This window comes from Oceanobacter kriegii DSM 6294 (genome assembly GCF_000422845.1).
Lineage (GTDB): Bacteria > Pseudomonadota > Gammaproteobacteria > Pseudomonadales > Oceanobacteraceae > Oceanobacter > Oceanobacter kriegii.
The window spans coordinates 1-57671 of sequence record NZ_AUGV01000017.1 but is presented as its reverse complement, the minus strand read 5'-3'; the positions used below and the strand labels follow the sequence as shown (position 1 = coordinate 57671).

The following is a 57671-nucleotide window of genomic DNA, read 5'->3' as shown; positions in this document are numbered from 1 at the left end:
CTGGACTCTACCAACTGAGCTACGGTCACCACATTGTGCACTGCAGGATGCCTGAATGGCACGCCCGGCAGGGCTTGAACCTGCAACCCTCGGCTTAGAAGGCCGATGCTCTATCCAGTTGAGCTACGGGCGCACGGGCCACTTGTCTTTAAAGAAAAGTGGTCGGGGTAGAGAGATTCGAACTCCCGACATCCTGGTCCCAAACCAGGCGCGCTACCAGACTGCGCTATACCCCGCTGTTTTGCAGACTTGATTTGCTGTCGTTGCTGACTGCCCCTCAAGTGCCGCGCATATTATATAGACCTCCCAAGGCCGTCAACCATAAGTTTCAAAAAACTTTAAAAAAATCATCACTTTGGCGCATTTTTGGTTTTTCAGAACAATTAACAATCAGCCTGTGCAAACACTGTGCAATTATCTATTAAACCAGTCACTCAGCAGTAGGGTTTTGCGCAACCAACACCCAAAAGACCAACATCCTGCTTTAGTCAGCCTTCATTTATTCATCCGCCCGTCATTTATCTACCATCGGCCCACCCATCCATGAGCCTCACCCTTTCCTTCTGCTTTCTATACCTTATTTATAGGCTCGCTTTGTTTTCCAGCGCCAACATGAGAAAATCCGCGCATCTTTTTATTCCTCCCCACGAGTTATTCGAATGACAGCACAACTGATTGACGGCAAGGCCAAGGCCGAATCCATTCGCACCACTATTCGCCAACGCGTTTCCGAGCGTGTTGAAGCCGGACAGCGTGCACCTGGCCTGGCCGTTGTTCTGGTAGGTGAAGACCCGGCGTCACAGGTATACGTTTCTCATAAGCGCCGCGACTGCGAGCAAGTAGGCATCATCAGCAAAGCCTACGACCTGCCAGCCACAACCAGCCAGCAAGAATTGATTGAGCTTATTGATACACTGAACCAGGACGACACCGTCGACGGCATTCTGGTGCAGCTGCCACTACCAGAAGGTCTGAAAGCCGACGAGATTCTGGAACGCATCGCCCCAGACAAAGACGTTGACGGCTTCCACCCATTCAACATGGGCCGTCTGGCTCAGCGCATCCCGCTGCTGCGCCCTTGCACCCCTTACGGCGTTATGGATTTGCTGAATACCTACAACATTGACGCCAAAGGCAAGCGTGCCGTTGTTGTTGGTGCATCCAACATTGTTGGCCGCCCTATGACATTGGAACTGATGCTGGCTGGCGCCACGGTAACCACTTGCCACCGTTTCACTGCCGATCTGGAATACCACGTACGTCAGGCTGAAATTCTGGTTGTTGCGGTAGGCAAGCCTGGCATCGTAAACAGCGAGTGGATTGAAGAAGGCACTGTCGTTGTTGATGTGGGTATCAACCGCACCGATGACGGCAAGCTGGTGGGTGATATCGATTTTGATGTTGCGGCTGAGAAAGCTTCTTTCATTACTCCAGTCCCGGGCGGTGTTGGCCCAATGACCCGCGCCAAGCTGCTGGAAAACACCCTGTTTGCCTGCGAGAAACTGCACAGCTAAGCCAGCCTTGCACTATCTATAGGTAACAAATAAAAAACCGGCGACTGCCGGTTTTTTTTATGGCTAAAATCCACCAAAACGCGGCCCTGATCACAAAACTGCATTCCCTGACCCAGGAAATCCTTACAAAGCGATAAATATCAGCAATGCAGCGGCACAGCTGGGATATTCTGCGTCTTTTAGCAGTAAGGACGCACCCAATGCCTACCACTCCTGTCAGCAGCTCCAAAGCAACCAGCGTTTTAAAGGACAAGGTCGCCAACGCAGATCACTCCGACCTGAAAACTTCCGGTTTTTGGATCAGCCAAATGCTGATGATCGCAGCCACTATTATCGGCGTTTATCTGGCCGCCCAAGCCGGTCTTGAACAAGCCATCGCCTTTGATGACATCACCAGCAAGCAATCCAACTATTACTTACGCCGCTCGCTGTATCAGGAAGTGTCGTCCAATGTCACCATGCTGCGCAGCTACAACAAGGAGTATTTCAGCCGCGCGATTCCAAAGTCCCAGCTCAAACAACACACGCCGACTTTGCGGCAGTTCGTTTGGCGAGCCATGGAAAACTCCCCCGCCACACTGGAAACGCCAAGCTACTTTCTAACCGAGGTTCAGGATTTCTATGCGGAGACCGATGCCCTGATTGAGCTGGGAGTAGCCCGGGTGTATGGGGCAAGCCATGCGGGCAAGCTAATGACCGAGCAACTCGACCATATTGAAAACGACGTACTGCCAAAGCTCGCCAACGACGTGAACACCCTGGCGGTAGAACTACGTGAGGCAGGCATCAGTATTGACGAGGAAGACCTCGGGGTTTGATTTTTAGTGCTTGCGAGCCAAACACCACAAATCACTCACAAACCCACAGACTCAAAACCCCTCTCCGATACTGGCTTTTGACACACCAAAAATACAAAAAACCGGCACGAAGCCGGTTTTTTGTTTTATGGAAGAGAAGAGGCAAAGCCTGCTTACTGCTTGATCCAGGTGGTTCCTTCCGGACCGTCTTTCAGGGTAATGCCCTTGGCAGCCAGTTCATCACGAACAGCGTCCGCCGTCGCGAAATCCTTGGCCTTCTTGGCATCAGCACGCTTCTGGATCATTTCTTCAATCCATTCAGCTTCGTCACCTGCACCTGCCTGGAAAAAAGCTTTCGGATCAGATTGCAGACAACCCAGCACGCCACCCAAATAACGCAGCTGACCAGCCAAAGCCGCTTGCTCATCACCACTCGCCTTATTGGTTTCGCGAGCCAGCTCGAACAGCGCCGCGATGGCTTCAGGAGTGTTGAAGTCGTCGTCCATCGCTTCATGGAAACGAGTTGAAAACTCGTTATCCAGATCAGCCACTTCGCCCACTTCCACGCCGTCGAGTGCATTGTAGAAGCGCTCCAGGCGAACCTGAGCTTCTTTCAGGCTGTCTTCGCTGTAGTTAATCGCGCTGCGATACTGGGAAGACAACAACAAGAAACGCACAACCTCGGCCGGATATTTGTCCAGAATTTCACGAATAGTGAAGAAGTTACCCAATGACTTGGACATCTTCTCGCCATCAACGCGAACGGCACCGGCGTGCATCCAGGTGTTTACAAACTTACAGCCGTTAGCCGCTTCTGACTGGGCAATTTCGTTTTCATGGTGCGGGAACTTCAGGTCCGGGCCGCCGCCATGAATATCGAAAGTATCACCCAGGCAGCACTTGGACATAGCGGAGCATTCAATGTGCCAGCCCGGGCGGCCAATACCCCAAGGGGAGTCCCAATGCGGCTCTTCCGGCTTGGCTGCTTTCCAAAGCACAAAATCCAGCGGATCTTGCTTGTGCTGTTCAACATCAACACGAGCACCCGCTTCCAGCTCATCCAGAATCTTGCCAGACAGCTGACCATAGCCTTCAAACTTGCGAACCGAGTAATACACATCACCGTTATCCGCCGCGTAGGCAAAGCCTTTTTCAATCAGGCTTTCAACCAGCGCAATGATGTCGCCAATGTGAGCTGTAGCACGCGGCTCGGCATCAGGGGCTTCAATGCCCAGCAATTCGGAGTCCTTGTGCATTTCAGTAATGAAACGCTCAGTCAGCACATCAAACGCTTCGCCATTTTCGTTGGCGCGCTTGATGATCTTGTCATCGATATCCGTGATGTTACGAATGTAATTCACATCGTAGCCACGGTGACGCAGATAGCGGGCAATGACGTCAAAGGCCACCATGACTCGCGCATGGCCCAGGTGACAGAAGTCGTAAACCGTCATGCCGCAAACGTACATACCTACTTTGCCAGCAACCAGGGGTTTGAACTCTTCTTTCTGTCGGGACAGCGTATTAAAAATCTTTAAAGTCATGGACTTACTTATGCCTTTTGAAGTGCTTTATCTTCACGCAAACCAATGGTCAGGTTGAACACCGGCTGCTCGGAAGTGTGATCGAAACGGTCAGCCACGTAGTAGCCTTCACGCTCGAACTGGAAATTACTTTCCGGAGTAACGTTCGCCAGAGCAGGCTCTACCCAGCCCTTGGCAATCACCAGAGATTCCGGATTGATGTGCTCTTTGTAGTCAGCATCACCCTTGTCTGGCGTCGGGTTGTTAAACAGGCGCTGATACAAGCGCAGCTCTGCTTCAACTGCGTGAGAAGCCGACACCCAGTGCACCACACCTTTTGGCTTGATGCCGTCTTCCGGATCAACGCCCAGAGTATTCTCAATCAGTTTGGCGCGAACCAGCGTGACTTCGCCAGCGTCGTTCTTGTCGTAATCCAGAGCTTCCAACACGTAGCCCTGACGCAAGCGAATACGGTTACCCGGCGTCAGCTTTTTCTTGAATTTCTTGCTGTACTCTTCCTTGAAGTCACCAGCATCGATCAGGATTTCACGCGTGAACGGCATCTCGCGCGTACCCAAATCCAGCTCCGGATGATAAGGCGCGGTCAGCTGCTCCAGGTGATCTTCTGGCAGATTCTCGATAACCACTTTCAGCGGGTTGATCACACACATGGCGCGCGGCGCGTTCTTGTTCAGGTCATCGCGCACAGCGTGCTCCAGCATGGCCACATCAACCATACCGTCGCTGCGGGTCACACCGATCATTTCGCAGAAGTTGCGCACGGAACGCGGGGTAAAACCACGACGACGCATACCGGAAATGGTAGGCATACGCGGATCGTTCCAGCCGGTAACCACTTCGTCATCCACCAGGGCTTTCAGCTTACGCTTGGAGGTAACTGTATAATCCAAATTCAAACGGCCAAACTCGTACTGTTTTGGCTGTGCAGGCACTGGCAGGCTTTCAATAAACCACTCGTACAGCGGACGGTGGTCTTCAAACTCCAGCGTACACACAGAGTGAGTCACGCCCTCGATGGCATCTGACTGACCGTGGGTGAAGTCGTAAGTCGGATAGATGCACCACTTGTCACCCGTCTGGTGATGATGAACCTTACGAATACGATAAATGATCGGGTCACGCAGGTTCATGTTGCTGGACGCCATGTCGATTTTGGCTCGCAGAACACAAGCGCCTTCGTCAAATTCGCCCAGACGCATTTTTTCAAACAGCTCCAGGTTCTCATCAACGGAACGATCACGGAACGGGCTGTTTTTGCCAGGCTCGGTCAGAGTGCCACGATAGGTACGGGCATCTTCCGGGCTCAGATCACACACATAAGCCTTGCCGGCCTTGATCAGTTCAACAGCCCACTGATGCAACTGGTCGAAATAATCCGATGCAAAGCGAATATCGCCCTGCCACTGGAAACCCAGCCACTGCACGTCTTCCTTGATGGCGTTGATGTATTCCTGGCTTTCTTTTTCCGGATTGGTGTCATCGAAACGCAGGTTGCAGCCACCGCCGAACTGCTCGGCCACGCCGAAGTTCAGACAAATGGATTTGGCATGGCCAACATGCAGGTAGCCATTCGGCTCTGGCGGGAATCGGGTCACTACCCGCTCAACTTTGCCAGAAGCCAGATCTTCTTCGATGATTTTGGCAACAAAATTGTTACCACGTGCTGGAACGTCGGTCATAAACACCCTAACAACATGTATCCGGACAGGCTCACATACGAACGGATGACTGGATGCAGCCAATGGCGCTGTAAGCCCGTAAAAAAGGCGCTATTATACCCGCCCGCAGGTAATAGCGTTACCTGATTATTGAACGAATTCCACAACTCGCATTGGTTTTGGCCAATGCCCTGCACCGGATATAACCAGTATGATTCTGTTAAAAACCAACTTCGGCGACATCAAGATTGAACTGAACCACGAGAAAGCGCCTAACACAGCCGCCAACTTCGAAAGCTACGTCAAAGATGGTTTTTATGACGGCCTGATTTTTCACCGCGTTATCGACGGCTTCATGATCCAGGGTGGCGGTTTCACTCCAGACATGGGCGAAAAGCCGGAAGGCAAAGCACCAATCGAAAACGAAGCCGACAACGGTCTGGCCAACAAAGCGGGTACCATCGCCATGGCTCGCACCATGGACCCACACTCTGCCAGCTCCCAGTTCTTCATCAACGTGTCTGACAACGACTTCCTGAACCACACTGCCAAGAACATGCAAGGATGGGGTTACTGCGTATTCGGTGAAGTGGTTGAAGGCATGGATGTGGTTAACCGCATCAAAGCCGTTAAGACCACGTCCAAAATGGGCCACCAGGACGTTCCTGCCGAAGACGTGATCATCGAGAAAGCGGAAATCGTTTAATCATGGCTGTTTACTTCATTTCTGATCTGCACCTGAATCTTCAGCAACCGGCCATGACAGCCGGTTTTCTGAACTATCTGAAATCCCTGAACGATGCAGAGCGACTGTACATTCTGGGCGATTTCTTTGAGGCCTGGATCGGCGATGATGTATCCACTCCATTGAACGACGCCGTCGAACAGGGCCTGAAAGCCCTGTCCGACAGTGGCTGCGAGCTGTTCATCATGCATGGCAATCGCGACTTTCTGATTGGTAATGCCTTCTGCCAGCGCACAGGCGCCACACTGATTGACGAAAACACAGTCATTCAGTTGGGCGACCAGCAAGTGCTATTGCTGCACGGCGACCACCTCTGCCTTGACGATGTCGAGTACCAGAAAGTACGCCTGATGCTGCGTAATCCGGCCTGGCAAGCGGACTTTTTGTCAAAAACGATTCCCGAGCGAATTGAATTTGCCAAACAGGCCCGTGACCAAAGCAAGGCCAGCGGCCAGATGAAAGCCGATGACATCATGGATGTTACCCAAAGCGCAGTGGACGATGCATTGAGTCAATCCGACACCCGGATCATGATTCATGGCCACACCCACCGCCCCAAGGTTCACGAATGGGAATTGGACGGCCAGCAACGTCAGCGCTGGGTATTGGGCGACTGGTCTGAAAGCCAGGGCTGGCAAATTCGTTGGACCGAGTCTGATGGTTTGCAACTGAGCCAGTTTGATCTGAGCCACTAACGCTCACTTCGGATACGCCGAAACAGCGCCAGAACAGCAGCAAAGAAAAAGCCCCGGTCGCAAAACGATCGGGGCTTTTTTGATTCAGCGGCAAACGTTAGCTTGACGAGCCAAACAATTGCGGCTCACGCTCCAGCGTCACACCGAACATCGTCTGCACATCAGCGATGATCTGATCACTGACATCCAACACTTCATCCAAAGTGGCACCCTGTTGGGCAACCAACACCAAGGCCTGCTGGTCGTGCATGCCGACATGACCTGATACACGCCCTTTCCAACCGGCTTTTTCAATCAACCAGCCAGCTGCCATCTTGATCTTGCCCGGCTCATCAACGGGGTAACCCGGCACAGACTCAAACCGATTTAAGATAACGGTATAAACTTCTTGATCAACCACAGGATTCTTGAAAAACGACCCTACATTGGCAATCACCGCCGGATCGGGCAATTTCGACTGCCGAATAGACACCACGGCATCAATTAAGGCACTTGGCGTCGGCAGCTTCTCAGTGAATTGAGCTTTCAACGGCGCATATTCAATGTTCGGCTGAAACTGCTTTTTTAACCGAAACGCCACCCGGCAGATCACCGCATCACCCAGCAGAGCTTGCTTGAAGACCGAATCCCGATAGCCAAACTGGCATTCAGCCGCCGTCATGCGCCGCTGAGTGCCCGTGGAAAGCTGATAAACATCGACAAATTCAATAAGCTCAGCCACCTCAACGCCATACGCGCCAATGTTCTGAACCGGGGCTGCGCCCACCGAGCCGGGAATCAAGGCCAGATTTTCGAGCCCATGACCATATTCAAGACTGGCCAACACCCAGTCATGCCAGACAACCCCCGCATCCACCACAACAAGCACCGAATCAGCGTCTTGCTCCAGCACTGTAATGGCGGTCATTCCCGATTGGACAACCAGCCCCTCAATATAAGGCACCGGCAGCACATTGCTCCCGCCACCCAATACGAAGAATGACAACGATTGACGCTCAGCCCAACGGTGCAAATCAGCTAACTGCTGTATTGATTGGAAGCGGCTGAAATAGGCCGCACGAGAAGGAAGTTTCAGCGTGCATTGAGCCGTCAGATAAACGTCTCTCTGAAAACCAAGACTCTGAATTCCTGATTCATCGAACGATGAAGACGTAAAAGTAGATTGCACAGGGTTACATCCGCGCCTGAATATCTGCCAGCAAACCGGTTGCCGCAGACTCAATCAAATCCAGCACATGCTCAAAGCCCTGATCGCCACCGTAATATGGATCTGGCACTTCAACTTCATCAAACTCATCAGCAGCAAAGCTCAGAAACAGCCGCACAACCTGATCCTGTTTGATATCCGACTCCGACAATCCGGACGCTAGCCCATGAATATCAGCCATATTGCTGCGATCCATCGGCAGTATGTAGTCGTAAAAACCAAAGTCTTCGAGAGTCAGCTGGCGCGCCCGCAAGGAGTCCAGCTGATAGCCCCTGCTCGCTGCTGCCGCCGTGGCACGACGATCCGGCCTTTCACCAACGTGCCAACCACCGGTGCCGCAAGAATCGACTTCAATCTGGTCGGCCAGACCGGCGTCCGCAACGCGTTTGAGAAACACGCCATGAGCGGTGGGCGACCGACAGATATTACCCAGACAAACAAACAGCACCCGAACAGGACGATCCATTACTCGCCCACACCCGCTTTGGCGCTATCAGAACGCTCGATCTTTTCTTCAGCAGACAGACGACGCGCTTCCCCTTCCAGCATCACAGGCACACCATCGCGTACAGGAAATGCGATGCCATCAAAGGTACAAATCAGTTCCTGGGCTTCTTTTTCATACTTCAGTTTGCCCTTGCATACAGGACACACCAACATGGCCAGCAATTGCTTATCCATTTCTTTTTTCTCCCCAGGTAGTCAGTAGCTTGTCGAGTTTACGGCGGGTAGCCTTGTTGAACACCGGATCAACCGGCACAAACCAGGCATTATCCTCCACCAGATCCCGACATTTCACCCAATCCTTTTCAGTCATCACAATTGGGTGTTCATCTTCAAATTTCAGGTCATCAGCCACAAAGGGGTGATGATCCCCGAACGCATGTTCGATTGGCTCCATCCCCATATCACGCAGGGTTTGGAAAAACCGGCCTGGATTGCCAATACCGGCAACCGCATGCACTTTCTGTCCTTGCAACGCCGAAGGCTCCATCTCACTCAGGGTTTTGGCATTTTTCAGCCCCTGAGGCTCCAGCACAAAATCTTCGCCGTTACGAATCACGCAATCCACGTTTTGCAGACGGGCAGCAGGCTCACGCAGCGGGCCAACCGGCAGCAACCAGCCATTGCCCAGCCCACGCTTGGCATCCACCACTACTATCTCAGCAACACGAGGCATGGAGTAATGCTGCAATCCATCATCACTGAGAATGATATCGACCTTACCGGTCAATGCTTCAACCGCCCGACGACGAACCGGATCAACCACAACAGGGCAGCCAAGCCGGTTGTGCAGCAACCAGGGTTCATCGCCACACTGGGAGATAGGCGTATCCTGCCCCACCCATAGTGGATATTTGTCTGACTTGCCGCCGTAACCCCGGCTGACAATGCCCACCGTCAGTCGTTGGGCATGGGCGCGCTCGACCAACCAGGTAATCAACGGGGTTTTACCCGTACCGCCAACGCTGACATTACCGACCACAATCACAGGTGCGTTCACCGCTTTAGGTGGGAACAAGGCATAAACCACCTGGCGAACCAGCACCACCACCCAGAACAGCCAATGCAACGGCAACAGCCAGATGTTATGCCAGGCAGACTTGTACCAACCCTGCTCTATCGATGATTTAACACGGTCCAGCAAACTCATCCGGCATCACCCGATGCTTCGGCACTGAACTGCATTTGGTGCAATTGATAGTAAACACCCTGGCGAGCCAGCAATTCATCGTGCGTGCCGTCCTCTACCACACGACCACTGTCCATCACCAGAATACGATCAACGCTTTCAATAGTGGACAGACGGTGTGCAATCACGAAGGTGGTTCGACCTTTCATCACCTCTTCCATCGCGGCCTGAATGTAGCGCTCCGAACCGGTATCTAACGCCGACGTTGCCTCATCCAGCACCAGCACCGGGGCGTTTTTGAGGATCGCCCGAGCGATGGCAATGCGCTGACGCTGACCACCAGACAACAACACACCATTGTCACCCAACTGGGTGTCGTAGCCGTGGGCCAGCTGATCAATAAATTCATCGGCATGAGCCGCTTTGGCCGCTGCGCGAATTTCTTCATCAGAGCAATGGCGCAGTGCGCCGTAGGCAATGTTTTCTTTCACCGTGCCATCAAACAGCGTGACCTGCTGACTGACCAGCGCAATTTGAGAGCGCAGGTTTTCCAGCGTCAGCTCATTGATGTTTTCACCGTCGAAACGAATTTCACCCGACGTCACATCGTAAAAGCGCGGCAGCATGCTCACCAGACTGGTCTTGCCACTGCCTGATTTGCCCACCAGAGCCACCGAAGTGCCCGGCTGAATATCGACACTGACGCGATCCACCGACGGCACATCGGAGTTGCCATACACCAGCGACACATCACGGAATTCCACATGCCCGGCAACGCGACCAAGCTCCTTGGTGCCGTTGTCGTTTTCTTCCTTGGCGTCCATCACATTAAAAATGGACTCAGCCGCCGCCATACCACGCTGAATAACCGCATTGACGTCACTCAAGGAGCGTAGCGGCTTGGCAATCAGGGAGGCTGCAGTAATGAACTGGAAGAAATCCGCACTGCCCATCGAACCAGACACCACCCGCTGGAACATGATGAATACCATCACACCCAGGCCAATCGACACAATTTGCTGCGTCAGAGGCACGCTCACCGCACTGGTAAAATCGAACTTCAGCGCCTGCTTCTTGTTGTATGCACTGGCCTTCTCGAAGCGGCTTTGTTCGTAGTCGATCGCACCAAAAGCGCGAACGTCGCGGTAACCCTTGATGGAATCGTTGGTAACCTGAGTCACATTGCCAACCGAGTTTTGTACCCGACGGCTGTAACGACGAAAGAACCGGCTAGCCATGGCCACCACGGCAACGATAAACGGCACCAACACCAAAAATACCAGCGTTAGCGTGGCATCCAGGTAAATCAGATAGCCCATCAGGAAAATAACTGTCAGACCTTCCTGCACCACAGTAGTCAGAGCGCGAGTGGACGCCCCCGTGACCTGGTCGACATCAAACGTGACGCGGGAAATCAAGCGGCCACTGGATTCAGAGTCGTAGTAACTGCTCGGCAGCCTGCTCATTTTATTGAACAGATCAACGCGCAGTGAGTGCACGACGTTACGTCCAACAATCGCAATGAAGTACTTACCAAGAAAGGTACCAATGCCTCGATAGAAGAAAGTACCCATCAGGAAAAAGATAACGGTATAAACCTTGGCATCGGTCGGATTACTCAGCGTATCGTCAACCATGCCCATCAAATGGGCCAATACCGGCTGGGCCGAAGCAAACAACGCCAGGCCGATGATGGACACAAAAAACGCCGCCTTGTGTGGCCAAACATACTTCAGTAGTCGGCCATACAGTTCGCGGGTATTTGCGTCCGGGGAAGGTTTGCGGTCTTTTTTAGCGCTCATCCGGGTCCTGCTGTGTGGTGATGCTCAAGTTAACCAGCCCAAGCTGGCCTGCCGCATCCATGGCTTTTACCACGGCACCGTGCGGTGCTTTGGTATCAGCGGTAATCACGACGGGGGCTGATTCACGACCATTCAGGGTCTTGTGAATCGCACGACGCAAGGTATCCAGCTGCTGGTTCACCAGCGACTGGGCATTTACCTGATACGTTCCCTCGGCCGAAACCACAATTTCGATAGCTTCTGCTGGCGCATTGGAAGGCTCAGCACTGGCCTCCGGCAGATCGATGTTCAGATGGCTTTCTTCCTTGAAGGTGGTAGAAACCATGAAAAAGATCAGCAGCAAAAAAACAATGTCGATCAATGGCGTGAGGTTAACCGTGACCTCCTCTCGCCGCTGGCGTTTGAAGTTCACTTTTTAACCTCAGCGCTACCATCAACCACTTCACGATCACCGTGCAGAACGTCCACCAGCTTGAGGGCTTCCTGTTCCATAAACACGACAATTTCATCAACCCGACGTTGCAGAGTGCGGTGACACGCCAGCGCTGGAATCGCAATAATCAAACCCGCAGCGGTGGTCACCAGTGCCTCGGAAATACCACCAGCAAACAAGCCAGCATTCCCCGTACCCTGAATCATGATTTCGTTGAATACCTTGATCATGCCGATCACAGTACCCAACAAGCCCAGCAGCGGCGCGATGGCAGCAATGGTGCCCAATGCGTTCAGGTAGCGTTCCATTTCGTGGATTTCCTGAGACGCCACTTCCTCGATGCTTTCTTTCATGATGTCGCGGCCGTGACGGGAATTCACCAGACCCGCCGCCAAAACACGTCCAAGCGAACTGCTGTCCTGCAGCTCTTTAATGCGTTCCGCATTCAACTGTTTGCCCTTCATCCAGCCCCACACCTGAGCCAACAGATCGGCCGGTGCAATTTTGGACGGACGCAGGGTCCAGAAACGCTCAACGCTGATTGCCAGTGCCAGTACCGAACAGATAATGATCGGCACCATCATCCAACCACCACTCTGGATGATCTCGAACATGGAAACGCTCTCCGTAAGTCAATTTGCGCGCTACTCTAGCACAAGCCAATTCGAACAAGTAAGACTGAGCGCAAGCTCAATAGAACTGCGCCCGGCAGTTTATCGGCTCTGCCGCCAGGGCGGCTGCCAAACTGATGAAAAGGTGTGCAATTTGCCGTCGGCTGCTAGAGAAATCAGCCCCGTTTTCCAGCTGACACAGACAACACTCTCTGACAAGCGTTCGATAACCTTTGGATGAGGATGTTTGTAGGGATTGCCAAAGCCCGCGGAGACAATGACCTGCACCGGATTCACCATCGCAATGAACTTCTTGTGCGAACTGGACCCACTGCCGTGATGGCCTGCCACCAGCACGTCGGACGCCAGTTCATCGCCGTACACATCCATCAGATGGAGCTCCACCGACGCTGAAATATCCCCCGGCAACAGCACACGAACCTCACCAAACCTTAGCTGCATGACACACGAACTGTCATTGCCATTCTGTCGCTTGTGCTCAGCAACCGGAAAGAACCGATAGTCCAACCCACCCAACGAATGCCACAGCGTCGGCTCCTGCGTATGACAAGACATCATGCGAGATTCCACCAGTGAATGCTGCCGGGGTGGCAGTAGTGGCAAATACTCAGTGGCGGGCTCACCACCCACAAGCTGCTGCCGTCCGCGCTGAACATCATTCTGGTAACGTTGCAGCCAGGCCGACAGACCGCCGGCGTGATCTTTGTCGGCGTGACTGAGCACCAAGGTATTTACCTCCGCGTGCGGATGACTGCCCAGACGTGGAATCAATACACGCTCAGCGATCGAAAACCCATCGCGATTGCCGTAACCCAGATCGTAAACCAACGAGCCTTCACGGCCACTGGCAATCACCGCCAACCCCTGGCCGACATCCATAAAATACACCCCAACGAGGTTCTGCCTTGGCGCCAACACCAACACGGCCAGCGCCACCACTTGCATCAGAGCCAGCCAAACCGGCGACACCAGCCTTGAAGCCAACACAACCAATAACAGCCAGCCGAGCACACCTGACCAAGGCAGTTGATACAGCACCGGCCACTGCAAGCTGGCGAACCATTGCAGCAGCTGCCACCAAAGCCCATCCAGAAATCCCCAGCTAACATCGAGCCAACCTATGATTTTCTCCGCACCTGGCGCGCTTCCAATAACGCCGCCCAAAAGCGCTCCGCACAGCACTTTAGACAGTACAGCAAGCAAGGCCGTCAGCAGCGCCGCGGGCAACATCACCAGAGTCATCAAGGGGATACAAATCAGATTGGCAACCACCGACACACTGGGCTGACCGGTATTAACGAGCAGTAACAGCGGCACCAGGCCCACAAACACCAGCCATTGGGGCACCAATGCAGTACCCAATACCGTTAAACGCCGTCCTCGTAACAACATCAGCAAAAGAGCAACCGCACCAAACGACAACCAGAACCCTGCAGCCATGAACATCATGGGATTGACCCACAGGACCACCGCCACGGCCACAGAGATCGCCAGAGGCACCGGCACTCGCAGTCCGCGTTGCCATACAAACAACCCGACCAACACCATCAACCAGGATCGTATCAAGGCGATTCCTGCACCAGCCAGCAACACAAACGCCGCCGACAGCATGACCACCAGCACAATTTGAAGCCAGTGCCGCCAACCGACCGTCAAAGGAACAAACAGCCCAACTATTCGAAGCAGAATTGAAACCAGCCCGGCAACGGCCAGCACAACCATGCCCATATGCAGACCGCTGACCACCAGCAAGTGCACGGTTCCGGTTTGCTTGGCCAGGTGCCAGTGTTGGCTATCGAAGGCCTCTTGCTGACCAAGCACCAAACCTTTTACCCAGCGCTGGGCATTATCTGGTAGCGGATCAATCAAAACCGTCTTAGCCTGAGAACGAACAGCTTCCACCAGCCCAACCCATTGCTGATACAGCGACGGCTTAATGATTTGCTCTGACAAGCGAATCCCGCCCTCCCTGGCAACGACATAACCCCGCGCATCCAGACCTTTCTGAATCGCCCAGGCCTCATAGTCGAAGAACAAGCCATTCAGCATCGCAAACGGCGCGCGAAGCCTGACGGTAGCCGTGATGTGATCACCAGCCTGCATCCTAAAGGCCGAGCGATACAACGACAGGTCCAGCTTACGAACAGAGACTTCCGGACAATCAATCCAGTGATCGACCACCACGCGAGCTTTCTGCCGGGCAAGAATGAAGGGCGTATAGCCGTTACCGGAAGCGAGGTGAATATCGGTATTTTGGTAGGGAGAAGTACTTTTGAGCTGAGGCTCTACCGATTCAATCCAGAACACACCCTGGCATTGAATGCGATCCAGCGAAGGCGGCAGACGATGCTGCAATTGTTGCTGTAGCCACAGGTGTCCCCGAGCCACAGAAACAACCAGAATCAGCAACACGGCAAGAATCAGCCAAGGACGGTTCAGGAAACGAGTTAAGCAGTGATGTAAAAAGCCCGGCGCATGAACAGTCCGTCCAGGTCGCAAAGCCACAAAAAGTGCGAACAAAACCGCAGTAAACACACCCAACAGCGGCAGCCATAGCCATTGGGCCAATAGCTCGGAGAGGAGGACGCCAACAATGACACCCAACGCAGCAGTCAGAAACAGGTATTCCATTGCCACTCCATGGCAGAGTCGGCATAATCGCGCCGCATTGCATTAACGGCCGGTTTCATGCCCAAGAAATTTTTCAAACGCGTCTTTCCAAGCCCGGAAGACATTCAGGGCAATAAGTCCCTGAGCTTTTTGGCGCCCTTGTTTGCCAATCCCAACCTGTGGCATCTGAATCGCCGTTCGGTATCCCGTGCCTTTATGGTTGGCTTGTTCGCCGCCTTTTTGCCGATGCCGTTCCAAATGGCCATTGCCGCCCTGTTCGCCTTTTGGGCCAACGCCAACGTGCCCATTTCCGTTGGACTCGTTTGGGTAAGCAACCCGGTTACGATACCACCGCTGTTTTACGGCACCTATCTGTTTGGCACCTGGATTCTGAACTCGCCGCACCGCGAGTTTCACATTGAATTGACCGTCGACTGGGTGCTCTCGGAGCTGTCGCAGGTATGGGAACCCTTGTTGGTTGGTTCACTTGCCGCAGGCATTATTGCCGGGGTACTGGGTTATTTCATTGTTGATTGGTTCTGGCGCAAGCACGTATGGGATAGCTGGAAGAAGCGTAAGCATCGGTTTGGCCGGACCAACTCGCAAAACCAGTCCAAATAAGCCCGTTCACCGAGCACGACAGTCCAAAACGCGACAGTCCAAACAACAAAAAGCCCGCTGATGAATGTCACCAGCGGGCTTTTTTATTCAGTTCGCTTTTTTCAGCTCACGCCTTTCAGCTGACTTCCTTCAAGTCACTTCCCTCAACTCACTTCACTGGCATCCAGAATCAGCGTCTGGTCTTTCAAGCGCATGCAGCGATCCATTCGTGAGGCCAACGCTTCATCGTGGGTTACCAGCACAAAGGCAGTGTCACTGGTGCGAATCAGCTCCAACATAAGGCTTTCTACCTGTGCTGCGGTTTGCTGATCCAGGTTTCCCGTAGGTTCATCCATCAACACCAGCTTGGGACGATTCACCAAGGCGCGGGCAATCGCCACACGCTGACGTTCACCACCAGACAGTTCCGCGGGCTTATGCTGTCCCCGCTCGGCCATGCCCAGTGCCGACAAGCACTCCAGTGCACGCGCTTCGGACTGCTTGCGAGACAGACCACCCAACAGCAGCGGCATCATCACGTTTTCCAAGGCCGTGAATTCCGGCAACAGATGATGAAACTGGTACACAAACCCGAGCTGCTGGTTACGCAGCAAGGTGCGCTGGGTTTCGTTCAACCCTTGAATAGACTGTCCGCCAATGACTACTTCTCCGGCGTCGACAGTATCCAGCCCACCCAACACGTTCAGCAAGGTGGTTTTACCAGAACCGGACGAGCCCACGATCGCGAGGGTCTCACCGGCATTCAGATCGAAACTAACGTCCTTCCATACCGTGACCGACTGCGGGCCACTGGTGTAGGTTTTCAGCAAGCCATTCGCTTGCAATACCGGATTACTCATAACGCAGCGCCTCCGCAGGTTGAACCCGGGACGCCCGGTAAGATGGATAAAGAGTCGCCAGGAAGCTCAACAGCAACCCCGAGCCGGTAATAACGGCGACATCGCTCAGTAGAAGCTCCGAAGGCAAGTAAGAAATAAAGTACACATCGGCGCTCAGTATCTTGAAGCCAAAGGCATTCTCAGCCCAGGCCACCAAATCAGAAATGGTCAAAGCGCCCAGAACACCCAATGCGGTTCCCAGTACAACGCCCACCAGCCCGATCGACAAACCCTGCACCATAAAAATGGCCATAATGGTTCGAGGGCGCGCGCCCATGGTACGCAGAATGGCAATATCTGCCTGCTTGTCGGTCACCACCATGACCAGAGTGGAAATAATGTTGAAGGCAGCCACGGCGACAATCATCAACAGCAGCAAGCCAATCATGCGCTTTTCCATATGAATGGCCGCAAACAGATTGCCGTGCGTACGAGTCCAGTCACTGCCCCAGGCGTAACCATTCAGGTTGTTGACGATGCGCCAAACGGTTTCCGGCGCCTTGAACAAGTCGTCCAGCTTCACCCGCAAGGATTCAGCCTCACCACCAATACGACCCAGCTTGCCGGCATCAACAATATTGATTACCGCCAGGTTCGCATCCAGCTCGGCACCAACCGAGAACGTACCCGCGACAGTCAGACGACGCACTCGTGGGATCACACCGGCCGGGCTCATCGTCGCCTCAGGCAGCATCAGCGTAATCTTGTCGCCCTTGGCAACTCCCAGATTACGAGCCAGCAAATCCCCCAGCAGCACCTTGTAACTGCCCGGCTGCAAATCTTCCAAAGCACCGGATTTGATATGGTCTGGCAAGATCGATACATCGCGCTCCGCCGCAGGCTCAATGCCAGTTAGCATCACGCCTTTGACGCGACCGTTCACGCCCAGCATGCCTTGCAACCGGGTCAGCGGCGCAACGGCTTCGACGCCATCGAACTGATTCACCTCATCGGCCAGCGCCTGCCAATCGGCGATACCACCCGGCTGATAGATCACACCGTGAGGTACCATGCCCAAAATGCGCTGGCGCAATTCGCGGTCAAAGCCGTTCATTACCGACAACACAATGATCAGCACCGCCACGCCCAGCGTCATCCCCACCATGGAAGACGCCGAAATAAACGAAATAAAATGATTGCGGCGCTTGGCCGCCAAATACCTGAGACCAATCCCAAGCGGCAACTTGCCCGGTGACAATGCCATAAAGTGTACTGCTCCTGTCCCTACGAAAATCCAATCACATAAACCCATTCGCCAAGCCAGCAATCAGCTGCCGAAACCTGCTATCAAAGCAGGTTCCGAGTATTGGTTGCCGACCAAGCCTGAAACGCTGCGCAAGTGTGCCCCAAGCCAGTCAAAAAGCCAAAGCCGGTGCCGCTGCAACCAATTATCGGCCCACGCCCACCGATCAGGGATTTTTACCTGTCCGCATCTGTACCTGACGACAAAACTTGCCATAATCGCGCTTTCAGATTTGCCCACCTCACGAGGGTTCCGGCAAAGCCACAAAAACCGTAAGAAAGAGATCGGTCTATTGAACAAACGCATGCCCGCGGAATGGGAAGCCCAAACCGCCGTCCAACTCACCTGGCCTACCCGTACCAGCGACTGGGCACCATTCCTGCCACGTATTGAGCCGGTATTTCATGCTCTGGTTGCGGCCATCAGCCAGCACCAGAATGTCATTATCAGCTGTGGTAACCCGCAGGACTGCAATCGTTTGTCACACCTGTACCAGAACCACAAGCAGGTCGAAATTTTCCCGGTTGAAAACAACGATACCTGGGCCCGCGACCATGGCCCAATCAGCGTCTATCTGGACGGCAAGCTGAGCTTTGTTGATTTTCAGTTCAATGGCTGGGGCGGCAAATACGAACACGATCTCGACAACCAGATCAGCAACCGGCTGAATGCCCTACAGGCATACAGTTTCGGCAAAGGTCCATTGCCAATGGAACCGCGCAACATGGTGCTGGAAGGTGGCAGTCTGGAGACCGACGGCAAAGGCACACTGCTGACGACCGAGCATTGCTTGCTGAACCCGAACCGCAATCCATCGCTGTCACGTGCAGACATTGAAAGCCGCTTGCAAGAGTCTTTGGGCATCGAACGGGTGTTATGGCTGAAGCATGGCCACCTGGAAGGTGATGACACCGACGCCCACATCGACACACTGGCGCGTTTCTGCAACCCGACCACCATTGCCTACTGTCAAGCGCGCCAGTCAGACGACCACTACGAATCCTTGCATGCCATGGAGCAAGAGCTGCAACAGCTGCGTCAGGCCGACGGCAGCCCGTATGTTCTGGTGCCACTACCACTGCCTTCGCCGGTATACAGCGACGACGGCGATCGCCTGCCAGCCACCTACGCCAACTTCCTGATCATCAACAACGCCGTGTTGCTGCCGGTATATGGTGTAGCGGAAGATACCGTCGCGGTAGAACGCATCATGCAAGCCTTCCCGAACCATTGGGTGCACCCGATCAACTGTCGCCCGGTCGTTGAGCAATATGGCTCTCTGCATTGCCTGACTATGCAGATCCATACGCCTGAATCCACTGTAAAAGCCTGATTGCGAGAAGCCCACATGAGCAAACACCTCACCGTCGCCGCCGTGCAACAGGCGTTTCATGGCAGCAAAGAAGCCACCCTGGAAAAAACCGAAGCACTGGTGCGCGAAGCCGCAGCAGCCGGTGCTGAACTGGTGTGCTTGCAAGAGCTTCATGCTGGCCCGTACTTCTGCCAGCACGAAGCCGCCGATATTTTTGACCTCGCCGAAGCACTCGACGGCCCCACCGCCCAACGGTTAGGCGCACTGGCCGCCGAACTGAACATCGTATTGGTGGGCTCTATCTTTGAGCGTCGTGCCAAAGGCGTGTACCACAACACCGCCATTGTGTTTGACCGCTCTGCCGAGCTGTGTGGTTTCTACCGCAAGATGCACATCCCGGAAGACCCGGGCTTCTACGAGAAGTACTACTTTATTCCAGGCGACGCCGACGAACCGGGTTTCGAGCCTATTGAAACCTCCGTCGGCAAACTGGGCGTACTGGTGTGCTGGGATCAATGGTATCCGGAAGCCGCCCGCCTGATGGCACTGGCCGATGCCGACATCCTTATTTACCCAACCGCCATTGGTTGGGAACCGGCTGAAGAAAAAGACGAAAACGAACGTCAAACCGATGCCTGGGTTACCGTGCAGCGTGGCCACTCTGTGGCTAACAACCTGCCAGTGGTATCCATCAACCGCGTTGGCCACGAAGTCGACCCAAGCGGTGCCAGCGACGGCATCCTGTTCTGGGGTAACAGCTTCATCACCGGCGGACAGGGCGAGTACCTGGCATTGGCCGACCGCGAAACCGAACAGGTGTTACTGGCTACCATCGACATGGACCGCACCGAACAACTGCGCCGTATCTGGCCATACTTCCGCGACCGCCGTATCGACGCCTATGGCGATATCACCAAGCGATACCGCCGCTGAGTACTTGTTGATTTGAGGCTGGTGAGAGCTGGCTCGCGATTAGACAAAAATTAAAAAGCCGAATTCGAGAGAATTCGGCTTTTGGCTTTTATGGGAGCAAGCGCACCATCCTATGCCGGCGAAAGCCTGTTGGGCCACGCCCAACGATTCGCAGGCAAGCCAGCTCCTACGGGGTCAGCTTACGCTGTAACGTAGGATGTATTAGCGGAACGCGTAATACATCAAAGCGCCCTACTATCCCCATGCCTGTAGGAGCGATTTCAATCGCGAATCTATTACGGATCGGGATTGAAATCCCTCCTACAAAATCAAATCAGATCCTTCGCAGCGGCGGTAGTGCGTCGAGTAGCAGTTTGCCGTAGCGGCTGGATAGCAGGCGTTTATCGAGGATACTGACTTTGCCGGTATCAGATTCCTTACGAATCAAACGGCCGGTGGCCTGTACCAAGCGAATGGATGCAGCGGGCAGTGTCAGGTCCATAAACGGATTGCGGCCACGGGTTTCGAGCCATTCACTGGTCGCCGCCTGAATCGGGTCGTCGGGCACGGCAAACGGGATTTTCACAATCACGACGTGGGTAAGGTATTCCCCCGGCAAGTCGATGCCTTCGGCGAAACTCGCCAGGCCAAAAATCACGTTGCCCTTGCTACCGTCGATACGTTCCTTGTGCTTCCGGACGATTTCGCTTTTCGGCATAAAATTCTGACACAGCAGATATTCGTACCAGTCGCGGATAAAAGTGTCGCGGGTGGCTTCCAGCTGGGCACGGGAGCTGAACAGCACCAGCGTCCCCTGGGTTTTGTCGATGTTGTTGCGCATCCAGTCTTCAACGTCGGACTGGAACTGGTCACTTTTAGGGTCAGAGGCCAGCTGCACCACTTCCAGTGTGCCGCGGTTCGGGTAATCGAACGGGCTGGCTACCCGGTGAAAACCGGCCCAATCCGGCAAGCCGGTTTCCCACGCAAGATTCGAGAAGCTGTTCAACGCTGTCAGCGTCGCCGAAGTCACAACCGCCCCATGGCAACGCCACCAGAGGTTTTTGCGTAACTGGTCGGCCACGGCAATGGGTGAAGCACTGAGTTTGATGTCCCAATCTTCACCAAACGGCGTTTTGGCAATCCAGCGGGCAACCGGCAGTTCGCCTTCTTTTTCTTCTGCGGCCAGCCAGGTAACGGCTTCCCAAAGGGTTTCGGCTCGCGCCAGCATCATGCCCATAGGTGCTTGCCAACTTTCAGCAATATCGCGGCTGAATTCCCCTTCGCCTTTGGCATCCAGCGACTGTTGCAGCATGTCCACCAGCTTGTCGAGCCCTTGCAGCAGAGGTTGCAGTGGCGCCTTGATGTTGTTCAGCAGGTCGCGCAGATTCTCCGGCGTGCGGCCGAATTCAAACCGCATGCGGTCGCCTTCACCCAGAAGATCAAACACCAGTGGCCACATCAGCGAGAAATGACTTTGCAGTTCGCGGCAATGACCCGGTGCTTCCTGCAAGGAATGCATCAGCGCTGGCGGCAAGCCGGTAGCGGCCACAAATTGCTCGATACCGGTTTCCAGCTGTTTCAGCCACTGGCGCTGGGCGCGCACGCCGAACTCCAGCCGAAAGTGGTTCAACGCCTTGTCGGCCAGGTGATGGCCTTCGTCGAACACATAGATGGTTTTCTCGGGCGCGGGCAATACTGCGCCACCGCCGAGGCTCAAATCCGACAGCACCAGGTCGTGGTTGGCCACAATAATATCTGCATCTTCCATGGCTTGGCGGGCCTTGAAGAACGCACAGTTATCGAATTCCGGGCAGCGGCGGTTGGAACATTCCCGATGAGTCGCCGTCAGGTGACTCCACTGGCTCTGCTCAATCTCTTCCGGCCAGCGGTCGCGGTCTCCATCCCACTTTCCGCTGGCGTATTTCATCAGCATGTTTTCGTACAACTCGCGATCCTGCTCTTCTGGCGTCTGCTCGAACAGATCGACGGTCGAGAGAATGCCGGACAGCTGCTGCAAGGATTTATCAAGCTTGGTCAGACACAAATAACGACCACGGCCTTTGGCCAGCGCAAAATTGAACGGCAGCGAGATATTTTTTTTCAGGTTCGGCAGGTCTTTGTCCAGAATCTGCTCTTGCAGCGCCACGGTGGCAGTGCTGATCAGCAGCTTCTTTTCCTGCTCGATGGCCAATGGCAACGACGCCAGCAAGTACGCCAGCGTTTTACCAGTACCGGTACCCGCTTCCACCACCACGATGCCCGCATCGTTGGTGCGTTCGCCCTTTTCGTCGGCCGAAACCGAGCCCAGCGCCTTGGCGATTTCAGCGATCATCATTCGCTGGCCATAACGCGGTTTGAGGTCGAGCGCTTTGATCAATTCTCGGTAGAGCGCCTGAATTCTTTCTTTTGATTCTTTGCTTAGCACGGAGTTACTCAATGGCTTGCCAGCCGCGTCGACGACTGACATTGAGGTGGTAACCGTCAACGGCAAGTACAATGCCGTCGCGGGTGATTTCTTCTAGTGTGACGTCCCGATTGACGGGCTCGCCTTCAAACCATTCCCGACCGTTCATGGTGACGCTACGCGATGCGGGATCGCTGGCGTACAAATGTCCGGTAATGGTGAGTGTCGGTATTTTCTGCAACGAGCTGTAAGGTGGCAAACGACGAGTTTCTATTTTTGCAGTCGTTTTTACTGTTTCAGGGGCTGCCAAAGAATCTGTCTCAGCCGCAGTGCGGGAACCTGCATCAGAAACAACCGTCTTTTCACCAACAGTCTCTTCACCAACACCTTCAGCGCGCGGAGGCTGCGACGGACGGCTACTGACTGGCTCGGCCAATGCAATGGCTCCGATAACACCTTTTACCGTTTTTGCAGCTGGAGCTGTATCCGGTTCGGCATCAAGTTCGACAGGTACAGGCTCAGCAGGGACTGCTGCCGGAGCTGTTGGTATCGAAGGCGGCACATTAGTGGAAGCGGCTTGAGGTATCGGCGCAGGTGCGGTGACTGATGATTCAACAGGCTCACCAAGCGTAGCGTTAACGTCCATTGCAGCAGAATTTTGCACGCCTGATTGCGAGTTCATCCACCAGGTAAAGCCCACCAGCAGCACCAATACCACAACAGCCAGTAACACCAGCCCGTATGGCAATCGAGCAACCACAATATCCGCCGCAGGAGCGTTGGTTTGCTGGTCATCACCTGGCTGAGAATTATCGTTCAAAGCCGCCAACGCCGGGTGCTGCGTGGCATCCTGCTGGCGTTGGGACTGGGCTTTCTTCAATGCATCAAGAACGTAAGACATCAGCCGTTGTCCTCGTCTGCAATGATGTTGGCGTCAAAGTCCGGATTCGGATTATTGCCCGCGGCTTCATCTGCCTGTTGGTCCAGATACAGCTGACGCTGCAAGTACACCAATGTTTGCGGCCCAATAATGCGGTCGGCATCCAGTCCGTTGGCCACCTGAAATTTGGCCACTTCAATCGCCAGCAGCGGATCGTACAGTTGTGGGTCTAATCCAGTGGCTGCCTGCCCGTCCGGGCTGACAACCTGCCAATCACCATGCCAATCGATACCCAACGCACGACGCACCCACTGCACCACTGGCGAACGCTGACCTGGCTGAATCGCACGTTCGTATTCCTGCAACGGTTGCCAAATGACCAGAGCCGGGTACTCACCGGGCAGCTGTGGCACACCATCGTCGAACAGTTTCCACTGACCGGACACATTCACCGCCGTTTGCTGTTGCAGCGGCTGCAGTTGCGATAACGGCCACTGAACCCACAAGCATTGCCAGCCGAATTGGGACAATTCCGCGCAATCCAGCTGACCAAGTCCCATTTGCTCGCTCAATCGACGAGTAATCGCATCCTGACGGTTTGAAACCGCTGCGGTCTGAATGCTGTTTGTTTTTTGTGCGTCCTGGTCATTTGCTGCCAGGTGGTCGTCGTGCCGCAACCCTGAAGGCCGAGCCTCTGAAAGCCCAGACCCGGAATGGCCTTCTCCTGAGCCTGTTGCACCTTCTGGAGATGCTGTGGCCGACAAAGCTACGGAGTCAGCGCGATCAGTTTCTGGCGCAATCCAACCTGCCAACGTTTGACGCCACTGGGAAACCGTCGACTGGCCAGGAAGCAGCACCAGTGCAATGGCGATAACCAAGACAGCCGTTAATGCCCAAACCGCACGGGTCAGGCGTTTGACGTGCAGCTGGCCAGTATCCCCGGCAGAAGCCATCACTGGTGAAGAGGTGCTTAGCTGAGAGTTAACTTGATTAGATACAGGAGCGTTTGAATCCGGCGCGGCCAACACTTCGGCCATGGCCTGTATGGCGGTTTGTTCATCTACCTGCATGCGGCTTTGGGCAAATGCCCCCAACAGGCAGCGGTCTGCAACGCTATTGATCAACCGAGGAATACCTTTACAGCCCTGCCAAATACGATGGGCCGCGGCTTGTTCAAATACAAAGCCCGGGCCACCGGCGTTTTCCAATCGAAACCGCAAATATCCTTCGATATCTGTCTGAGCCAGTGTGTCCAGGTGGTAACGCGCGGTGATGCGTTGATTCAACTGCCGATGTTCGTGACGCAGCAGCAACTCACGCAACTCTGGCTGGCCGACCAAAATCAGGGTCATCAGCTTTTCTTCCGATGTTTCCAGATTGGTCAGCAGTCGAATTTGCTCCAATGTCGGCGCAGGCATCGCCTGAGCTTCATCCACCAGACAAATAACCCGCTGCCCCTTGCCATAACAGTCGAGCAAGAACGCATTGAGCTTTTTATAGAGCGCCTGCTGCTGGTCATCATCCTGATACGGAATTTCCAGTTCATCGCACAACGCCTGCAGCAGCTCCAGCGGATTGAGCTGCGGGTTAAACAGATAGGCCGTACGAATGTTGTCGGGTGCGGTCTCAAGAAACGCCCGGCACAGGGTGGTTTTACCCGTACCCACCTCCCCGGTCAGGCACACAAGCCCACCGTGGCCGGTCAGTGCGTAGTGCAAGTGCGCCAATGCTTCCTGATGGCCTCTCGATGGAAACAGCAGGGATGGGTCCGGGGCAATCGAGAACGGAAACCGCTCAAGGCCGAAATGACTCAGGTACATGAAACTCTCTAACGATCACCAACAAGCAAGGGGCTGCGCCCTCTTTCCATTGGCCGCAACGTGTGGCCGCCCATCATACCGGATTTGATGAAACATTCGTGGTCAACTGCACACGCATCTGTCAGCAGCCGGACATATTGAAAACGAAACCCACCACGCCAACTCATTTGCTGCTGGCCCATATAGATACAATCGACGACCTTTGTTCCACCCAAAGAACACCGAGATAAAAATCAACCCGATTAATCAAATAAATCACGAAATTGTTTGAACTTTAGTAAATTAACCCCATCTCATTCACCAACACTTACATTCATGGAGTTAGCTTATGTCCTGGACACTTGTTCTGGTGCTGGTCGCCTCCATCGTGTTACTGGCAGCACTGGGGATCATCAACCCGGTATTTTCAGTGGCATTGAAAGGCCTGTTTTCCGTCGCTGTTCTGGCAGCGTTTGCCTTCATGCTTTACAAGCGAAAACGCGCCATTGCCCGCCAGCATGCCATGCAGCGAGCACACGTTTCACAAAACGCACATCAACCAACGAGAGAATAATGAAGACGCCATCCCTGAAAAAATCCGTTCAATCCTTCCTGCTGGTATCCGCGGCTTACCTTGCCGTTCCGGCTCAAGCAGCGGTAACCAACAACACAGCCCCTGCACAGCAAGCTGGAGAAACCACCCTTCAGGTCGCCACCAGCAAGCGCAGCAGTTCGTTGTCTGAATCCCGCCAAACCGGTCAGTCTGAAAACTGATCAGAAGCCCAGCGGTATATTGATCGATACGTTAACCGACGCATCGCGGGCCGACGCGGCTCTTAAGTCATCTGACTTGACCGCCAGCGAGAACCAGTCACTCGCCACGCCCAATCCCAGCTGGCGCGAACTGTAGCCAGCCGTCGTCAATCGCCAGTGTTCGTTTAGCTGGAAGTCCTTTTCAACTCCAACACGCAGATAGTCTCCGTGACTCAGCAGCGTCAGTCGGGCCTGATATTCGGATTCGCTTAACGACGCCGTGATGGTTGGACGCAAACGGCCATAGAACACCTTGTCGCCGGATTTTCCCGACGCCGTCACATCCGAGTCACACACGGTTTCGGCCGGGTCATTGAAATTCACACAAGCGCTGGTGTAGCCGGACGACTCCGTTCGAAACAGGTTCCAGAGGTCGGCAACCGCCAGATCCAATACCGTCGTCGGACGCAATTGCCAACGGGCATTCACATCGAGGCTAACGCCATAGCCCGGTGAATCGTCCGGCTGATACTCGAGAATTTTGTCTTCGTTGAACTGGTAGTCCAGCACCGCAGAAGCAGATTCGGTGTCGCCGCTACTGGCAAGACCATTCAACTCACCAAACTGCCATTTGCTCACCTGATACAGGCTGACGGTCGGCGTAAGCATCAAGCGGTTTTCCATCAGCGAAAAACGCCAGCTCGCCATCGGCCCCTCAGCCTGCAAGGTTCTGGCTTTGAGCTTCAATGTTTCAGACCCGGACAACGCTGTGCCGTTTTCCAGGGCGTCATAGTAACGCACCATGCCGTCGGAAAAGGTCAGGTCATAGTGCCAACGTTTTTGCCAACCGATCATCCAGCGTGAACCAAACTGATCAACGGCGGCAATACCGGCTTGCAGTCGCACATCCGCCCAGGCGTATCGGCCGCTTTCCACACTGCCATCCCAACCCTTCACCATATCCCGAATGGACACTGGCTCACTGCTGGCTTCCATTGCCATATTGGCAAACACCACATGGTGGGAAACATCGGTTTCGGAGGGCCCAATACTGCCTGCGTAAGCCGTTTCCGATACCACTACCGATGTCATGAGAGCAGCCAGCGCCGGCACCACGACGAGCGTCGTCTTCGCCAATACTCGTTTTGGAGATGGCGTTCGTTGCCGTACCTTTGCTATTGCTGCAGCTCTTTCTGTCGCTGCTGTCGTTGCTGCTGTTCTTATTAAAGAAGACAGTGTCTTGCCTCCAACCGCTCTTGATTGCACGTGTGTAAAACCTGTAAACATTTGCCGCTGTTATACCAGCCTGACGGCAGAACCCAAGCCAGACAACCTAACTTTGCATCGCTCACTTTTTTGCACCTCACACCTTCTTGGCACCCTTTACCTTCTTTTTGTTCTTCATCTTCCTTCTTCTCATCAGAAGCCCAATGAAATTTGGCCAAACGAGGGATGGGCCAATAACGACAACTGAACACAAGTAGCATCTGCCTATCTACAACAGGCGTTATACTGATGTTTAGCCTTATTCGGTCCCCTTTTATGGAACCCCATCCGCTATGACCGCCATTTACATATCTCTGATCGCAACCGTTGCCTTGCTGTGCCAGTGGCTGGCCTGGCGAGTGCGCTTCCCTGCCATTCTGTTTTTGTTGATCGCAGGTCTGATAGCTGGGCCGATCAGTGGCGTATTACACCCGGACGCCCTGTTTGGTGATTTGCTATTCCCGCTGGTGTCGCTGTGTGTTGCAGTGATTCTGTTTGAAGGTAGCCTGACGCTGGACCTGCAAGAAATCCGCAATCGCCAGGGCATGGTGAAAGGCCTGGTTACCGTCGGCGCATTGGTAACCTGGGCGGTGATTGCAGTGACTTGCCAATGGCTGTTCGATCTTGGTTGGGCCATGTCGATACTGTTTGGCGCCCTCACCGTGGTGACCGGACCGACCGTGATTGCCCCCATGCTTAGAACCATTCGTCCTCGGGCAGACCTCGGCAATATTTTGCGCTGGGAAGGCATTCTGATTGATCCCATTGGCGCACTGCTGGTGGTTGTGGTGTACGAATTTATTGTTGCCCACGGTCAGGCCGAAGGCATTGCCCACGGCGCCATCGCGTTTTTGAAGATTATTGGTATTGGCACGCTCGCCGGTGTCGCAGCGGGCTGGGCACTCACGCAGTTACTTTCACGCAACTGGTTGCCGCAGTATCTGCAAAACCTGGCCATGCTGGCGTGTGTGATGCTGGTGTTCAGTGTGTCGAATCTATTGGCCCACGAATCGGGCCTGCTGGCCGTCACCCTGATGGGTGCCTGGCTGGCTAACCAGAAGAACATTGAGATCAGTGAGATTCTGGAATTCAAGGAGCAGCTTAGTCTGGTACTGATTTCCGGCCTGTTCATTCTGTTGGCTGCCCGCCTTCAGCCAGAAGATATTCTCGGACTGGGATGGGCACCATTGATCTTGCTGGTGGTCGTTCAGTTTGTTGCACGGCCGCTGTCGGTATGGATTTCTGCCATTGGCAGCTCTTTAACGTGGAAAGACAAAGCGTTTTTGGGCTGGATAGCGCCTCGAGGCATTGTAGCCGCCGCGGTATCGGCACTGTTTGCCATCAAGCTGGAGCAGCAGGGTTACGAATCTGCCTCGCTTCTGGTGCCACTGTGCTTTTGCATCATTTTCGGCACGGTTATTTTCCAGAGTGCGACCGCCAAACTCTGGGCAAAGCTGTTGGGCGTGAATGAACCCGCCAACAACGGTTTCCTGCTGGTCGGTGCCAACCCGATCAGCCTGGCGTTGGCAGAAGCATTGAACAAACAAGGGCTGAAAGTGTTGGTGACCGACACCGAACATGCCGAAATCCAGAAAGTGCGTATGGCAGGCATTGCTACCTTTTATGGTAACGCTGCATCGGAATACGCCGCTGAGCGCATCGACCTGACTGGTATCGGTCGCATGCTGGCGGTTTCCGCCGACTCACACATGAACAGTCTTGCGGCCGTGTATTACGCGCAGGAATTTGGCGCCGATAAGGTCTACGCCCTGCAAACCAGCGAAGACAACAGCAAAGCAGGGCGCCACCGTCATGTGGGCAAACATCACTCCGGGCCGTTGTTCGACCTGACAACCAGCTGGACAGATATTATGTATCGTCTGCAGCAAGGCGACGTCATCAAGGCCACTCGACTGAGCGATGAATATGGCTATGACGACTATTTAAAGCAGCACGGAGACTACGCCATGCCTTTGATGTCGATTTCGGCCGATGGCAAACCGCGAGTTCGTATTGCTGACGAGCCCTTTAGCCCCGACGACCACAGCGTGGTTATCAGTTTGTATAAAGCAGAAGGATTGGAAACCCCGGCGAATGAAGTATTAAAAGCGGACGACAGCCCCAAGCTTCCTGATTAAGGGCCTGGGTTTAGGTTTAAACTTAGGCTTTGATCTGATCGAGAAGCCCGTGGCCGATAAGGCGCGGGCTTCTTTGTTCTATTTAACTGCTCTCTTTTTAAACTGCTCTTTGGTTCAACTGCTCGCTTGTTTAACTGCTCGATTATTTGACTGATCTCTGACTTAACCGTTAGCGGGTTTAACGGCCCAAGGGTGTATCCACCAACCGCTCTCGAACGTCCACAATAGAAAAAACACCCACCACAGAACACTTCACACCGTTCAAGACTGCCTGCCCGCCATTTACTGTCGATTGTGTCTTTTCTGGCAGCTACTGGTGTGCTGCTCGGACGACTCAACGCACAACGGCATGTTTCAAACACGAAAATGGAGTCGGCCGCAAGACCATGTTTACCCCGGCAATTCTCAAGAAATCCCGACAAGCACCAGCCTGAATGGCCCGGAGTCCGTAGCACTTAAACATGGATTAATGGCCGCCAAATGGACACTAGCCTCGCATGACAGCTCACAACGGATAGAAATTGAGCAGTTGATTAAAAACGGGGATAAAAGGAGGGTTTTGGGGCAAACAAGCAAATATCGATCGTATTTTGATCATCTATACATATCTTTACAATAAGTACTGCCTGTAAACGACCCGCAAATGAGAGTTTTATTGCGCTACTGAAATATTTGGTTACACTCGCGTGACTGCAAAATAACAACTCCAAGAGCAGAAAAAGTTGCATTTAAACATGACTACTCTGATCATTAATTGACCTAAGTTGTAGTTTGATGGAGAAAGGCGTTTGGCACCAAGCATCCAACAGAAAACCAGGCATTTGGCCATAAGGGCGCTTTCCGCTCTTGTGTCTATTATTGCTGGTATGTTGGGCGCGACATCTGAAATCCTCGCCGACACCGCACATTTGGCGGATTTCCCCCACGCTGAAAACAACGAATTCCTGATCGGCCTGAGCATTACTGCCATGTGTATCCTGCTGGTGGGCTTTGTGCTCTGGTACTGCTTTATTTATCTCAAGGCCCAAGCCAAGGCCGTTGGCCGCAAGCGCCGTTTTTATCGCGCTCCCGCCATTGCCAACGATGTGTTCCTGGCCTCGCTCTGGTCCAGAGGGCCCCCACCCGTTTCGGTCTGACAGGTTTCTGTCTGGCCACATTTCAGGCTTCAGCCCACCAGTTTGCAGCGTTAGCAGGCCGGCGAGCACACGAGGCCAGCGGTTTTCCGCAACCAAGTCATTGGTCTAACATTAAGACTAAATGCAAATAACTATCAATCCTTATAAGGGTAAAACCATGACAGCCAAGAAGGTATCCCGATACGCATTGGGTCTTCTTGCCACCGCCGCTTTGTCCGGCTGTTCGGGGGGCATCCTCGATCCAAAAGGACAAGTTGGTGTTGACGAGAAGAATCTGATCCTGATCGCTACCGGACTGATGTTGCTGGTAGTAATACCAGTCATCTTCCTGACGCTCTACTTTGCCTGGAAGTACCGTGCTTCCAACAAAGCAACCGAAGCTGAGTATGCTCCTGAGTGGTCCCACTCCACCAAGATCGAAGCCGTTGTATGGATCATTCCATGCATCATCATTTTGATCCTGGGCACCATTACCTGGATCTCAACTCACGAGCTGGACCCATACAAGCCACTGGATCACGAGAAAGACCACCTGGAAGTTCAGGTTGTTTCTCTGAACTGGAAATGGCTGTTCATTTACCCTGAGTACAACATTGCTTCTGTAAATGAACTGGTTTTCCCTGCTCACACCCCACTGGCGTTCACGTTGACTTCCGACTCAACCATGAACTCCTTCTTCATTCCTCAATTGGGTAGCCAGATCTACACCATGGCGGCGATGAAAACCAAGCTGCACCTGATTGCTGATGAGCCAGGCACCTTCATGGGCTTCTCATCCAACTACAGCGGCGCGGGTTTCACCGGTATGAAGTTTGACGCCATCGCTCTGGAAGACGATGCCGCGTTCGAGCAGTGGATTGAACAGGTTAAACAGTCTCCAAACGTACTGAGCGGTGCGGAATACGAGGCGCTGACCGAAGCATCCGAATACCACCCTGTCACTCTGTACAGCGCAGTTAAGCCTGGCTTGTTTGATGACGTCGTTATGAAGTTCATGAAACACCACGGTGCAACTCCGTTCTACCACAGCGCTGAAGATGGCCACATGTCTCACATGAGCCACGGTGCAGAGCACACAGACGGTCACGGCGACAAGCACGCGACTGATTCCCACAACAACCACGATGTGTCAGGAGAGTAAGCATGCTGGGTAAGCTTTCCCTCGACGCCATCCCGCACGATCCTATTGTTATCGCGACTCTGATTGTCGTAGCAATTGGTGGTCTGGCACTGGCTGTCGCCCTAACCAAATACCAGAAGTGGATGTACCTCTGGAAAGAGTGGATCACTTCTGTTGACCACAAACGCCTTGGCGTTATGTACATCATTCTGGCCCTGATCATGATGATGCGTGGCTTTGCCGACGCGATCATGATGCGTACCCAATTGGCTGCCGCCACAAACGGTGCCGCGGGTTACCTGCCTCCTGAACACTACGACCAGATCTTCACCGCTCACGGTGTGATCATGATCATCTTCATGGCAATGCCATTCATGATCGGTCTGATGAACATCGTGCTGCCACTGCAAATTGGTGCACGTGACGTTGCCTTCCCATTCCTGAACAACCTGAGCTTCTGGCTGGCCGCTTCCGGTGCGATTCTGATGAACGTATCCCTGGGCCTGGGCGAATTCGCCAAGACCGGTTGGGTAGCTTATCCGCCGCTATCGGGGCTTCAGTACAGTCCGGGAGTCGGGGTCGACTACTATATTTGGGCACTGCAGATTTCCGGTATTGGTACCACCCTGACCGGTGTTAACTTCCTGGCTACCGTTATCAAGATGCGTGCTCCAGGCATGAGCCTGTGGGATATGCCGATCTTCACCTGGACCTGTACCTGGGCCAACGTACTGATCGTTGCTTCTTTCCCTATCCTGACTGCTGCTCTGGGTCTGCTGACTCTGGACCGCTACGCCGACTTCCATTTCTTCACCAATGATCTGGGCGGCAACTCCATGATGTACATCAACCTGTTCTGGGCCTGGGGTCACCCCGAGGTGTATATTCTGGTGCTACCGGCGTTCGGTATTTTCTCTGAAATTATTTCTACCTTCTCTCGCAAGCCATTGTTCGGCCACAAGTCGATGATTGTTGCCTCCGGCGCCATCTCGATCCTGGGCTTTATCGTTTGGCTGCACCACTTCTTCACCATGGGCTCCAGTGCCAACGTAAACGCCTTCTTCGGTGTGATGACCATGATCATCGCGGTACCGACCGGGGTTAAGTTGTTCAACTGGTTGTTCACCATGTACCGTGGTCGTGTTGAGTTCAGTGTTCCGGTTATGTGGACCCTGGGCTTTATGGTGACCTTCTCTATCGGTGGTATGACCGGCGTTCTGCTGGCAATCCCGGGTGCCGACTACATCCTGCACAACTCCCTGTTCCTGATTGCTCACTTCCACAACACCATTATTGGTGGTGCGGTATTCGGCTACCTGGCTGGCTTCAGCTTCTGGTTCCCGAAAGCCATGGGCTTCAAGCTGGACGTTAAATGGGGCAAGCGCGCTTTCTGGGGCTGGCAGATTGGTTTCTTCTTCGCCTTTATGCCGCTTTACGTACTGGGCTTCCTGGGCATGACCCGTCGTCTGAACCACACTGACAACCCGGATTGGAATATCTGGCTGTACATTGCTGCGTTCGGTGCCTTCATCATTGCTTTCGGTATCCTGTCTCAGCTGATCCAACTGTTCGTCAGCTTCAAGAACCGCGAGCAACTGAAAGACACCACTGGCGACCCATGGGGCGGCCGTACTCTGGAATGGTCCACCATGTCTCCTCCACAGTTCTACAACTTCGCTGTAGAGCCAGATGGTAAAGGCGTTGACTGCTTCCACGCTGCCAAGCAAAACGGCACCGCGTACCAGCGTCCTGAGAAATACGCTCCGATCCACATGCCTAAGAACACGCCAGATGGTTTCCTCATCGGTATGTTGCTGACTGCTTGCGGTTTCGGTCTGATCTGGCACATCTGGTGGCTGGTTATTGTGACCTTCATCGCCACCATCGCAGTGGGCATCAAGCGTTGCTACGACAACGATGTTGACTACTACGTACAGCCAGAAGAAATCGAGAAAATCGAGGGCGAGCACCACGCTGCCTTGCAGAAGCAAGCGGAAATGAGGGCTTGAGATGACTGCTATGACTAACTCTCACGATGCTCACGACGAGCATCACCACCACGATACCAGTAAAACCACGCTGTTCGGTTTCTGGATCTACCTGATGACCGACTGTCTGTTGTTCGCATCGGTATTCGCCACTTACGCCGTGTTGTTCATGAACACGGCCGGCGGCCCAAGCGGCGCAGACATTTTTGAACTGGAACTGGTGGCCTGGGAAACCGCGGCTCTGCTGGTTTCCAGTATTACCTACGGCTTCGCCATGCTGGCAGCCTACAAGGGTAACAAGGGCTCCACGCTGAAATGGCTGGGTGTGACCTTCCTGATGGGTGTTGCGTTTATCTCCATGGAGATTTACGAATTCCATCACCTGATCACCCATGACTTCGGTCCTGATCGCAGCGCCTTCCTGTCCGCGTTCTTCGCACTGGTTGGTATGCACGGCCTGCACGTAACTGCCGGTCTGATCTGGATGATCATCCTGATGCTGGAAGTGAAAAACCGTGGTCTGGAAAAGCGTACCCAGACTCGTCTGGCTTGCCTGAGCATGTTCTGGCACTTCCTGGACGTGGTTTGGATCTGTGTATTCACCGTTGTATATCTGATGGGGAGCGTTTGATTATGAGTAATCATCACGACCACCACGAAGAAGGTCATGGTTCCTACTCTGACTACGTCATTGGCTTCGTACTGTCCGTAATCCTGACCGTGATTCCTTTCGGTCTGGTAATGACTGGCGCACTGGAGAAGAGCACCACTCTGATCACAGTGGTTGTATTTGCCATCGTTCAGATTGCGGTACACCTGAAGTACTTCCTGCACCTGAGCTTTAAAACAGAAGAAGGCGCCATCAATCTGATGACCTTCCTGTTCTCTGCTCTGATCATTGTCCTGGTTGTTGGCCTGTCCATCTGGATTATCTACGCCTCCAACTACATGATGATGATGTAAGGGAGTTGCCCATGAGTTCCGAAGCAACCTCTGTGTCACAACGTCTCAAGCGCCCTTTCAAGCGCTACCTGAGCGTGACCAAGCCGGGCATCATCATGGGCAACCTGATCGCCACTGCCGGGGGATTCTTCCTGGCGTCCCAGGGCAGCGTGGATTTCACGCTGTTCCTGGCCACGGTGATTGGCTTGTCTCTGGTGGTCGCCTCTGGCTGTGCCATCAACAACGGTATCGACCGTGACATCGACAGCCGCATGGAACGCACCCGTAATCGTGTAACGGTAACGGGCGAAATGTCACCACTGGCCGCAGTTAGTCACGGCATCGTGTTGGGAATCGCAGGCTTCGCTTTGCTGGCCTGGCAGACCAACCTGATGGCGGTACTGTTCGCTGCTTTCGGATTTGTGGTTTACGTAGGGTTTTACAGCCTCTGGCTGAAGCGCAGCTCGGTCTATGGCACCCTGGTGGGCAGTTTGTCTGGCGCCGTTCCCCCAGTAGTGGGTTACGTCGCAGTGACAGGCAGCTTTGACACCGGTGCAGCCATCTTGCTGACCATGTTCTGCCTGTGGCAAATGCCACACTCCTACGCCATCGCAATTTTCCGCTACGACGACTACGCAGCGGCCGGCATTCCGGTTCTGCCAGTTGCCAAGGGCGTATCGAAAGCCAAGCTGCACATTGTGCTGTACATCATCGCCTTTGCGCTGGTGACCGTACTGCTGACAGCAACCGGCTACGCAGGCTATGGCTTCCTGGCCGTTTCCTGTGCCACCAGCTTGTGGTGGTTGGGCATGGCCCTGAAAGGCTGGGGTCTGGAAGTGGACGATACTGGCTGGGCAAAGCAGGTGTTTATGGTTTCTATTGTGACCATTACTGCACTGAGCATTGCCATGAGCCTGGACTTCCACGGTCCGGCACAGCAATGGATTTCACTGGGCTAACCGGTGAAAACGAAAAAGGCGGACACGATGTCCGCCTTTTTTATGCCTGAAACACAGCGGCCTTTCGCTGTAGTATTAAATGAACCTGCCACTACTCAATCGGCAAGCCCGGGTTACTGCCCCACTCCGCCCACGAGCCATCGTACAACGCCAGATTTGAATAACTCGCAACCGCCCCCGAAACGACCGCTGCCAGCAAGGCAATACAAGCCGTGATACCCGAGCCACAGGAAAACACCAGTTTCTGGTCAGGATTGGAGATTAGATCAGCAAACAACGGTTGCAGCTCAGCTTTGGTTTTAAACTTATGACCATTGAGTAACTGACCAAACGGCAGGTTCACCGCACCGGGAATATGGCCTGGCCGTACACCCGGGCGCGGTTCTGGTACTTCACCCAGAAAACGAGCCTTGCCGCGGGCATCCAGAATAGCGACATCCGGGTTGTTTAACTGAGCCAGCAATTGATCACAACTGCACACCTGACGGTCGTTGTAGACGACCGACACACCGGAATGCGCTTTTGGCTCAACAGCATCCAGTGAATCCGACACCTCATGCTTTTCTTCCAGCCACTGCGGCAAACCACCATCCAGCACGAACACCTGTTCGATGCCCATGGTACGGAATATCCACCAGGCTCGTGGTGCTGAATAGATGCCCTGGTTATCGTAAATCACCACCACTGAATCCGACTGAATGCCAAACGGCTTTATCGCCTCCGCAAAAATCTCGGCCGTCGGAAAGGCCAGCGGCTGGCTCGCGGAAGCATCCAGAAAAACAGCCTCCAGATCGAATTTTTGACTACCCGGAATAAAACAAGGGCTGTCGTAAACAATTGGCTCCTTGCCAAGCACGCTCTCCATACTGCCATCCAGCAAGATCAGCTTGTCGTTTTGAAGATTGGCCGCCAGCCAGGCGGTAGAAACAAGTGGCGATTCCATAACAGCTCCTCGGAGTGCGGATAGAAAGTTATACCTGCAAAAATTGGCGCGAGACAACATTACCGGCTAAGTGGCTACAAGCAGAACGTGTGAGAGCAGACCATGTAGCACGACAGCCTCAGCATGGGAATTTTCGAAAATTGCCTTTATAGAAGCACTGGAATCTGACTTGTCAGGTGTATTGGAAGCAGCAATTACAACCGGTGGATATAGGGCATGGGTCTGGTACTGTTTATCAACGGAAGTCTTCGCAGAAAGACTGCATAACGCGCCTCAAGAGACCGGCATATGCCTAATAGATGTTGGGACTGAATACGACCCAGAGTGGGGCTACTTCTTCAATCAAGTAGGCACCGAGTGATAGGTTCAACAAGTCAATTAACCAAGCGCCTTTTGGCACCGGGTACAGCAAAGCGTAGCCGGTTGTTGAGGCGCTTAATTCATCAGAGGCCACAGGGCTAAATGAAATTAATCTCATTAGTAGTGGCAGGCTTTCTGATTATTTCAGCCATAGGATATTTGGGCTCAGTTGAAATCAACAGGCATATTGATCAAGAGTCAGGTGCTATCGTCGAAGAAACACTTTCAGACAACACCATCTATCAACTTCAGGTTCTTACAGAAGTTCAGATGCTATTAACGTCAGGTGAAGTCACTCAGACCAGTTCGAAAATTTCTAAATCTGTGGAGACGCTGGTATACATTCTTCAAGACCATTGCGATTTGCCGAAGTGCGAAGAGGCCATACGTAACTATGAGCGCATCCAAAGTGATAACGAGTAAAGGCAGCATCACTCTGCAAAGAGCGCCATTGCCCAGGCCGTTATGGTGGCTTTAGATCATGTGCCAACACAAACTAAGCCGCATCAAGTCGTTTTTCGTATCGGGGCCTTTTCAGTTTGCCTGTGAATGCTGCGGTGCTCAGGTATACCGGGAACACCCAAAAGCAGCGCTCCCGTGGAAAGTTTTGTTCATCGACCGTGTGGGAATCCTTTTCCTGGCTTTGTTTTTTCTGTTGCTCGCATATCTCCCGATTGCCACAGCAGCATTCCTCTCCATAACCTTCGTACTTTATCTCATCGACTTAAAAATTGAGCCATTGAAGAGTGTCGATCTTATGGAAGAGAGTAAAAGCCGGAAATGAGGGTTGCCTGTCATGGTCATGGTTGCCGTTGTTTTAGTTGCAGCCTTCGGGGTCTACCCATGGCAGCCATAACAAGGCTGCCCAATTCTCAGCCCTGGGCTCACCAGATTCAGTTTCACTATTGCCACTACTATTTTTCGGGGCTAACGGATGCCAAAAAAACTGTCCATCGCCGTTATCGCTTTAATCGCCTACGCGATACTTGGCAGCAATGACAATGGGTTAATGAGCATCCTTCTGCCGCTCGGACTGCTGGCAGGTGTGCTATTCAGACTCAAAGAGGCTCAATTCATACTGAAAGTATTGGGGCATTTTTTTGTTCTGTTGCTTGGATATTCCGCAACTCTGGAAATGATCACACCGGCAGGTGGTGTTGTTAGCGCAAAACTCGAGGTTTCTTCTCTTGTGGTTGGAACTGAGCTCTCTTTGGCTATATTTTCTGCCGTATTGATCCTGTACATGTATTCCATCCATGGAGCCAAGGTGAATGACTTTTTCAGCAGGCAAATCATCCCGCCATCAATCACTGCCAGATTCAGCGGGAATACAATGGCGTGTTATGGCGCGTTTATTGTTTTTTCAGCCTCTGTCTACCAATCCTTTCAGGTCAAGTACGAGAACCTCCAAACTACTGACTACGTAAACACGGTCAACGCCAGCATGAGTCACTTCCTTGCCCACTACCGATTAACTCCAGATGAGTACAGCAAGTTCGCTCTGACCATGATTGAACAAGATAAAGCGCAACTGGAAGGGATTAAACCTATTGCTGCGGAGGTGATGCAGGAGATAGAGGATGCCCTGCTTAAGATGGATGCAGTACGAGGCGAGATAGAAAGACGCGATAACGGCGGCTGACCTGTAATCCCCCAGCCTTTACCCTGCATCTAAATACTGTATAAATAAACAGTGCTTTTAGACACCCCGAGAAATTGGGCATATATTCAGAAGACCCGCCTGAAAATTGTTCAAAAAATGCTCTTTATAACGATAAAAATCTACCTTCACGCACTGTATTTACTGCGTGGCTACGTCATCTGATCATCTTTTGAACAACCTTCGGAAAAATGACTGGCGGCGTAAAACTCTCAAGATACTGTATAAATAAACAGTATCAAGTGTCCTACCGGCACGAGCTTTCAGCGTCGTAGCTGTAAGTGGTTCTAACCAGTCGCACCCTTAGCGCATCCGTTCTTGGCGCTGCGGCAATTGCCCCGGATGCCGAATCCAAGGCCCAGCTAAAACCGTCCGCAGACGTTGTAACGCCTTCTTCCAGCTGCTCGCTGGTCAGCATCGCTGGGGTTGCCGTCCACCAGCGCTTTTCGGGAGTAAAGTCGGTTTGGTCAGTGAAGGCCTGCAAGGAATAACTCGGGTTGATACAGGCAGGCTCCGTCAATGCGTTCAATTCCTTGATGGAGGGCAGACGCCAGTCGCTAAAACCGTTCAAGCCCCCGGACACATTCAGTGACTCGACGTATTGCAGTGCCTGCTGCCAGTTCTTCAGCTCTACGCTACCAGTTTCACAACCATTGCCTGCCAAGCCCGCGTCACATGCTGCCCACATCAAGCCGGTACGCTGATCCACAACATTGCCATTGCACAGATTTTCCTGCTCAGCCGTTACACGCACCATGGTTGTCTCATCGAGGCATAGCTGGGCAGCTTGTACCGGAATTGATGGCAAACAAAGCGACGCCACAATCAGCGAGGTATTCGAAAGCCTGGTTGGCAGCAGTTTGGCCTGAAGGCGTACACGACGTATATAAATCGAAGTGTGGCGTGATGACGACATGATATGGCCCATTAGAGCGTCTCCCCTGATTCCGCCCCTGATTCAACCGCAGGCGTCGCGACCATGCGAACTCGCTCCTCACTGGTAGACGAAATCTGACTCAGTGCGCCGGTGTCGAAATCTACCGCCCAAGGCATGCCAGACACACCTCGATTCATGGTCCAGTAATGCTTGGACGCCGTATTGGGGAAGTAATCCTCATTAATCACAGGGCGGGTAACCCCATAGTCGACCAGGCCCACCAGCTCCCGGCGACTGGGTACTCGCCAGTTATCAAAGCCACACACCTGATCGGTATTGAGCAGGGTCTGCAGCTCATCCCATGAGGAACCAACCACGTCAGTGCCAGCGCCTCCGCCCCATTGATAAGAGTTGGAATCCTTGTCCCGCAGGCTGCCATCGCGGGTTTTCTTCTCCCACACCAGCCCGGTCAATTCGTCTTTTACGCACGCCCACTCCGAGGCTCCGGCAGTCAATGCATTGCCGTTATTGTCCAGTTTGGTGAAACGTGAGCTGGCCGACGACCCTTCGCCGGCGCGATAACAATCCTGATAGGCAATGGTTTCGCCGGTGCAGTCGCTGTTGATGCCCGTCGGGTAGTTAGCACCACGCGTAACGCCAGATGCCGATATGCCTTCGGCCGCTGTCACCGCTTCGGCTTCTGGCACCACGTAGATGGTGGTCACAGTAGATGTCACGCCGTCAGAGGTTTCCGTGAGCGTAAAGCGATATTCTGTTCGGGCATCAACCAGCGGGCTAATGAACGACGCCAATGCGGTTTGCGCCCCCGATATTTCAACCAGACTGCCAGACGTTAAAAACCATTGATAGGCAATGCTGTCGTCCGCGGTGTTGGCTTGCAGGTAAACGCGATAATTTGATTCAACGGTGGCGGTGGAGCCCGCCAGAACGGTAATTTCAGGATAATTGCCCGGCGCCGGATTTACGTCTGGCTCGGGTTCGGTAACGGGGTCTGTCTCGACATCGCTATCTGAGCCGCTGTCCGTATCTGAGTCACTGTTATCAGTATCAGTATCAGTATCAGTACCAGTATCAGTATCAGTACCAGTATCGGTATCAGGATCAGACGCGTCGGTATCACCAGCGTCCGAGCCGCTGTCCGTATCGCCACCGGTATCTGTTTCAGTGTCGGTATCAGACCCCGTCTGTTCAGCCGCATTTCCGTCGCCGTCTGCGGAATCCCGATGAGGGGTTTCACCACCGCAACCCACCAAAACCAGCGCCAATACGCTACTGGTGAATACGGCTAGCCAGGGTTTGCATTCATCTCGGGACTTGAGCACGGGAAAACCTCCTTGTTCGGACAAATGCCCGTGTTTCCACTGATAATCTTATACAGTAAAGAAGTCGTTACTGATCAGCAATTCAACAGCCCATTACAAACTCGCCATTGATGTAATTTGGCTCAAAAACACGCAAATACTGATGCATCGCATTGCCACATCTCGATTTGAAATGGCGTTCATTAAAAAACCCGACCAGCTTTCACTGATCGGGTTTTTTGAGTGTTCAGGGGTACGGGTAGATCACCCGCCCCTGCAACAACTTGAAGTGACTTACTGAGCCGCTTTGAACTTCAGGCGGTAAGCGTGCAGCAGTGGCTCGGTGTAACCACTTGGCTGCTCTTTACCCTTGAAGATCAGGTCAGAGGCAGCTTTGAAAGCAATGCCGTCAAAGCCTGGAGCCATGTTGATGTACGCAGCATCACCGGCGTTCTGGCCATCTACAACAGCGGCCATGCGCTTGAGGCTATCTTCTACCTGTTCACGGGTACAGATGCCGTGCTCCAGCCAGTTAGCCACGTGCTGGGAAGAAATACGCAGGGTCGCGCGGTCTTCCATCAGGCCAACGTTGTTGATGTCTGGCACTTTGGAACAACCAACGCCCTGGTCAATCCAGCGCACAACGTAACCGAGGATGCCCTGACAGTTGTTGTCGATTTCACGTTGAATTTGCTCTTCGGTCAGCGCCGCTTTCTGCTCTTCAGTCATCAGCGGGATGGTCAGGATGTCGTCAACAGAGGCAAACTGACGCTGTTTCAGCTCTTCCTGTACGGCAAACACGTTTACCTGATGGTAATGCAGTGCGTGCAAGGTAGCGGCGGTTGGTGATGGAACCCACGCCGTGTTGGCACCGGCTTTTGGATGGCCGATTTTCTGCTCCATCATCTGGCCCATTTCATCCGGAATTGGCCACATGCCCTTACCGATCTGGGAGCGACCTTGCAGGCCGTATTTCAGACCGGTGTCGACGTTCCAGTTTTCATAGCTGTTGATCCACAGCTGCTGCTTCATGATGGTTTTTGGTACGAAAGGACCAGCCAGCATGGAGGTATGAATTTCGTCACCCGTGCGATCCAGGAAGCCGGTGTTGATAAACACAACGCGGTCTTTTGCTGCTTCGATACAACGGCCCAGGTTCACGGTGGTACGACGTTCTTCGTCCATGATACCCATCTTCATGGTGAAGCGTGGCAGACCCAGTGCATCTTCTACACGGCCAAACAGTTCGTTGGCGAACGCCACTTCTTCAGGACCGTGCATTTTTGGCTTAACAATGTTCACAGAACCGGTGGTGCTGTTCTTGAATGGCGCGTTGCCTTTCAGGTCGTGCATAGCACACAGCGTGGTCACCATGGCGTCCATGATGCCTTCCGGTACTTCATTGCCGTTGGCGTCCAGCATCGCCGGGTTAGTCATCAGGTGACCAACATTACGAATGAACAGCATGGAGCGGCCTTTCAGCTTCACGGTTTCGCCGTACAGACCGGTGTATTCACGATCCGGGTTCATGGTACGGGTGAAGGTTTGGCCGCCTTTGGTTACGGATTCTTGCAGGTCGCCACGCATCAGGCCCAGCCAGTTGCTGTAGGTAATGACCTTGTCTTCAGCGTCTACGGCAGCAACGGAGTCTTCACAGTCCATAATGGTGGTCAGGGCCGACTCAACCAGAATGTCTTTGATACCTGCCGGGTCGGTTGCACCAATTTGTGAGCTGGCATCAACCTGAACTTCCAGGTGCAAGCCGTTGTTTTGCAACAAGATAGCCGTCGGTGCTTCTGCTTCACCGTTGTAGCCTTTCAGTTGCTCCTGATTGGCCAGGCCGGTGGTCGAGCCGTCTTTGAGGGTGACAACCAATGCACCGCTGGCAATGCTGTAGCCCGTGCTATCAGCATGGGAGCCGGCAGCCAATGGAGCAGCCTGATCCAATACGTCGCGAGCGTAGGCGATCACCTTGGCACCACGGGCCGGGTTGTATTCTTTGGTCTTTTCCGCACCGCCGTCTTCAGACAGTACGTTAGTACCATACAGAGCGTCGTACAAAGAACCCCAGCGCGCATTGGCGGCGTTCAATGCAAAGCGTGCATTCATTACCGGAACCACCAGCTGTGGACCGGCCATAGTACCGATTTCAGGCTCTACGTTTTCAGTCGTGGCCTGGAAATCGTCGGCTTGTGGCAACAGGTAACCAATGTCTTGCAAGAACGCCTTGTACTCGTCTGCGTTGTGCGCAGTGCCTTTACGCTCGGTGTGGTAAGCGTCGATTTTGGCTTGCAGGTCATCGCGTTTTTCCAGCAAGGCACGGTTTTTCGGGGCCAGCTCGTTGACGATGGTGTCGAATTCAGCCCAGAAGACATCGGCGTTTACGCCAGTGCCGGGAATTGCCTTTTCATTTACGAAGTCATACAGGGCTTGGGCGATTTGAATGCCACCCTTCTGAACGTATCCAGTCATCTTGGGCCTCTCGTGGTTGGGAACGGTAAAAATACTTATTGGTCAGCCGCTCCAATTGTCTCTTCCAGGAGCACTGTTTCTGACAGCTCTAACCTGTTCTTGGTGCACCGAGTATAGCCGCCACTCAGAGCGCCAAGTAACCGGCATACAAACGATACTTGCCATTCAGGAAATAAATGCCTACCAAAGTACTGATCATCATGTATTCGCCATTCACTCCGCCCAACTAAATATTTCAATCCATATGCTTGACCATACCTATACAATACCTATACATTGAACAGGTAAGTTGAGTAGGAGATCGAATTATGGCGCGTAAACAGCAACCCAAAGCCGACGCTCGACAAAAGCAGCTGGAACAAGATATTGCTGCCTTCCTTGCCAGCGGCGGCAAGATTCAGCAGATAGAGATCGGCTGTAGCGGTGAAAACCCCTGGATTCCGGAGAACCAGCACAACCCCTGTACACGGGTAGTACTGGCCAACCGAATCGCTCCCGGTTTCACTTTGCAATAATCACCTATCGCTCTGCGAACCCTCACCCCCTTGGCGGTTTGCTTCGCCCTGGCGCAAGCCGCCCTTTTTATTCCATTCCATTCAATTCCACCGTTTGGCCTATGCGAGTGCCAGTAACTGCATCCCCTACCTAACGCTGATTCGGTAGACCTTCCATTTTTGTTACCCTGTGGCGTCACACAAGGAACCTTCCATGGACGCTATTGCCAGCACACTGCTTTCTTCCGGCCGGGCCGCCGTCGACCTGGCCCTGTTTGTTCTTCTACCCATCATGATCGTCATGCTCAGCATCATGCGCTGGCTGGAGTGGATTGGTTGGCTGCCCAAAATTGTTGCGGCGGTTGCCCCGCTGCTGCGTCCATTGGGCCTGACCGGGCTCGGGGTGTTTGCGCTGTTACAGGTCATGCTGGTGAGCTTCGCCGCTCCCATTGCCACTTTGGCGTTAATGGCCAGAAACGGCACCTCTTCGCGCCATATTGCAGCAACCCTGGCGATGGTACTGGCTATGGCTCAGGCCAATGTGGTGTTTCCCATGGCTGCTGTGGGCCTGCAAATTTTGCCGACCATGCTGATTGCCTTGTCGGGTGGTCTATTGGCTGCCGCGGTTACTTTTTACGTCACCGGACGAACGCTCAGCAGTGCCGAAACGGAAGCCGATGAGCCCATAGAGCTGGATGCGGAAGGCAAAGGTAATTTGCTGGATGTGATCCGCCATGCAGGCAAAGACGCCTGGAACATTGCCATTGGTGCGCTGCCACTGCTGGTGGTATCGATTGTGGCAGTTAACCTGATTCGTCTGACCGGGGTGATTGGCTGGTTGGAAGTTAACCTGGCCTTTTTGTTTGAATATTTGGGCTACCCAACCCAAACGCTGCTGCTGGCCATCACCAAGTACATTGCTGGCGGCACAGCCATGATGGGGATTGCGGTTGAACAATTTCAGGCTGGTGCACTGTCATCGCAACAAATCAACCTGCTGGCGGGGCTGCTGCTTTGTCCGCTGGACGTGGCGGGTGTGGCCATTCTGGCAGCCGCAGGTAAACGTGTTGGCGGCGTCGTTAAACCGGCGGTACTGGGAGCTATGGTTGGCGTTGCCTGGCGCATTGGCTGGCATACCTGGCTGTTTGCATAAACTTCCCCTGCTGCTGATCCAAACAAAAACGCCCGCGTGAAAGCGGGCGTTTTTGTTTTACCGAAACCTTATTGCAGGCATTGCTTACTGCAAGGTTTCGAAGGTGCCGTCGATGTAGCGCACGATCCAGGTACCGTTTTCTTTCGATACAGAACCGTAAATCACGTCACGGTAGTTGAGGTAGAAGGTCGCGGTGTCCAGATCAAACGCCGCGTTATCGTCTGCAGTGTTCGAAGTAACACAACGCTGATAGTTGCCTTCGTTATCAACGTAGTAAGTGTACGGCAGCGGATCAATGTCCTTGATCTGACTTACGTAAGCCGTCAGCGTGCTATCGTGAGTTTCAGTGGTGCCATCAGCCCAAGTCAGGCTGGCGCCGTCCTTGTACACAGACAAGGAACCTACGGTGTCAAACTCGTAGCTGGTGCTGTAGCTCAGGCGGATACGGTCCACGTAAGAGCCATAGCCAATGTTGATGTTGCCACTGCTGCTGGTGCTGCTGTAGTCGTGAGACAACGCAGCCGTCACCGAGTAGGTATCGCTGGTTGGGGCACTGATGTAGGAGTCGAACAAGGTATCCGGCTCACCGTCCAGGTTGATCATGGTACGGAAGCGCAAGCCATTCAGGCCCAGTACCAACTCGTCGTACAAGGTGCCGTCGAAGCTATCACCTTCTTCGGTCAGTGTATCCAACACCAGACAAGAACCGGTGTCACCGGTTACCGCTGGCCATTCAACAAAGTAGGTGCCGCGGCCGTCCACTTCAATGCGGGACAGCAAACCATCGGCCCACAGGTCGTTGGTGAACTCTTCAAACGTGGTTTCACCGTAGTAGCGGTCTTTTGGCTCACAGCTGGACACTTCCCAGTCGGAATCACCCTCAACCAGGTAGCACTCTTCGGTGTCATAGGTGTAAAGCAGCTCGTCGGTGTCGTCATCGTCATCGCGGTCGTCTTCGTCTTCACGCAGCACGTTTGGATACAGGCGATAGCGCACGGATTCACCCATCGGGATGATCAGATCCAGATACTGAACGTCAGAACCGGATACGGTTTGAGTACCCGTGCGGTAAGTCACCAGTGCGGTTTCTACGCTGCCGCTCTGGTTATCTGTACCGGAGTTTGGCGTAAAGAAGCCATTAAACGATGCCCAGGTTTTGTCCGGGTAGTACTCGGAGGCATTGGCAGCGGTGGCTGTAATGTCGATGTTGGTGTAGTCGTCATCGTCGTCATCGTCGTCGGTGCGCGCATCCGAGATACGGCCGTCCAGTGCCACGGTGTCGATGTTAAAGCGCAGTTCAGAGGTGCTGTCCTGTGGATCACGCACACCACGGTAGAACAGACGGAAGCTGCCATCTACCTGCAATTCATCAGCGGTACCCAGAGTCGTCTGGTCGTAAAACTCAAAGTCACCCCAACGCAGTTCGTAACCCAACACTTCGTTGGTTGCCGGATCATCCAGCAGTGACACTTCGTCGGTGAAGTACACGCGCACAGCAGACGGCAGTTCGATGTCGTTGTCTTCATCGTCGTCTTCGTAGTAATGATCGACGTTGAAAATCAGATTGCCCGACTGGTAAGAGCCAACAATCAGAACATCAATGGCGTGAGACTGGGTGGGTTCGTCCTCTTCGTCGGTGGTGTTGGTATCCGCAACGCGCTGGGTCACCACAATGTCACCGCCGTTCAGAGACAAACGACCGCTGGAAATCTGGCTGTCGTCGTAATCCGTCAACCAGGTGTATTCGCTGTAGTCCGGGGTTGGACAACCCACATTGATGTAACAGTCGGAGTAGAACTCGTAGGTCTGAATGTAGGCCGTCAGAATGGTGTTGAAGGCTTCTTCATTGTCGTCACCAACCTGTTTGATCATATCGACGTAGGCGTCTACCTGTTCACGGTAGCCGTCTTCGAAGAAGTTCTCGCCGTAGTTACGCAGCACATCCAGAAACGCCTTGCTGCGCGCCAGACCAACGGTGAAGTCTTCGTAGTCATCGGAGCCAATCATGGATTCGATGGTATCCGGTACCGCAGTGGTCAGCGTTTCATCCGTCAGTGAAGCAATGTCAGCATCAAAACCGGAAATAACCGCATCAACGTAGGTTTGCGCGGTGCTGTTGGTCACATCCAGTGCTGCCAGATTGTCACGAGCAGACTGGAACAGGTCTTTCAGATTCAGGGTCTGATCACCAGCCGCCTGCATCAACTGACCGGAGTTAGCCACCAGCTCTGCTCCAACGGTATCGAACAGGGAGTCAGTTCCGGTCCAGGATTCTTCCAGATTAATCCAGGCAGCAACCAGAGCACCGTAACGGATGCGGTCGAGCATGGCGGTTTGGTCACCGGTGTAGTTGTCGATGCGAGACAGGTCCGCAGGCTGGGTTACCTGTACATCATCCACACCAATGATTTTGGATACCTGATTGACCGACTGAAGCACTGACCAGGCCGAGTAATAACCCGTGGTCGACCATTCAGAGGTGGATTCGATGTACAGCAGACCGTAGCCCAGCGTTGCTGCCAGATCCGTGAACGGCGTAATCCGAATCACTTCATCTTCGGCCAGATCGTAAGCCACTGAACGCCAGCGCTCACCGGTCATTTCATAACGTTCACCAAAGGCGACGCCATTGCCATCTTCGTCGGTACAGCCGTCAACCCACTGGCAACGCCAGCTGGTGCCGTCATCGTCCAGTTCTTCATCGTAGGTTTTGCCAATCAGCGTGAACTGCTGGACTTCTTCAGCCGAGATAGTGATATCGACGGAATTATCATCGTCGGTATCGTATTCGGTGTAATCCAGAGTACCGGAGCTGGTGGTATCGACCTGGCCACCTTCGGTTACCGCGACAGACCAGATATAGGCATCCTGAAGACCACCCTGAGCAGCCCGAACATCCACCGTGACGGTATCGGAATCACTACTGCCGGAAGAACAGCCAGCCAGGCCGGTTGCAATAAAAGCGGCTGCCACCAGCCCGCCAAAACGCTTGTGCATACGAACAACAATCCTGATTTGATTCGGTTTTGATGTGCCCAAAGGCACAAACCATACTTTTGGGCACACAAATGAGCGCCATAATAGCAGGCTTTGATCGACCCACCAGAGCAACAAGAGTTCAAAAGCGTCAGCAAATGGCAGAAAGTTTGGCTGCACCCGTGCCAATTGGAAATGCCTTGGTTAGAATGCGGCCCCGCTTTGAGGTATCCAAACATGCAGTTATTCGTCAATCAGCTCACCAATGTAGATTTCAGTTTTCTTGATGCCGAACGTGGCATGGTCGGAGAAACCTGGCTGGCGTCCGCGCTGCTGAATGGCGCACTGGATGAACAAGGCATGGTGTGCGACTTTGGCGTGGTCAAGAAAACCCTGCGCAACTGGCTGGACGATGAGCTGGATCACCGCTTGCTGGTACCAACCCAGTCCGCCAATTTGACCATCGAATACAACGCCGAGCGTGTTCAACTGCAATGGCAATCCCAACGCGGCAGCATCGAGCTGGACTGCCCACTGGAAGCCGTTGCACTGGTGGATGCTGACGTAATCAACGACGCCACGGTATCGCGCTGGTGTATTGCCCAATTGGCAGAACATTTCCCTATCAGTGTTGAACAACTACAGCTGACGTTTGAGCCAGAAGCCATTGACGCCGCGTTCTATCATTACAGCCACGGCCTGAAGAAGCACAACGGCAACTGCCAGCGCATTGCTCACGGTCACCGCTCCCGTATCGAGATTTCCGTCGACGAAGCCCGTTCCGCCGCACTGGAAAGCGAATGGGCAGAACGCTGGCGCGACATTTACATTGGCACTGAATCCGATCTGATTGGCGAAACCGCCTCTCATTACGAATTTGCCTACACCGCGCCACAGGGCTATTTCAAACTAAAGATTGAAAAACAACACTGTTATCTGATGGATACAGAAACTACTGTTGAGCTGATTGCGACCCACCTGGCCAAGGTGATCAAGCGTGAACTGCCAGACAACGCAGTTCAAGTGCGAGCTTTTGAAGGCCTGCACAAAGGCGCGGTCGCGTTTGCCTGATTTACAACACCGAACGAATTGTTTACCAAGGAATGTCTAATGCCATCCATTGAACGCATCCAGAGCACCGAGCGCATGAGCCGCATCGTCAAGCACAACGGTACCGTTTACCTGTGCGGCCAAACGGCGTGCCCGACTGACAAAGACTGGGGCATCAAGGAGCAAACCCAGGGCTGCCTCGACAAGATCGACGCCCTGCTGGAAGAAGCCGGCACCAGCCGTGAAAACCTGCTGTCGATCACCATCTACGTGCGCGACATGAAAGACTTCGCCGCCATGAACGAAGTGTACGACGCCTGGATTGCCAACGTAGAAAAGCCAGCCCGCGCTTGTGTTGAAGCGCGCATGGCACGCCCACAGATTCTGGTGGAATTCAGCGTGACTGCGGCTTACTAAGCGCACCCAAACGCAAGATACAAAAAAGCGGCTGAGGAGTAATCCTCAGCCGCTTTTTTATTTACGCCACGCCAGACTATCAGGCCGGGCTTTCTTCCATATTCTTTTTGATCTTACGCTGCCCAAGCACGAACAAAACCAGAGCCACCGGTAACAGGAACCACAGCCATTCGTGCATCTGGTCGGCATAACGACGCCCCAGAAAAAACGCCACGCCAAACAATCCCGCTGCCCACACAACGATGGACACCACGTTGGCAATGGTAAACGTACTGCCCGGCACTTTAGCCAGGCCGCAGGCAATGTAGCCGAAGGTACGCAACCCCGGCATACAGCGGATTAACGCCAATTGGTGCCAGGGCGCTTGTTGCAACGGCGCGACCTGACGCTGGATCAGCGGATGTTCAAAACGTTTGTTCAACCACGGCCAGATCAATGCCCCACGACCTAGCAAGTACAAAGCCGAGTCGCCAATAAACATACCCACACAGGTTGCTGCAAACGCCACTTCCGCAGGCAGCTGTCCACTGGCCGCCAGAATACCAGAGCCGATGATGGCGAGGTCTTCCAGCATAAAGGTAGACACAATCACCACCAGCACCAGCCACATGGGATCATGAGAGTAATTCAACAAAAAATCGGGCATCAGTTTCTAACCATCAAAATAAGGAGCGCTGCAAACGCGGCGGCATAATACCATCATCGACCACCCGAAAAGGGTCAGGGTTGCAAAAAGTTCGCTGACCTTTCACGAAACGGATGAGAAAAAACTCAGATTCCGGTACACTTGCGCGCCTTTTTCGGGGCTCATCCTTGTGCGTCTGTAAAGCTGCGGTCAGAACACCGTCGGCACAAGCACCACAAGCGTCGCCCGTTCACTGATCTTTTGAATCCATCAGGAAACGTCTATGGAACTGTCTGCACTCTCTGCAATTTCTCCTATTGATGGCCGCTACGGCAGCAAAACCAAGGCCCTGCGCCCGGTATTTTCCGAGTTCGGTCTGATCCGTGCTCGCGTTGAAGTGGAAATTCGCTGGTTGCAGCGTCTGGCTGAGCACGAAGCTATCGCCGAAGTTCCAGCGTTCTCTGCCGAAGCCAACGCCCTGCTGAACAGCATCGTTGACAACTTCAGCGAAGAAAATGCCCAGCGCATCAAGGACATCGAAGCGACCACCAACCACGACGTAAAAGCGGTTGAGTACTTCATCAAGGAACAATTCGCCGACAACGCCGAACTGAACGCCGTTAACGAATTCGTTCACTTCGCCTGTACTTCCGAAGACATCAACAACCTGTCTCACGCCATCATGCTGCGCGACGGCCGCGAAGTGCTGCTGAACGACATGCAGACCATCGCTGACGAAATCCGCAAGCTGGCCCACGAGCACGCTGCCCTGCCAATGCTGTCCCGTACTCACGGTCAGACTGCGTCCCCTACCACTCTGGGTAAGGAAATGGCCAACGTGGTTGCTCGTCTGGAGCGTCAAATCGCCCAGATCAAAGCGGTTGAGTTGCTGGGTAAAATTAACGGTGCCGTTGGTAACTACAACGCTCACCTGTCCGCTTACGCTGATGTTGACTGGCAGGCCAACGCCGAACAGTTTGTGACCTCTCTGGGCATCAAGTGGAACCCATACACTACCCAGATCGAGCCACACGACTACATCGCTGAACTGTTCGATGCTATCGCCCGCTTCAACACCATCGTGATCGACTTCGACCGTGACATCTGGGCTTACATCTCCAACGGTTACTTCAAGCAGCGCACCATTGCTGGCGAAGTGGGTTCTTCCACCATGCCGCACAAGGTTAACCCGATCGACTTCGAAAACTCCGAAGGCAACCTCGGTCTGGCCAACGCTGTTTTCGGCCACATGGCCACCAAACTGCCTATCTCCCGCTGGCAGCGCGACCTGACTGACTCCACTGTTCTGCGTAACATGGGCGTTGGTTGTGGTTACAGCATGATCGCTTACGCTGCCACTCTGAAAGGCATCAGCAAGCTGGAAGTGAACGCTGCGCGCCTGGCTGAAGATCTGGACAACGCCTGGGAAGTTCTGGCTGAGCCTATTCAAACAGTGATGCGTCGTTACGGCATCGAACAGCCATACGAAAAGCTGAAAGCCTTCACCCGCGGCAAAGCCATCACTCAGGATGCCATGGGCGAATTCATTGCCAGCCTGGAACTGCCAGAGGCCGTGAAAGCCGAGCTGAACGCCATGACGCCTGCTGCTTACATCGGTAACGCAGAAGCTCAAGCCAAAGCGGTTTGATATTGAGCCAGTAAGCTGGCCCTGTAAAAAAGCCCGGTTAAGCCGGGCTTTTTTGATCCTGGCAGATTGCACACATGGCCCAGCGTGTTAGCGTGCACAGCATTGCAGTCAAACTGGCGCGAGCAGCCAAAGCCTGCTTCGCCATCACATACACTGAGTTGTATTTTCATAATTTCTGGCTCCTGGTACCGCCCAATAACGGATACCGGGAAGCCACCATCACTGGAATGAGTCTGACCCATGCATATTCTTGGCGACTTGAGCATTGAAGAGTTTTTGCGCGACTACTGGCAAAAGAAGCCGGTTCTGATTCGCAACGCCTGGCCTGATTTCGAACCATTGCTGGCCGCCGATGAACTGGCCGGCCTGTCTCTGGAAGACGAAATCGAGTCCCGCATCGTGATTGAAGAAGGCCAAGACGGCCCATGGGACATCATGAAGGGACCGTTCAGCGAAGAAACCTATGGCCAGCTGCCAGAAGACAAATGGACCCTGCTGGTTCAGGGCGTTGACCACTGGATTCCGGAAGCCGCCGACCTGTTGGAGCACTTCCGCTTCCTGCCAACCTGGCGTATTGATGATCTGATGATCTCCTACGCGGTCGATGGCGGCAGCGTTGGCCCTCACTACGATCAGTACGACGTCTTCCTGCTGCAAGCCGAAGGTCAGCGCGAGTGGCGCATTGGCCAAATGTGCAACGAACAGTCGTCGATTCTGAAGGGCCCTAAAATCCGCATTCTGGAAAGTTTCGAAGAAACTAACCGCTGGGTGCTGAACCCGGGCGATATGCTGTACCTGCCACCACAACTGGCGCATTACGGTATTTCCCAGGGCGAATGCCAAACCTACTCCATCGGCTTCCGCGCGCCTTCGCAGGCGGAACTGGCACAATCCGCTCTGGATCGTGTGCTGGAAACCAGCAACGAAGACCAGCGCTACGCTGACCCGGACTATCAGCCGTTCGAAGGCCCTGTTGGTGAAATCACCGACACCGCCAAGGCTCGTCTGAAACAACTGATTGAAGACGCCATGCTGAAGCCCGAATTACTGGGCGACATTCTTGGCAACCTGATGACAGAAGCTAAATACCCGGAACATCAGGCTGACGCACTGGACGAAGAAGAGTGGGATCTGTGGCGTGCCCAGCATGGCTCCATGCCAGATTTGCGCCGCGCCGAACAAGCGCGCTTTGCGTTCCAGCAACTGGACAGCGGCCTTCGCTTCTACGCTCAGGGCAAAAGCTACGAGCTGGATGCCGAAGACGCCGACCTGGCTGCCCTGCTGTCAGCCAGCAACCAATACCCGGCTGCGACCATCGCAACTGTATCCTGTTCAGAAAAGGGCTATAACCTGCTCAGGTCACTGTGGCTGGCGCAGCTGATTTACGAACAGGAATAAGGCAACCGGCGGGATTGAAATGAACATTTCCTTGCAGCAAACCCAGTGGCATCAATACGAATCAGAGATTCGTCACGTTCGCCAATTGGTATATATCGAAGAGCAAGGCATTGATCCCGCCGATGAATGGATCGCTGCTGAAGAAATTGGCGCTGACTACATCATCGCCACCGTCAGGAATGCGGAAACCGGAGAAGACAGCACCGTTGGCTGCATTCGCCTGATGCCCAATGGCAAGTTCGGACGCCTGGCGGTACTGCGCAATTATCGCCAGTACGGCATTGGCGCCAAACTGGTGAAAGCGGTTATCCAGCTGGCACAGTCCAAAAACATGACATCACTCAAAGCGACCGCCCAGTGCTACGCCCTGCCCTTCTATTGGCGACTGGGCTTCCATGCCAGTGGTGAATTGTTTGACGACGCCGGCATCCCCCACGTGATGATCGAACTGCCACTCTCTGGCAACATCGATGAAAGCCACAAGCACCACTTGATGCTCGGCAAAGACAGCAATAGCTGGCCTTTGCATGAAAGCATTCAGGCCGAAGGCTTTCTGATTTCCATGTTAAGCCAGCCGATGTCGTCGCTGACCATTGCCCTCGACACACCAGAGCAGCTGCGTTGGCATCAACCACGCCTGATGGACGCCTTGCTAGTAGCCGCAAAACGCTTCAAATCCCGTAAGATTTGTCTGCTGTTAAAACACGATAAAGACATCCACGACTTACCGCTGCTGAAGCTGGCTGCGCGTCTGGATTCGCGTTTCGAGGTTCGAATCAACCCACAACTGAAGCAGTCGTATTGGTTGTTTGGTCAATACGGCTGGTTTGCCAGCCCTGCCATCAAGCCCGGGCTGAACACGCCCTATGATGGCTGTCCATACGACGTTGACACCGTTAGCAAGCTCCAATGGCAGCTGCATTTGCTGCTTGAAGAAGGACAACGCAGCCAAGCGCTCAAACGCGTGTACTTGTGACGCTGGCCTCGACTACAGGCTGAGAGTGTTTTTTCGCACCGCAACTGGCGCATAAAGACTCATACACCATTTCCGAGTACAAGCAGCATCACCAGGTGGAATCCTGAAACGATTAACGTCAGGTTCCGGCGCAAGCGTTTGTAGGAGGCCGAATAAGCCTGTCGGAACAACTCTCTTTGCTCCAAGACAAACAGCGCCACGTAACCTGTCAGCAATCCAATCAATGCCACCTGCTGACCCAGCCAACCAATAAACCACCAGGCAGCCAACGCCCAAAGAAACACCGCAATCGCCACCGCCGGTGTCACATAACCCGCTCGCTCATGGTGACTCTGCGCAACACCCCAACAACTGCCAGCCATAAAGGCCAGAATCATGGCTGAATAGGCCTCGAACAGGCGCACGCCTTCCAGCACCCCCAAAGTTGCCATGACCAACGCCAGCGCAAATGGCAATAAACCCGCGTAGCCCAGCAGCTCGATGAAGGAAGAACGCTTCAGAAACTCCTTAATGGCCATAACATCTCCTACAAATACGAACCAAAACCTGTACAAGCTTATATCAGGCAAAAAATAAGCGGGCAATGCCCGCTTATTACTACCACCACTGTATGAACGATTACTGACCCGCAAGTTCCGCCAGCAGCTGTTCTACCCGGGTAACGTCGTCTGGTGTATCAACACCATGGCCCGGCGGCTCATCAATCACCGACATATGAATCTTCACGCCGTGCCACAAAGCACGCAGCTGCTCGAGCGATTCAACCTGCTCAACCGGCGATACTTCCATGGAAGCATATTGATTCAGGAAACCAACCCGATAACCGTACATGCCAATATGGCGGTACACCGGCATTTTGCTGGTTTTGACTCCAGGCTGTACCTTGTAGCCATCGCGATCCCAGGGAATCGAGGCGCGGCTGAAATACATCGCAAAGCCGGTTTTATCGGTGACGACTTTCACAACGTTCGGATCGAAAGCGTCGTCATCGGAATGAATCGGCGTACACAGAGAGCTCATACCCGCTTCCGGGTGCTGCAACAGGCCGCTAGCGGTTTGTTCGACCAGCGCCTTGGGAATCAGCGGTTCGTCACCTTGCAGATTGACCACCACGGCATCGTCAGCCCAGCCCTTGAGTTTGACCACTTCAGCAATGCGCTCTGTGCCGTTTTCATGGTCAACGGATGTCATCACCACATCAGCACCAAAGCCACGAGCAGCTTCCGCAATACGATCATCATCGGTCGCAATAACAATGTCTTTCACGCCCGTTTCGACGGCACGCTCGTACACGTGCTGAACCATTGGCTTTCCGGCCAACTCAATCAGCGGCTTACCCGGCAGACGGCTGGAGCCGTAGCGCGCCGGGATAACAATTTTATAGTCGTTCATAAACATCCGTTTATTGGTTGTGATAAGCCTTGTACCACTCAACAAAGCGGCTCAAGCCTTCTGACAAAGGAGTATTCGGGGCGAAGTCGACATCAGCAACCAGATCATCAACATTGGCGTGAGTCGCTACGACATCACCCGGCTGCATTTCCATGTAATTGATATCGGCTTTTTTACCAATGGCGCTTTCCAGCGTAGAAATAAACTCGCCCAGCTCGACACTGTTGTGATTGCCAATGTTGTAGATCTTGTAAGGCGCACTGCTACGGCTCTTGTCGCCAGACTCTGGCGTCCAACCTTCTACACCCGTTGGAATTTTCTCGGTAATACGAACAACACCTTCAACAATGTCATCGATGTAGGTGAAGTCACGCTGCATCTTGCCGTAGTTGTATACGTTGATGGTGTTGCCGGCCATGATGTTTTTGGTGAAGCCCCAGGCTGCCATGTCCGGACGACCCCATGGGCCGTAAACCGTGAAGAAGCGTAATCCGGTTACAGGCAAACCGTACAAATGAGCGTACGTGTGAGCCATCAGCTCATTGGACTTTTTGGTCGCCGCGTAGAGGGACACCGGGTGATCGACACTATCGTCCGTTGCAAACGGCAATTTGGTGTTCAAGCCATAAACCGAGCTGGAGGAGGCAAACACCAGATGGGCGGTTTTCTGATGGCGGCATGCCTCGAGGATATTCACAAAACCCACCAGATTGCTCTGAACGTAAACATCCGGGTTCTCGATGGAGTATCGAACCCCAGCCTGTGCTGCGAGGTTAATCACGCGATCAAAGGTGTGCTCTGCAAACAAGCGAGTAACGGCGTCTTTGTCTGCCAGGTCCATCTCGACAAATTCAAAGCCGTCTTTTTCACGCACCCACTCCAGACGAGCGTGCTTGAGGCTGACTTCGTAGTAATCGTTCAGGTTATCAATCCCGACAACCTCATACCCTTTATCAATCAAACTGCGGGCGACATAGGAACCAATAAAACCCGCTACGCCAGTAACCAGTGCTTTCACTTTTTTTGCCCCTCAAACTCCGGCAACATTGCCTTGATATACGCGTCTTCCAACGACATTCGACTTCCCAGAACCAGATCGGCCACCTCTCGAGCGACACCCTTGCCACCACCCACGCTAGTGACATAGTGGGCGCGATCCTTCACCATCCAGAAACCATCGTCAGGTGCAATCGCCAACCCCACACGAGTCATGACTTTCAGATCAATGACATCATCGCCAACGTAACAGACCTGCTCAGGGGTGATATCCAGATCGGTCAGAACCTCCTGCAGACAAGGCCACTTGTCCTTCGCCCCCGGATAAAAGTACTGAACGCCCAAATCACTTGCCCGACGCGCCAGCGCATCGGACTGCTTGGCGGAGATGATCGCGGTGGCAATATCAAAACACTGCAGCAATTTAACACCAACGCCATCTTTTACATTGAAGTGCTTAACTTGTTCGCCACTGCCACCGTAGGTAAGCGTGCCATCAGTCAATACACCATCAACATCAAACACCACCAACTTGACGTCGGCTGCGCGTGAGCGAATGCTCGGAGAGATCCTATCGGTCCAGGACATACTCGGTATCCATTCAAAAAACTGTCAGGCCGAAGCCAACGAAACCGCATTGTATCTTCTGCCTCAGCAGACATTAAGCCTTGCCAGCAACTAAGGAGCAAAAATTGCCAATTTCAATGAGCCACAAAGGAACTGGCTGAATGCAGCCGCTTGGCGGGATATGACAACACAAACAAAAAAGCCGAAACATTACTGCTTCGGCTTAATTGAGTAATCTGGAGCGGGAAACGAGATCGACCCGGACGGCGCCTCGTGGACTGGCGTTCCAGCTCACGACCTTGTCGCCTACTGCAAAATCTGGAGCGTGAAACGAGATCGATTGGACTGGCATCCCAGCTCGCGAGCGACGGTCGCGAGACAAACAAAAAAGCCAATGCGTACTGCACTGGCTTTTTGTTAAATCTGGAGCGGGAAACGAGATCGACCGGGCTGGCGTTCCAGCTCGCGACATTGTCGCCTACTTCAAAATTTGGAGCGGGAAACGAGATTCGAACTCGCGACCCCAACCTTGGCAAGGTTGTGCTCTACCAACTGAGCTATTCCCGCTTTATGCGCTTAACAGGCACCCGCCTATCAAGACTAAGCTCTGGCATCTAACCAGAAGCTTGAAATTGGTGGAGCCTAGCGGGATCGAACCGCTGACCTCAACACTGCCAGTGTTGCGCTCTCCCAGCTGAGCTAAGGCCCCTACACTTTTTACAAC

Annotated in this window: 53 protein-coding genes and 5 tRNA genes (1 of these 58 running past the window's edge); 27 read left to right on the top strand and 31 right to left on the bottom strand. The window is 53.5% G+C overall.

The window, feature by feature from the left end; all coding sequences use genetic code 11:
• The 3 genes from G516_RS0109760 to G516_RS0109750 all read right to left on the bottom strand — a co-directional run.
• Positions 1 to 29: transfer RNA gene (locus G516_RS0109760), tRNA-His, on the bottom strand; it reaches 47 nt to the left of the window's first position.
• Positions 30 to 56: 27 nt separating this feature from the next.
• Positions 57 to 133 (bottom strand) — tRNA-Arg (locus tag G516_RS0109755).
• Between the two features lie 26 nt (positions 134 to 159).
• Positions 160 to 236, bottom strand: a tRNA-Pro gene (locus G516_RS0109750).
• A 423-nt stretch (positions 237 to 659) separates the two neighbouring features.
• On the opposite strand from G516_RS0109750, the gene folD reads away from it, so the two are divergent.
• Positions 660 to 1514, top strand: coding sequence for a bifunctional methylenetetrahydrofolate dehydrogenase/methenyltetrahydrofolate cyclohydrolase FolD (gene folD / locus G516_RS0109745; RefSeq protein ID WP_028293498.1), 855 nt, complete (start codon positions 660 to 662; stop codon positions 1512 to 1514).
• 200 nt (positions 1515 to 1714) lie between these two features.
• Positions 1715 to 2332, top strand: coding sequence for a hypothetical protein (locus tag G516_RS0109740; protein ID WP_028293497.1), 618 nt, complete (start codon positions 1715 to 1717; stop codon positions 2330 to 2332).
• 152 nt (positions 2333 to 2484) lie between these two features.
• Here the strand turns inward: G516_RS0109740 and cysS are convergent, their stop codons facing one another.
• A complete protein-coding gene (gene cysS, locus G516_RS0109735; RefSeq protein ID WP_028293496.1) occupies positions 2485 to 3855 on the bottom strand; it encodes a cysteine--tRNA ligase in 1371 nt (456 codons plus the stop codon).
• 8 nt (positions 3856 to 3863) lie between these two features.
• Positions 3864 to 5534, bottom strand: a complete 1671-nt coding sequence (locus G516_RS0109730) for a glutamine--tRNA ligase/YqeY domain fusion protein (RefSeq protein ID WP_028293495.1) — start codon at positions 5532 to 5534, stop codon at positions 3864 to 3866.
• 190 nt (positions 5535 to 5724) lie between these two features.
• On the opposite strand from G516_RS0109730, the gene G516_RS0109725 reads away from it, so the two are divergent.
• Positions 5725 to 6219: a peptidylprolyl isomerase gene (locus G516_RS0109725; protein ID WP_028293494.1), complete on the top strand. Its 495-nt coding sequence runs from the start codon at positions 5725 to 5727 to the stop codon at positions 6217 to 6219.
• 2 nt (positions 6220 to 6221) lie between these two features.
• A complete protein-coding gene (locus tag G516_RS0109720) occupies positions 6222 to 6953 on the top strand; it encodes a UDP-2,3-diacylglucosamine diphosphatase (RefSeq protein ID WP_028293493.1) in 732 nt (243 codons plus the stop codon).
• 97 nt (positions 6954 to 7050) lie between these two features.
• Here the strand turns inward: G516_RS0109720 and murB are convergent, their stop codons facing one another.
• The 8 genes from murB to G516_RS0109680 all read right to left on the bottom strand — a co-directional run bounded on the left by murB (position 7051) and on the right by G516_RS0109680 (position 15291).
• Positions 7051 to 8121: a UDP-N-acetylmuramate dehydrogenase gene (gene murB / locus G516_RS0109715; protein WP_169449519.1), complete on the bottom strand. Its 1071-nt coding sequence runs from the start codon at positions 8119 to 8121 to the stop codon at positions 7051 to 7053.
• 4 nt (positions 8122 to 8125) lie between these two features.
• Positions 8126 to 8626: a low molecular weight protein-tyrosine-phosphatase gene (locus tag G516_RS0109710; protein WP_028293491.1), complete on the bottom strand. Its 501-nt coding sequence runs from the start codon at positions 8624 to 8626 to the stop codon at positions 8126 to 8128.
• Positions 8626 to 8841 carry a Trm112 family protein gene (locus G516_RS0109705; protein WP_028293490.1) on the bottom strand — a complete coding sequence of 72 codons (216 nt, stop codon included), beginning with the start codon at positions 8839 to 8841 and terminating at the stop codon, positions 8626 to 8628. The genes G516_RS0109710 and G516_RS0109705 overlap by 1 nt, the downstream gene beginning before the upstream one ends.
• A complete protein-coding gene (lpxK, locus tag G516_RS0109700) occupies positions 8834 to 9814 on the bottom strand; it encodes a tetraacyldisaccharide 4'-kinase (RefSeq protein ID WP_036535670.1) in 981 nt (326 codons plus the stop codon). The genes G516_RS0109705 and lpxK overlap by 8 nt, the downstream gene beginning before the upstream one ends.
• Positions 9811 to 11595, bottom strand: coding sequence for a lipid A export permease/ATP-binding protein MsbA (gene msbA, locus G516_RS0109695; RefSeq protein WP_028293488.1), 1785 nt, complete (start codon positions 11593 to 11595; stop codon positions 9811 to 9813). The genes lpxK and msbA overlap by 4 nt, the downstream gene beginning before the upstream one ends.
• The gene (locus tag G516_RS0109690; RefSeq protein ID WP_028293487.1) at positions 11585 to 12007 is read right to left on the bottom strand and encodes an ExbD/TolR family protein; all 423 of its coding nucleotides are present in this window, start codon (positions 12005 to 12007) and stop codon (positions 11585 to 11587) included. The genes msbA and G516_RS0109690 overlap by 11 nt, the downstream gene beginning before the upstream one ends.
• On the bottom strand, positions 12004 to 12642 hold the full coding sequence (locus G516_RS0109685) for a MotA/TolQ/ExbB proton channel family protein (protein WP_028293486.1): 639 nt from the start codon (positions 12640 to 12642) through the stop codon (positions 12004 to 12006). The genes G516_RS0109690 and G516_RS0109685 overlap by 4 nt, the downstream gene beginning before the upstream one ends.
• 99 nt (positions 12643 to 12741) lie before the next feature.
• Complete coding sequence (locus G516_RS0109680) at positions 12742 to 15291, bottom strand: DNA internalization-related competence protein ComEC/Rec2 (RefSeq protein WP_028293485.1); 2550 nt, start codon at positions 15289 to 15291, stop codon at positions 12742 to 12744.
• Between the two features lie 57 nt (positions 15292 to 15348).
• On the opposite strand from G516_RS0109680, the gene G516_RS0109675 reads away from it, so the two are divergent.
• Entirely contained in the window at positions 15349 to 15891 is a 543-nt protein-coding gene (locus G516_RS0109675; RefSeq protein ID WP_028293484.1) for a DUF2062 domain-containing protein, read from the top strand.
• Between the two features lie 143 nt (positions 15892 to 16034).
• Here the strand turns inward: G516_RS0109675 and G516_RS0109670 are convergent, their stop codons facing one another.
• Positions 16035 to 16730 (bottom strand): ABC transporter ATP-binding protein, encoded by a 696-nt coding sequence (locus G516_RS0109670; RefSeq protein ID WP_028293483.1) that lies wholly within the window; start codon positions 16728 to 16730, stop codon positions 16035 to 16037.
• On the bottom strand, positions 16723 to 17973 hold the full coding sequence (locus G516_RS0109665) for a lipoprotein-releasing ABC transporter permease subunit (RefSeq protein WP_028293482.1): 1251 nt from the start codon (positions 17971 to 17973) through the stop codon (positions 16723 to 16725). Before G516_RS0109665 ends, G516_RS0109670 begins: the two co-directional genes overlap by 8 nt.
• A 343-nt stretch (positions 17974 to 18316) precedes the next feature.
• On the opposite strand from G516_RS0109665, the gene G516_RS0109660 reads away from it, so the two are divergent.
• The gene (locus tag G516_RS0109660; protein ID WP_211225091.1) at positions 18317 to 19345 is read left to right on the top strand and encodes an agmatine deiminase family protein; all 1029 of its coding nucleotides are present in this window, start codon (positions 18317 to 18319) and stop codon (positions 19343 to 19345) included.
• A gap of 15 nt (positions 19346 to 19360) precedes the next feature.
• The gene (locus G516_RS0109655) at positions 19361 to 20257 is read left to right on the top strand and encodes a carbon-nitrogen hydrolase (protein ID WP_028293480.1); all 897 of its coding nucleotides are present in this window, start codon (positions 19361 to 19363) and stop codon (positions 20255 to 20257) included.
• A 313-nt stretch (positions 20258 to 20570) separates the two neighbouring features.
• Here the strand turns inward: G516_RS0109655 and dinG are convergent, their stop codons facing one another.
• Genes dinG through G516_RS23890 form a run of 3 tightly spaced genes read right to left on the bottom strand, consistent with a single transcriptional unit; the run spans position 20571 to position 25340 of the window.
• Positions 20571 to 22703: an ATP-dependent DNA helicase DinG gene (gene dinG, locus G516_RS0109650; RefSeq protein WP_084644978.1), complete on the bottom strand. Its 2133-nt coding sequence runs from the start codon at positions 22701 to 22703 to the stop codon at positions 20571 to 20573.
• Positions 22666 to 23541, bottom strand: a complete 876-nt coding sequence (locus G516_RS23895) for a general secretion pathway protein GspB (RefSeq protein ID WP_028293478.1) — start codon at positions 23539 to 23541, stop codon at positions 22666 to 22668. Before G516_RS23895 ends, dinG begins: the two co-directional genes overlap by 38 nt.
• Complete coding sequence (locus G516_RS23890) at positions 23541 to 25340, bottom strand: ExeA family protein (protein ID WP_051219200.1); 1800 nt, start codon at positions 25338 to 25340, stop codon at positions 23541 to 23543. The genes G516_RS23895 and G516_RS23890 overlap by 1 nt, the downstream gene beginning before the upstream one ends.
• 328 nt (positions 25341 to 25668) lie before the next feature.
• On the opposite strand from G516_RS23890, the gene G516_RS0109635 reads away from it, so the two are divergent.
• A complete protein-coding gene (locus G516_RS0109635) occupies positions 25669 to 25893 on the top strand; it encodes a hypothetical protein (RefSeq protein WP_028293477.1) in 225 nt (74 codons plus the stop codon).
• Positions 25893 to 26093 (top strand): hypothetical protein, encoded by a 201-nt coding sequence (locus tag G516_RS0109630; RefSeq protein ID WP_028293476.1) that lies wholly within the window; start codon positions 25893 to 25895, stop codon positions 26091 to 26093. The genes G516_RS0109635 and G516_RS0109630 overlap by 1 nt, the downstream gene beginning before the upstream one ends.
• On the opposite strand, the gene G516_RS0109625 is transcribed toward G516_RS0109630, so the two are convergent.
• Complete coding sequence (locus G516_RS0109625) at positions 26094 to 27164, bottom strand: hypothetical protein (protein WP_028293475.1); 1071 nt, start codon at positions 27162 to 27164, stop codon at positions 26094 to 26096.
• Here G516_RS0109625 and G516_RS24665 point away from each other — a divergent pair.
• The 8 genes from G516_RS24665 (at position 27163) to cyoE (ending at position 35621) form a co-directional block, all read left to right on the top strand.
• A complete protein-coding gene (locus G516_RS24665; protein ID WP_156879007.1) occupies positions 27163 to 27546 on the top strand; it encodes a hypothetical protein in 384 nt (127 codons plus the stop codon). The two genes, G516_RS0109625 and G516_RS24665, sit on opposite strands and share 2 nt — an antisense overlap.
• 85 nt (positions 27547 to 27631) lie before the next feature.
• Entirely contained in the window at positions 27632 to 29476 is a 1845-nt protein-coding gene (locus G516_RS21885; protein WP_084644977.1) for a cation:proton antiporter, read from the top strand.
• A gap of 788 nt (positions 29477 to 30264) precedes the next feature.
• Positions 30265 to 30612, top strand: a complete 348-nt coding sequence (locus G516_RS0109615; RefSeq protein ID WP_156879006.1) for a hypothetical protein — start codon at positions 30265 to 30267, stop codon at positions 30610 to 30612.
• A gap of 157 nt (positions 30613 to 30769) precedes the next feature.
• A complete protein-coding gene (gene cyoA, locus G516_RS21880) occupies positions 30770 to 31753 on the top strand; it encodes a ubiquinol oxidase subunit II (RefSeq protein ID WP_051219198.1) in 984 nt (327 codons plus the stop codon).
• Between the two features lie 2 nt (positions 31754 to 31755).
• The gene (gene cyoB, locus G516_RS0109605; RefSeq protein ID WP_028293473.1) at positions 31756 to 33741 is read left to right on the top strand and encodes a cytochrome o ubiquinol oxidase subunit I; all 1986 of its coding nucleotides are present in this window, start codon (positions 31756 to 31758) and stop codon (positions 33739 to 33741) included.
• 1 nt (position 33742) lies between these two features.
• Positions 33743 to 34351, top strand: coding sequence for a cytochrome o ubiquinol oxidase subunit III (gene cyoC, locus G516_RS0109600; RefSeq protein ID WP_051219196.1), 609 nt, complete (start codon positions 33743 to 33745; stop codon positions 34349 to 34351).
• Positions 34352 to 34353: 2 nt separating this feature from the next.
• The gene (gene cyoD / locus G516_RS0109595; protein WP_028293471.1) at positions 34354 to 34683 is read left to right on the top strand and encodes a cytochrome o ubiquinol oxidase subunit IV; all 330 of its coding nucleotides are present in this window, start codon (positions 34354 to 34356) and stop codon (positions 34681 to 34683) included.
• A gap of 11 nt (positions 34684 to 34694) precedes the next feature.
• A complete protein-coding gene (cyoE, locus tag G516_RS0109590; protein WP_051219194.1) occupies positions 34695 to 35621 on the top strand; it encodes a heme o synthase in 927 nt (308 codons plus the stop codon).
• A 91-nt stretch (positions 35622 to 35712) separates the two neighbouring features.
• On the opposite strand, the gene G516_RS0109585 is transcribed toward cyoE, so the two are convergent.
• Complete coding sequence (locus G516_RS0109585) at positions 35713 to 36564, bottom strand: sulfurtransferase (protein ID WP_028293469.1); 852 nt, start codon at positions 36562 to 36564, stop codon at positions 35713 to 35715.
• A gap of 70 nt (positions 36565 to 36634) precedes the next feature.
• Here G516_RS0109585 and G516_RS25260 point away from each other — a divergent pair, with 70 nt between their 5' ends.
• The 3 genes from G516_RS25260 to G516_RS0109570 all read left to right on the top strand — a co-directional run bounded on the left by G516_RS25260 (position 36635) and on the right by G516_RS0109570 (position 38566).
• Positions 36635 to 36925, top strand: coding sequence for a DUF695 domain-containing protein (locus tag G516_RS25260; RefSeq protein ID WP_084644976.1), 291 nt, complete (start codon positions 36635 to 36637; stop codon positions 36923 to 36925).
• A 101-nt stretch (positions 36926 to 37026) separates the two neighbouring features.
• Positions 37027 to 37347, top strand: coding sequence for a hypothetical protein (locus G516_RS0109580; RefSeq protein ID WP_028293468.1), 321 nt, complete (start codon positions 37027 to 37029; stop codon positions 37345 to 37347).
• A 511-nt stretch (positions 37348 to 37858) separates the two neighbouring features.
• A complete protein-coding gene (locus tag G516_RS0109570; protein WP_028293466.1) occupies positions 37859 to 38566 on the top strand; it encodes a hypothetical protein in 708 nt (235 codons plus the stop codon).
• 265 nt (positions 38567 to 38831) lie between these two features.
• Here the strand turns inward: G516_RS0109570 and G516_RS23885 are convergent, their stop codons facing one another.
• The 3 genes from G516_RS23885 to G516_RS0109555 form a co-directional block, all read right to left on the bottom strand.
• Positions 38832 to 39500 carry an Lcl C-terminal domain-containing protein gene (locus tag G516_RS23885; protein WP_169449517.1) on the bottom strand — a complete coding sequence of 223 codons (669 nt, stop codon included), beginning with the start codon at positions 39498 to 39500 and terminating at the stop codon, positions 38832 to 38834.
• An 11-nt stretch (positions 39501 to 39511) separates the two neighbouring features.
• Positions 39512 to 40804 (bottom strand): Lcl C-terminal domain-containing protein, encoded by a 1293-nt coding sequence (locus G516_RS0109560; RefSeq protein ID WP_028293465.1) that lies wholly within the window; start codon positions 40802 to 40804, stop codon positions 39512 to 39514.
• A gap of 273 nt (positions 40805 to 41077) precedes the next feature.
• Positions 41078 to 43255 (bottom strand): malate synthase G, encoded by a 2178-nt coding sequence (locus G516_RS0109555; protein ID WP_028293464.1) that lies wholly within the window; start codon positions 43253 to 43255, stop codon positions 41078 to 41080.
• A 308-nt stretch (positions 43256 to 43563) separates the two neighbouring features.
• On the opposite strand from G516_RS0109555, the gene G516_RS0109550 reads away from it, so the two are divergent.
• Positions 43564 to 43770: a hypothetical protein gene (locus G516_RS0109550; protein ID WP_028293463.1), complete on the top strand. Its 207-nt coding sequence runs from the start codon at positions 43564 to 43566 to the stop codon at positions 43768 to 43770.
• A 193-nt stretch (positions 43771 to 43963) separates the two neighbouring features.
• Complete coding sequence (locus G516_RS0109545) at positions 43964 to 44902, top strand: nucleoside recognition family protein (protein ID WP_028293462.1); 939 nt, start codon at positions 43964 to 43966, stop codon at positions 44900 to 44902.
• 84 nt (positions 44903 to 44986) lie between these two features.
• Here G516_RS0109545 and G516_RS0109540 read toward each other — a convergent pair whose 3' ends face one another.
• Positions 44987 to 47899 (bottom strand): hypothetical protein, encoded by a 2913-nt coding sequence (locus G516_RS0109540; protein ID WP_028293461.1) that lies wholly within the window; start codon positions 47897 to 47899, stop codon positions 44987 to 44989.
• Between the two features lie 216 nt (positions 47900 to 48115).
• On the opposite strand from G516_RS0109540, the gene G516_RS0109535 reads away from it, so the two are divergent.
• Both G516_RS0109535 and G516_RS0109530 read left to right on the top strand, forming a co-directional pair.
• Positions 48116 to 48949 carry a 6-carboxytetrahydropterin synthase gene (locus tag G516_RS0109535; RefSeq protein WP_028293460.1) on the top strand — a complete coding sequence of 278 codons (834 nt, stop codon included), beginning with the start codon at positions 48116 to 48118 and terminating at the stop codon, positions 48947 to 48949.
• Positions 48950 to 48988: 39 nt separating this feature from the next.
• Entirely contained in the window at positions 48989 to 49345 is a 357-nt protein-coding gene (locus tag G516_RS0109530; protein ID WP_028293459.1) for a RidA family protein, read from the top strand.
• Positions 49346 to 49424: 79 nt separating this feature from the next.
• Here the strand turns inward: G516_RS0109530 and G516_RS0109525 are convergent, their stop codons facing one another.
• Complete coding sequence (locus tag G516_RS0109525; protein WP_028293458.1) at positions 49425 to 49991, bottom strand: DedA family protein; 567 nt, start codon at positions 49989 to 49991, stop codon at positions 49425 to 49427.
• 262 nt (positions 49992 to 50253) lie between these two features.
• Here G516_RS0109525 and purB point away from each other — a divergent pair, with 262 nt between their 5' ends.
• The 3 genes from purB (at position 50254) to G516_RS0109510 (ending at position 53992) form a co-directional block, all read left to right on the top strand.
• The gene (purB, locus tag G516_RS0109520) at positions 50254 to 51618 is read left to right on the top strand and encodes an adenylosuccinate lyase (RefSeq protein WP_028293457.1); all 1365 of its coding nucleotides are present in this window, start codon (positions 50254 to 50256) and stop codon (positions 51616 to 51618) included.
• Positions 51619 to 51858: 240 nt separating this feature from the next.
• Complete coding sequence (locus tag G516_RS21865) at positions 51859 to 53016, top strand: cupin domain-containing protein (RefSeq protein ID WP_036535655.1); 1158 nt, start codon at positions 51859 to 51861, stop codon at positions 53014 to 53016.
• Positions 53017 to 53035: 19 nt separating this feature from the next.
• Positions 53036 to 53992: a GNAT family N-acetyltransferase gene (locus tag G516_RS0109510; RefSeq protein ID WP_028293456.1), complete on the top strand. Its 957-nt coding sequence runs from the start codon at positions 53036 to 53038 to the stop codon at positions 53990 to 53992.
• A 59-nt stretch (positions 53993 to 54051) separates the two neighbouring features.
• On the opposite strand, the gene G516_RS23880 is transcribed toward G516_RS0109510, so the two are convergent.
• The 6 genes from G516_RS23880 to G516_RS0109480 form a co-directional block, all read right to left on the bottom strand.
• Positions 54052 to 54510: a DUF3429 domain-containing protein gene (locus G516_RS23880; RefSeq protein WP_028293455.1), complete on the bottom strand. Its 459-nt coding sequence runs from the start codon at positions 54508 to 54510 to the stop codon at positions 54052 to 54054.
• Between the two features lie 100 nt (positions 54511 to 54610).
• A complete protein-coding gene (gene kdsB / locus G516_RS0109500; RefSeq protein ID WP_028293454.1) occupies positions 54611 to 55384 on the bottom strand; it encodes a 3-deoxy-manno-octulosonate cytidylyltransferase in 774 nt (257 codons plus the stop codon).
• Positions 55385 to 55394: 10 nt separating this feature from the next.
• Positions 55395 to 56402 carry an NAD-dependent epimerase gene (locus G516_RS0109495; RefSeq protein ID WP_028293453.1) on the bottom strand — a complete coding sequence of 336 codons (1008 nt, stop codon included), beginning with the start codon at positions 56400 to 56402 and terminating at the stop codon, positions 55395 to 55397.
• The gene (locus G516_RS21855; RefSeq protein WP_036535650.1) at positions 56399 to 56968 is read right to left on the bottom strand and encodes a KdsC family phosphatase; all 570 of its coding nucleotides are present in this window, start codon (positions 56966 to 56968) and stop codon (positions 56399 to 56401) included. Before G516_RS21855 ends, G516_RS0109495 begins: the two co-directional genes overlap by 4 nt.
• Before the next feature lie 470 nt (positions 56969 to 57438).
• Positions 57439 to 57514: transfer RNA gene (locus tag G516_RS0109485), tRNA-Gly, on the bottom strand.
• A gap of 66 nt (positions 57515 to 57580) precedes the next feature.
• A tRNA-Ala gene (locus G516_RS0109480) sits at positions 57581 to 57656 on the bottom strand.
• Positions 57657 to 57671: the final 15 nt, after the last annotated feature.

Coding starts and splice junctions, on each gene's coding strand:
- folD (WP_028293498.1), top strand. CDS start 660: ATGACAGCACAACTGATTGACGGCAAGGCCAAGGCCGAATCCATTCGC.
- G516_RS0109740 (WP_028293497.1), top strand. CDS start 1,715: ATGCCTACCACTCCTGTCAGCAGCTCCAAAGCAACCAGCGTTTTAAAG.
- cysS (WP_028293496.1), bottom strand. CDS start 3,855: ATGACTTTAAAGATTTTTAATACGCTGTCCCGACAGAAAGAAGAGTTC.
- G516_RS0109730 (WP_028293495.1), bottom strand. CDS start 5,534: ATGACCGACGTTCCAGCACGTGGTAACAATTTTGTTGCCAAAATCATC.
- G516_RS0109725 (WP_028293494.1), top strand. CDS start 5,725: ATGATTCTGTTAAAAACCAACTTCGGCGACATCAAGATTGAACTGAAC.
- G516_RS0109720 (WP_028293493.1), top strand. CDS start 6,222: ATGGCTGTTTACTTCATTTCTGATCTGCACCTGAATCTTCAGCAACCG.
- G516_RS0109710 (WP_028293491.1), bottom strand. CDS start 8,626: ATGGATCGTCCTGTTCGGGTGCTGTTTGTTTGTCTGGGTAATATCTGT.
- G516_RS0109705 (WP_028293490.1), bottom strand. CDS start 8,841: ATGGATAAGCAATTGCTGGCCATGTTGGTGTGTCCTGTATGCAAGGGC.
- lpxK (WP_036535670.1), bottom strand. CDS start 9,814: ATGAGTTTGCTGGACCGTGTTAAATCATCGATAGAGCAGGGTTGGTAC.
- msbA (WP_028293488.1), bottom strand. CDS start 11,595: ATGAGCGCTAAAAAAGACCGCAAACCTTCCCCGGACGCAAATACCCGC.
- G516_RS0109685 (WP_028293486.1), bottom strand. CDS start 12,642: ATGTTCGAGATCATCCAGAGTGGTGGTTGGATGATGGTGCCGATCATT.
- G516_RS0109680 (WP_028293485.1), bottom strand. CDS start 15,291: ATGGAATACCTGTTTCTGACTGCTGCGTTGGGTGTCATTGTTGGCGTC.
- G516_RS0109675 (WP_028293484.1), top strand. CDS start 15,349: ATGCCCAAGAAATTTTTCAAACGCGTCTTTCCAAGCCCGGAAGACATT.
- G516_RS0109670 (WP_028293483.1), bottom strand. CDS start 16,730: ATGAGTAATCCGGTATTGCAAGCGAATGGCTTGCTGAAAACCTACACC.
- G516_RS0109665 (WP_028293482.1), bottom strand. CDS start 17,973: ATGGCATTGTCACCGGGCAAGTTGCCGCTTGGGATTGGTCTCAGGTAT.
- G516_RS0109660 (WP_211225091.1), top strand. CDS start 18,317: ATGCCCGCGGAATGGGAAGCCCAAACCGCCGTCCAACTCACCTGGCCT.
- G516_RS0109655 (WP_028293480.1), top strand. CDS start 19,361: ATGAGCAAACACCTCACCGTCGCCGCCGTGCAACAGGCGTTTCATGGC.
- dinG (WP_084644978.1), bottom strand. CDS start 22,703: ATGTCAGTCGTCGACGCGGCTGGCAAGCCATTGAGTAACTCCGTGCTA.
- G516_RS23895 (WP_028293478.1), bottom strand. CDS start 23,541: ATGTCTTACGTTCTTGATGCATTGAAGAAAGCCCAGTCCCAACGCCAG.
- G516_RS23890 (WP_051219200.1), bottom strand. CDS start 25,340: ATGTACCTGAGTCATTTCGGCCTTGAGCGGTTTCCGTTCTCGATTGCC.
- G516_RS0109635 (WP_028293477.1), top strand. CDS start 25,669: ATGTCCTGGACACTTGTTCTGGTGCTGGTCGCCTCCATCGTGTTACTG.
- G516_RS0109630 (WP_028293476.1), top strand. CDS start 25,893: ATGAAGACGCCATCCCTGAAAAAATCCGTTCAATCCTTCCTGCTGGTA.
- G516_RS24665 (WP_156879007.1), top strand. CDS start 27,163: ATGAGAGCAGCCAGCGCCGGCACCACGACGAGCGTCGTCTTCGCCAAT.
- G516_RS0109625 (WP_028293475.1), bottom strand. CDS start 27,164: ATGACATCGGTAGTGGTATCGGAAACGGCTTACGCAGGCAGTATTGGG.
- G516_RS21885 (WP_084644977.1), top strand. CDS start 27,632: ATGACCGCCATTTACATATCTCTGATCGCAACCGTTGCCTTGCTGTGC.
- cyoA (WP_051219198.1), top strand. CDS start 30,770: ATGACAGCCAAGAAGGTATCCCGATACGCATTGGGTCTTCTTGCCACC.
- cyoB (WP_028293473.1), top strand. CDS start 31,756: ATGCTGGGTAAGCTTTCCCTCGACGCCATCCCGCACGATCCTATTGTT.
- cyoC (WP_051219196.1), top strand. CDS start 33,743: ATGACTGCTATGACTAACTCTCACGATGCTCACGACGAGCATCACCAC.
- cyoD (WP_028293471.1), top strand. CDS start 34,354: ATGAGTAATCATCACGACCACCACGAAGAAGGTCATGGTTCCTACTCT.
- cyoE (WP_051219194.1), top strand. CDS start 34,695: ATGAGTTCCGAAGCAACCTCTGTGTCACAACGTCTCAAGCGCCCTTTC.
- G516_RS0109585 (WP_028293469.1), bottom strand. CDS start 36,564: ATGGAATCGCCACTTGTTTCTACCGCCTGGCTGGCGGCCAATCTTCAA.
- G516_RS0109580 (WP_028293468.1), top strand. CDS start 37,027: ATGAAATTAATCTCATTAGTAGTGGCAGGCTTTCTGATTATTTCAGCC.
- G516_RS0109570 (WP_028293466.1), top strand. CDS start 37,859: ATGCCAAAAAAACTGTCCATCGCCGTTATCGCTTTAATCGCCTACGCG.
- G516_RS23885 (WP_169449517.1), bottom strand. CDS start 39,500: ATGTCGTCATCACGCCACACTTCGATTTATATACGTCGTGTACGCCTT.
- G516_RS0109555 (WP_028293464.1), bottom strand. CDS start 43,255: ATGACTGGATACGTTCAGAAGGGTGGCATTCAAATCGCCCAAGCCCTG.
- G516_RS0109550 (WP_028293463.1), top strand. CDS start 43,564: ATGGCGCGTAAACAGCAACCCAAAGCCGACGCTCGACAAAAGCAGCTG.
- G516_RS0109545 (WP_028293462.1), top strand. CDS start 43,964: ATGGACGCTATTGCCAGCACACTGCTTTCTTCCGGCCGGGCCGCCGTC.
- G516_RS0109540 (WP_028293461.1), bottom strand. CDS start 47,899: ATGCACAAGCGTTTTGGCGGGCTGGTGGCAGCCGCTTTTATTGCAACC.
- G516_RS0109535 (WP_028293460.1), top strand. CDS start 48,116: ATGCAGTTATTCGTCAATCAGCTCACCAATGTAGATTTCAGTTTTCTT.
- G516_RS0109530 (WP_028293459.1), top strand. CDS start 48,989: ATGCCATCCATTGAACGCATCCAGAGCACCGAGCGCATGAGCCGCATC.
- G516_RS0109525 (WP_028293458.1), bottom strand. CDS start 49,991: ATGCCCGATTTTTTGTTGAATTACTCTCATGATCCCATGTGGCTGGTG.
- purB (WP_028293457.1), top strand. CDS start 50,254: ATGGAACTGTCTGCACTCTCTGCAATTTCTCCTATTGATGGCCGCTAC.
- G516_RS21865 (WP_036535655.1), top strand. CDS start 51,859: ATGCATATTCTTGGCGACTTGAGCATTGAAGAGTTTTTGCGCGACTAC.
- G516_RS0109510 (WP_028293456.1), top strand. CDS start 53,036: ATGAACATTTCCTTGCAGCAAACCCAGTGGCATCAATACGAATCAGAG.
- G516_RS23880 (WP_028293455.1), bottom strand. CDS start 54,510: ATGGCCATTAAGGAGTTTCTGAAGCGTTCTTCCTTCATCGAGCTGCTG.
- kdsB (WP_028293454.1), bottom strand. CDS start 55,384: ATGAACGACTATAAAATTGTTATCCCGGCGCGCTACGGCTCCAGCCGT.
- G516_RS21855 (WP_036535650.1), bottom strand. CDS start 56,968: ATGTCCTGGACCGATAGGATCTCTCCGAGCATTCGCTCACGCGCAGCC.